Origin of the sequence: Acidovorax sp. JHL-3, from assembly GCF_000526295.1 — a bacterium.
GTDB lineage: Bacteria > Pseudomonadota > Gammaproteobacteria > Burkholderiales > Burkholderiaceae_C > Acidovorax > Acidovorax defluvii.
In genome coordinates this window covers 57,672-114,390 of the sequence record NZ_JAFU01000003.1, presented here as the reverse complement: position 1 = coordinate 114,390, position 56,719 = coordinate 57,672, and the positions used below count along the sequence as shown (strand labels likewise).

At 59.0% G+C, this 56,719-nt stretch carries 44 protein-coding genes and 8 pseudogenes (1 of these 52 running past the window's edge); 37 read left to right on the top strand and 15 right to left on the bottom strand.

Features of this window, described 5'->3' with window-relative positions; translation table 11 throughout:
* Positions 1 to 1,125: 1,125 nt before the first annotated feature.
* Together K226_RS20010 and K226_RS0115335 are read left to right on the top strand one after the other, a co-directional pair.
* A complete protein-coding gene (locus K226_RS20010; RefSeq protein WP_162150985.1) occupies positions 1,126 to 1,326 on the top strand; it encodes a hypothetical protein in 201 nt (66 codons plus the stop codon).
* Positions 1,327 to 2,893: 1,567 nt separating this feature from the next.
* Positions 2,894 to 3,298, top strand: a complete 405-nt coding sequence (locus K226_RS0115335) for a hypothetical protein (protein ID WP_024815550.1) — start codon at positions 2,894 to 2,896, stop codon at positions 3,296 to 3,298.
* On the opposite strand, the gene K226_RS19645 is transcribed toward K226_RS0115335, so the two are convergent.
* Positions 3,279 to 3,635 (bottom strand): helix-turn-helix transcriptional regulator, encoded by a 357-nt coding sequence (locus K226_RS19645; RefSeq protein WP_081739428.1) that lies wholly within the window; start codon positions 3,633 to 3,635, stop codon positions 3,279 to 3,281. The genes K226_RS0115335 and K226_RS19645 overlap by 20 nt on opposite strands.
* A 291-nt stretch (positions 3,636 to 3,926) precedes the next feature.
* Here K226_RS19645 and K226_RS19900 point away from each other — a divergent pair, with 291 nt between their 5' ends.
* The 4 genes from K226_RS19900 to K226_RS0115320 all read left to right on the top strand — a co-directional run bounded on the left by K226_RS19900 (position 3,927) and on the right by K226_RS0115320 (position 9,062).
* Positions 3,927 to 4,187: a hypothetical protein gene (locus K226_RS19900; RefSeq protein WP_155886554.1), complete on the top strand. Its 261-nt coding sequence runs from the start codon at positions 3,927 to 3,929 to the stop codon at positions 4,185 to 4,187.
* Between the two features lie 772 nt (positions 4,188 to 4,959).
* The gene (locus tag K226_RS0115330) at positions 4,960 to 6,612 is read left to right on the top strand and encodes a hypothetical protein (RefSeq protein ID WP_238324278.1); all 1,653 of its coding nucleotides are present in this window, start codon (positions 4,960 to 4,962) and stop codon (positions 6,610 to 6,612) included.
* A 60-nt stretch (positions 6,613 to 6,672) separates the two neighbouring features.
* On the top strand, positions 6,673 to 8,688 hold the full coding sequence (locus K226_RS0115325; protein ID WP_238324277.1) for a hypothetical protein: 2,016 nt from the start codon (positions 6,673 to 6,675) through the stop codon (positions 8,686 to 8,688).
* Positions 8,685 to 9,062: a hypothetical protein gene (locus tag K226_RS0115320; RefSeq protein WP_024815627.1), complete on the top strand. Its 378-nt coding sequence runs from the start codon at positions 8,685 to 8,687 to the stop codon at positions 9,060 to 9,062. The genes K226_RS0115325 and K226_RS0115320 overlap by 4 nt, the downstream gene beginning before the upstream one ends.
* Before the next feature lie 93 nt (positions 9,063 to 9,155).
* Here the strand turns inward: K226_RS0115320 and K226_RS20330 are convergent.
* The 3 genes and pseudogenes from K226_RS20330 to merR form a co-directional block, all read right to left on the bottom strand.
* Positions 9,156 to 9,820 (bottom strand): annotated as a pseudogene (locus K226_RS20330) (IS3 family transposase); the annotation flags it as partial.
* Between the two features lie 97 nt (positions 9,821 to 9,917).
* Complete coding sequence (locus K226_RS19895; protein WP_155886563.1) at positions 9,918 to 10,358, bottom strand: hypothetical protein; 441 nt, start codon at positions 10,356 to 10,358, stop codon at positions 9,918 to 9,920.
* 33 nt (positions 10,359 to 10,391) lie between these two features.
* The gene (gene merR, locus K226_RS0115305) at positions 10,392 to 10,826 is read right to left on the bottom strand and encodes an Hg(II)-responsive transcriptional regulator (protein WP_004636746.1); all 435 of its coding nucleotides are present in this window, start codon (positions 10,824 to 10,826) and stop codon (positions 10,392 to 10,394) included.
* Positions 10,827 to 10,896: 70 nt separating this feature from the next.
* On the opposite strand from merR, the gene merT reads away from it, so the two are divergent.
* From merT to K226_RS19640, 5 genes and pseudogenes are all read left to right on the top strand, one after another.
* Positions 10,897 to 11,247, top strand: coding sequence for a mercuric ion transporter MerT (gene merT, locus K226_RS0115300; protein WP_024815625.1), 351 nt, complete (start codon positions 10,897 to 10,899; stop codon positions 11,245 to 11,247).
* A gap of 13 nt (positions 11,248 to 11,260) precedes the next feature.
* Entirely contained in the window at positions 11,261 to 11,536 is a 276-nt protein-coding gene (gene merP, locus K226_RS0115295; protein ID WP_024815624.1) for a mercury resistance system periplasmic binding protein MerP, read from the top strand.
* A 35-nt stretch (positions 11,537 to 11,571) separates the two neighbouring features.
* Positions 11,572 to 11,994 carry an organomercurial transporter MerC gene (gene merC / locus K226_RS0115290; RefSeq protein WP_009687871.1) on the top strand — a complete coding sequence of 141 codons (423 nt, stop codon included), beginning with the start codon at positions 11,572 to 11,574 and terminating at the stop codon, positions 11,992 to 11,994.
* Positions 11,995 to 12,034: 40 nt separating this feature from the next.
* A complete protein-coding gene (merA, locus tag K226_RS0115285) occupies positions 12,035 to 13,732 on the top strand; it encodes a mercury(II) reductase (protein WP_024815623.1) in 1,698 nt (565 codons plus the stop codon).
* A 17-nt stretch (positions 13,733 to 13,749) separates the two neighbouring features.
* Positions 13,750 to 13,827, top strand: a pseudogene (locus K226_RS19640) (transcriptional regulator MerD); the annotation flags it as partial.
* On the opposite strand, the pseudogene K226_RS19105 reads toward K226_RS19640, so the two are convergent.
* From K226_RS19105 to K226_RS0115260, 4 genes and pseudogenes are all read right to left on the bottom strand, one after another.
* Positions 13,818 to 14,045: pseudogene (locus K226_RS19105) on the bottom strand (ArsR/SmtB family transcription factor); the annotation flags it as partial. The pseudogenes K226_RS19640 and K226_RS19105 overlap by 10 nt on opposite strands.
* Before the next feature lie 224 nt (positions 14,046 to 14,269).
* Entirely contained in the window at positions 14,270 to 14,632 is a 363-nt protein-coding gene (locus tag K226_RS19345) for a MarR family winged helix-turn-helix transcriptional regulator (protein ID WP_238324276.1), read from the bottom strand.
* Positions 14,633 to 14,823: 191 nt separating this feature from the next.
* A pseudogene (locus K226_RS19635) lies at positions 14,824 to 15,536 on the bottom strand (IS5 family transposase).
* A gap of 135 nt (positions 15,537 to 15,671) precedes the next feature.
* The gene (locus K226_RS0115260; protein ID WP_081739432.1) at positions 15,672 to 18,140 is read right to left on the bottom strand and encodes a heavy metal translocating P-type ATPase; all 2,469 of its coding nucleotides are present in this window, start codon (positions 18,138 to 18,140) and stop codon (positions 15,672 to 15,674) included.
* A gap of 99 nt (positions 18,141 to 18,239) precedes the next feature.
* Here K226_RS0115260 and cadR point away from each other — a divergent pair, with 99 nt between their 5' ends.
* Complete coding sequence (gene cadR, locus K226_RS0115250) at positions 18,240 to 18,737, top strand: Cd(II)/Pb(II)-responsive transcriptional regulator (RefSeq protein ID WP_024815618.1); 498 nt, start codon at positions 18,240 to 18,242, stop codon at positions 18,735 to 18,737.
* A 151-nt stretch (positions 18,738 to 18,888) separates the two neighbouring features.
* Here the strand turns inward: cadR and K226_RS19340 are convergent, their stop codons facing one another.
* Complete coding sequence (locus tag K226_RS19340) at positions 18,889 to 19,362, bottom strand: CzcE family metal-binding protein (RefSeq protein ID WP_162150984.1); 474 nt, start codon at positions 19,360 to 19,362, stop codon at positions 18,889 to 18,891.
* Between the two features lie 158 nt (positions 19,363 to 19,520).
* Here K226_RS19340 and K226_RS19630 point away from each other — a divergent pair.
* A pseudogene (locus tag K226_RS19630) lies at positions 19,521 to 20,068 on the top strand (DUF3363 domain-containing protein); the annotation flags it as partial.
* A gap of 68 nt (positions 20,069 to 20,136) precedes the next feature.
* Here K226_RS19630 and K226_RS0115230 read toward each other — a convergent pair.
* The 3 genes from K226_RS0115230 to K226_RS0115220 form a co-directional block, all read right to left on the bottom strand.
* Complete coding sequence (locus K226_RS0115230; RefSeq protein WP_024815616.1) at positions 20,137 to 20,484, bottom strand: DUF4148 domain-containing protein; 348 nt, start codon at positions 20,482 to 20,484, stop codon at positions 20,137 to 20,139.
* Between the two features lie 301 nt (positions 20,485 to 20,785).
* On the bottom strand, positions 20,786 to 22,123 hold the full coding sequence (locus K226_RS0115225; RefSeq protein ID WP_035242061.1) for a heavy metal sensor histidine kinase: 1,338 nt from the start codon (positions 22,121 to 22,123) through the stop codon (positions 20,786 to 20,788).
* The gene (locus K226_RS0115220; RefSeq protein WP_024815614.1) at positions 22,120 to 22,806 is read right to left on the bottom strand and encodes a heavy metal response regulator transcription factor; all 687 of its coding nucleotides are present in this window, start codon (positions 22,804 to 22,806) and stop codon (positions 22,120 to 22,122) included. Before K226_RS0115220 ends, K226_RS0115225 begins: the two co-directional genes overlap by 4 nt.
* Between K226_RS0115220 and K226_RS0115215 the strand changes: the two genes are divergently transcribed.
* From K226_RS0115215 to K226_RS19620, 17 genes and pseudogenes are all read left to right on the top strand, one after another.
* Positions 22,790 to 23,299, top strand: a complete 510-nt coding sequence (locus K226_RS0115215; RefSeq protein ID WP_238324275.1) for a hypothetical protein — start codon at positions 22,790 to 22,792, stop codon at positions 23,297 to 23,299. The genes K226_RS0115220 and K226_RS0115215 overlap by 17 nt on opposite strands.
* A 77-nt stretch (positions 23,300 to 23,376) precedes the next feature.
* Entirely contained in the window at positions 23,377 to 23,736 is a 360-nt protein-coding gene (gene czcI / locus K226_RS20005) for a cation efflux protein, CzcI family (protein WP_081739431.1), read from the top strand.
* A 157-nt stretch (positions 23,737 to 23,893) separates the two neighbouring features.
* Complete coding sequence (locus K226_RS0115205) at positions 23,894 to 25,252, top strand: TolC family protein (protein ID WP_024815611.1); 1,359 nt, start codon at positions 23,894 to 23,896, stop codon at positions 25,250 to 25,252.
* A 2-nt stretch (positions 25,253 to 25,254) separates the two neighbouring features.
* The gene (locus K226_RS0115200) at positions 25,255 to 26,865 is read left to right on the top strand and encodes an efflux RND transporter periplasmic adaptor subunit (RefSeq protein WP_024815610.1); all 1,611 of its coding nucleotides are present in this window, start codon (positions 25,255 to 25,257) and stop codon (positions 26,863 to 26,865) included.
* 15 nt (positions 26,866 to 26,880) lie between these two features.
* A complete protein-coding gene (locus K226_RS0115195) occupies positions 26,881 to 30,069 on the top strand; it encodes a CusA/CzcA family heavy metal efflux RND transporter (protein WP_024815609.1) in 3,189 nt (1,062 codons plus the stop codon).
* 63 nt (positions 30,070 to 30,132) lie between these two features.
* The gene (locus tag K226_RS0115190; protein ID WP_024815608.1) at positions 30,133 to 30,513 is read left to right on the top strand and encodes a hypothetical protein; all 381 of its coding nucleotides are present in this window, start codon (positions 30,133 to 30,135) and stop codon (positions 30,511 to 30,513) included.
* A gap of 49 nt (positions 30,514 to 30,562) precedes the next feature.
* Positions 30,563 to 30,877 (top strand): hypothetical protein, encoded by a 315-nt coding sequence (locus tag K226_RS0115185; protein WP_238324274.1) that lies wholly within the window; start codon positions 30,563 to 30,565, stop codon positions 30,875 to 30,877.
* A 47-nt stretch (positions 30,878 to 30,924) separates the two neighbouring features.
* Positions 30,925 to 32,013 (top strand): annotated as a pseudogene (istA, locus tag K226_RS0115180) (IS21 family transposase); the annotation flags it as partial.
* Positions 32,006 to 32,791: an IS21-like element helper ATPase IstB gene (istB, locus tag K226_RS0115175; protein WP_024815605.1), complete on the top strand. Its 786-nt coding sequence runs from the start codon at positions 32,006 to 32,008 to the stop codon at positions 32,789 to 32,791. The pseudogene istA and the gene istB, both read left to right, overlap by 8 nt.
* Positions 32,792 to 33,166: 375 nt before the next feature.
* Positions 33,167 to 33,436, top strand: a complete 270-nt coding sequence (locus K226_RS0115170) for a hypothetical protein (protein WP_162150983.1) — start codon at positions 33,167 to 33,169, stop codon at positions 33,434 to 33,436.
* A gap of 52 nt (positions 33,437 to 33,488) precedes the next feature.
* The gene (locus K226_RS0115165) at positions 33,489 to 33,935 is read left to right on the top strand and encodes an HAD domain-containing protein (RefSeq protein ID WP_024815603.1); all 447 of its coding nucleotides are present in this window, start codon (positions 33,489 to 33,491) and stop codon (positions 33,933 to 33,935) included.
* A gap of 514 nt (positions 33,936 to 34,449) precedes the next feature.
* Positions 34,450 to 34,815, top strand: a complete 366-nt coding sequence (locus tag K226_RS0115160) for an antitoxin Xre/MbcA/ParS toxin-binding domain-containing protein (RefSeq protein ID WP_236748871.1) — start codon at positions 34,450 to 34,452, stop codon at positions 34,813 to 34,815.
* 594 nt (positions 34,816 to 35,409) lie between these two features.
* Positions 35,410 to 36,960 carry a class I SAM-dependent DNA methyltransferase gene (locus K226_RS0115150; protein WP_024815601.1) on the top strand — a complete coding sequence of 517 codons (1,551 nt, stop codon included), beginning with the start codon at positions 35,410 to 35,412 and terminating at the stop codon, positions 36,958 to 36,960.
* A complete protein-coding gene (locus K226_RS0115145) occupies positions 36,950 to 38,263 on the top strand; it encodes a restriction endonuclease subunit S (protein ID WP_081739430.1) in 1,314 nt (437 codons plus the stop codon). Before K226_RS0115150 ends, K226_RS0115145 begins: the two co-directional genes overlap by 11 nt.
* Positions 38,260 to 39,669, top strand: coding sequence for an ATP-binding protein (locus K226_RS0115140; protein ID WP_024815599.1), 1,410 nt, complete (start codon positions 38,260 to 38,262; stop codon positions 39,667 to 39,669). The genes K226_RS0115145 and K226_RS0115140 overlap by 4 nt, the downstream gene beginning before the upstream one ends.
* A 95-nt stretch (positions 39,670 to 39,764) precedes the next feature.
* Positions 39,765 to 42,869 carry a type I restriction endonuclease subunit R gene (locus tag K226_RS0115135; RefSeq protein WP_024815598.1) on the top strand — a complete coding sequence of 1,035 codons (3,105 nt, stop codon included), beginning with the start codon at positions 39,765 to 39,767 and terminating at the stop codon, positions 42,867 to 42,869.
* A gap of 267 nt (positions 42,870 to 43,136) precedes the next feature.
* A pseudogene (locus K226_RS19620) lies at positions 43,137 to 43,232 on the top strand (transposase domain-containing protein); the annotation flags it as partial.
* Positions 43,233 to 43,388: 156 nt separating this feature from the next.
* Here K226_RS19620 and K226_RS0115130 read toward each other — a convergent pair.
* Positions 43,389 to 44,249 (bottom strand): LysR substrate-binding domain-containing protein, encoded by an 861-nt coding sequence (locus K226_RS0115130; RefSeq protein ID WP_238324271.1) that lies wholly within the window; start codon positions 44,247 to 44,249, stop codon positions 43,389 to 43,391.
* A 216-nt stretch (positions 44,250 to 44,465) separates the two neighbouring features.
* On the opposite strand from K226_RS0115130, the gene phnC reads away from it, so the two are divergent.
* The 5 genes and pseudogenes from phnC to K226_RS0115105 all read left to right on the top strand — a co-directional run bounded on the left by phnC (position 44,466) and on the right by K226_RS0115105 (position 49,997).
* Complete coding sequence (gene phnC / locus K226_RS0115125; protein WP_035242057.1) at positions 44,466 to 45,287, top strand: phosphonate ABC transporter ATP-binding protein; 822 nt, start codon at positions 44,466 to 44,468, stop codon at positions 45,285 to 45,287.
* On the top strand, positions 45,281 to 46,156 hold the full coding sequence (phnD, locus tag K226_RS0115120; RefSeq protein WP_024815577.1) for a phosphate/phosphite/phosphonate ABC transporter substrate-binding protein: 876 nt from the start codon (positions 45,281 to 45,283) through the stop codon (positions 46,154 to 46,156). The genes phnC and phnD overlap by 7 nt, the downstream gene beginning before the upstream one ends.
* Positions 46,153 to 46,954, top strand: a pseudogene (phnE, locus tag K226_RS19090) (phosphonate ABC transporter, permease protein PhnE). The gene phnD and the pseudogene phnE overlap by 4 nt, the downstream one beginning before the upstream one ends.
* Before the next feature lie 17 nt (positions 46,955 to 46,971).
* Positions 46,972 to 47,943 (top strand): phosphonate dehydrogenase, encoded by a 972-nt coding sequence (locus K226_RS0115110; protein ID WP_024815576.1) that lies wholly within the window; start codon positions 46,972 to 46,974, stop codon positions 47,941 to 47,943.
* An 836-nt stretch (positions 47,944 to 48,779) separates the two neighbouring features.
* On the top strand, positions 48,780 to 49,997 hold the full coding sequence (locus K226_RS0115105; protein WP_238324273.1) for a sensor histidine kinase KdpD: 1,218 nt from the start codon (positions 48,780 to 48,782) through the stop codon (positions 49,995 to 49,997).
* Between the two features lie 391 nt (positions 49,998 to 50,388).
* Here the strand turns inward: K226_RS0115105 and K226_RS0115100 are convergent, their stop codons facing one another.
* Positions 50,389 to 53,343, bottom strand: a complete 2,955-nt coding sequence (locus K226_RS0115100; protein WP_155886560.1) for a KAP family NTPase — start codon at positions 53,341 to 53,343, stop codon at positions 50,389 to 50,391.
* 146 nt (positions 53,344 to 53,489) lie between these two features.
* On the opposite strand from K226_RS0115100, the gene K226_RS0115095 reads away from it, so the two are divergent.
* Together K226_RS0115095 and K226_RS0115090 are read left to right on the top strand one after the other, a co-directional pair.
* Positions 53,490 to 54,839, top strand: a complete 1,350-nt coding sequence (locus K226_RS0115095; RefSeq protein ID WP_035242074.1) for a hypothetical protein — start codon at positions 53,490 to 53,492, stop codon at positions 54,837 to 54,839.
* Positions 54,840 to 54,890: 51 nt separating this feature from the next.
* Entirely contained in the window at positions 54,891 to 55,865 is a 975-nt protein-coding gene (locus K226_RS0115090; RefSeq protein WP_024815594.1) for an IS5 family transposase, read from the top strand.
* A 124-nt stretch (positions 55,866 to 55,989) separates the two neighbouring features.
* Here the strand turns inward: K226_RS0115090 and K226_RS0115085 are convergent, their stop codons facing one another.
* Positions 55,990 to 56,719, bottom strand: partial view of a tripartite tricarboxylate transporter substrate binding protein gene (locus K226_RS0115085; protein WP_024815593.1) — the 3' portion only. 254 nt of this gene lie beyond the right edge of the window; only the last 730 of its 984 coding nucleotides appear in the window; its start codon lies beyond the right edge, outside the window; the stop codon is at positions 55,990 to 55,992.

Here is a 56,719-nt window from a genome sequence, read left to right as displayed (position 1 = left end):
CGCTGAGCGCAGTGGCTTTGTTTGCGGCAAGCCTGTTGTGCCTTGCGTGGCACTACACCCGCGCACTGCGTCAACAGGCGCGCGGCCAAACGACGCGATCCGTTCCGCAGTGTGTTTGCATTCATTGCAACCGCGCTGATCGCCAAAGTGCTCGACCGGGGCCGTCCAACGTCTTGGCGCCAAGACTTTGAATTTGTGATACCAGTGACTTTTTGCAATGCTGATGTTGTCATCGAGGAGAACGCTTGAGCTTGCTTTGCCATTGATTGTGGTGGCCGCCGTATGGCAACACGCCCCGCAGCTGTATCCCCACGCGTATCTCGCACCACGACCGTTGGGAAGCACAGCCCAAATTCCGGTTTGAACGCTTGAAGCATCGGCGTGCTTCTTCTAATATTGACAGCCCAACAGTCCAACTCGCTTGCATCGATCAGTCCCATGTAGTGCCTCACACCTCAGGTCGGCCCCTCCCACGGAGGGTACTTACAAAACCCGCCGAGCCATGTCTCGGCCAGGCTTGCACCTGATGTGATACCGCGCCGCCTCGGCGGCCCTTTCCGAGGGCTGTCAGCTTGTCTCCCATGTAGTGGCCGCTTGGCTTGCGCAAAATCGCGCGGGTCCATACAGCTTGCCTATGAAGGAGTGTGTTGACATGCGTTTTCGAACGAACTTACAAGCTTTTCTGGAGGGCGCCTACCTTGGGAAGCCAAGGCGAACGCCATGCCAGGCAAAAGGGGGAAGCGATGACCGCAAACCTACCTTGAATCCACTGCCTTGATGAATCTTTTGTGTTTGGGTCTGGCTCCATCGGCTACCTCGGATACCCTTCGCACCCCACAGAGAGATCCATGCACGCGAAGCTTCACTGCGCGGGTGCGCGGGTCGAGGCCACGGTTCTTGGGCCGATGCAGCAATGCGCTATCCCCTGTGCTCATTCACGGAGAGGAGCGCGCGCATCTTGGCCAAGGCACGAATTGCCCGGGACTGGTTTCATACCGACTGGGGCGGGGCATGTCCGCGAGGGGCAACGTCTACTGTTCGCGTCGTCAACATTCGCTTCAGACGGGGTCGCATTGGTTTCCCATGCGACCACCTGCGGTGATGGCCCGCCGAGGGGGCCCGTCCATGGACATCAGAGCTGAATCGCAGGGCATTTGGCATCCGCTGGGGCACCTTACTACCTTGCTTACCGTACACCTCTATTACGGCGGTCAATCTGGCGATTTTGGTGGCTACGCGGCTTATCTGGGGTACTACGATGTGGAAGGACGTATGTATGGCTCCGTGTGGCTCCCCCAACTGTCGCCAGAACTCGATGACCTCTGAAGAATTGATGAACGGTGGTCCAGACCTACCGGTATCGCGATGCTGTGTGTTCGTGATCGGTGGACTCACTGCCAATGCCATTTCAGGAGAGCTTCGTGGGGTTTCCTCCGTGGATCGGCGGTGCCCGTGGGTGATGGCCTCAATCGATATGCGTTTACTTCCGACTTCGAGCGTTGGCTGGCGACCTGCCCACTAGTGCACAAAGCGCAGCCATGATGCGAAAGACTACAAACTGGCCGCCATGGTCACCGGGCTGACGTAGGCCAGGTTGGCCGCTGCTCGATATGTGCGTTGCAGCGCGTGCGGTGCCATGGCTCCGGTGATCAGCGTGCCCGGTGCGCCACACACTTCGCAGATATGCACCGACAACTTTTCTACGTACACAACCATTGCCGCGTCAGCCGGGTCGAGAGGAAAGAACCGCAGACTGAGGGCGGCCCCCATTTCTCTCTCGTAACAAGTGCGCGTGCCTGACGCCCCCAGAGTCAGCCCGCGCCTGCAATTGTTCCAACAGCACTTCGAGCAGTGCTACCCAGCCAGGTCCTCCCAACACGGGTGGCCAATGCGTGTAGATCAAGGGATACTTTGTTTCGAGTCTGCAACCCTCATAGGGGCTCTCCAACGCTCTCGAAGAAGTGCCTCCAACCGATCTCGCTCAGCTGAACGCTGCTCCAACGTCCAGTCAACCTTGTATCCGAATCTTCAGCAGCAGGCGGTAGTGTGTTCGCAAGTTGTCCAATCCTCTTTGCTGCAACGGATTGACGGCGCACTCGCACACTGGACAGCTCGACGTCACGCAGGATCTGTCGAAAGGTGCCAAACCAATTCGCAGCCGCGACAACTAAACGGGTAACCCTTTTAGGGCATCTTTGAAAATCATTTCGTTCCTGCTGGAGATCATTTCGGTACGGCTGGACCCCCCGGAGCCCGCAGCTTGCGGATCACCAAAATTCCTTCCGACTAAGCCGCTCAAAGACAGAAGAGAAGGCTATCAGCGCCTCAGCGTCCCACTCGACAGCATTGGCAGTTGCTGCAACAGATGCCACTGTCCTCCTCATGTTCCTGCGCCCTTCGCGCCACTTGCTCAATCAGACTCGTTCGTGGCACAGTATACATACCTCACATCGCAATCCAGCCCGTGAGCAAGCTTGGAGAGGGTTCGTAGCGTAATGCTGCCTTCAGCTTCGGCTATTTCGAGTTTTCTCACGCCCTGGCGCGCTGATTTCCAATGCGGCACCCCCAGCGCGTTGGAACTCATTCCGAAAGCGAGCCTGATCGTTCTGACCCAACCACACCGGGTGCGCCATCACGGTGGAGCCTCGCGTATTCGCGGAGCTGCGCATCCAACTCTGCCAAGCGGGTGACGTTCAAGCGACTTTTCAAGGGACAAACGGTGAATGCGAGATGAGGCAACACTTAAGTTGCGCGCGATCAGTACGAGCGCAACCCACAGCTTTCCTTCGGCTCGGTCGCAAGCAGCTTGCGCATTGCCACACGGAAAGTTCAGCTATCTTCGCACGCAAGGTCCCTTATGGGACTATTTAGTCCATAAACTTTTGAACAAACTATGTTGCGCGAGCAGAATTTGGATCATGGCTGCTTCGGCGAGACCGAGCTGACCGCACTGCTGGAAGTCGGAGGGTGGGAAGCGATTCTGCCGAGTGCTCTGAAGGATCGTCAGCTCCTTGCAGTCGCAAATCAGATGCGAGACCTCGTCCTCGACCAGCACGCTGACGCTTCAGGTGGCACTGGGAGCGCCGCGCTCGCGATGACACTGCTGCTCATCGCGGTGACCGAGCCCAAGCGATGGGGCCCCGGCGACCATCTCAACATCGAAATGGAAACCCTGCACGATGTACTGGAACTACTCAGCGCCCGCATCGACCAGGAAATCGTGGACAGAGTGCTACAGCGCCGAAACGAACGGTCAGACGTAACGCTGATTCAGGCGATCAGAGAACTGACTCGGTAGGAAAGCCAACAGCGCCTGGAACGCCACTAGAGGGTGCTATCGGAACTAGCACGGCGAAATCCTTATGGATGGTCTTCAAAATTTCGTTGATCGACTGGCCATCCAGCTCCGAGCAATAGGCTGCGGCAACAAGGGTCAGAGGATGAATTTGCAGGCTTGCAGCAAGACTCTCAATCGCCCGGATGCTTGGCACCTGATGACCCTGCTCAATACGGCCCACGTGCCGCCTGCTGGTGGAGTTGAGCAAGTCCTCCTGGGTCGCGCCACGTGCCGACCTCAGGCGCTTCAAAGCGCGACCAAAATTGGCTTGGATTGGCGCGGTGTGTCGAGTCGGCATTGACTCGATTTCCGCTCAATGAGACTAAAAAGACCACGACCAACTAGTCCCATTTTGGTTGAAATTAGCCTTTTTACCTATGCCTAGCTTATGCGGTTCTTGATCTCATGGTGCACCAAGTCTACCGAGTGCCTAGAAGGGTAGCCGATGCGTAGTTGAGATCGAAAAGCTGATCACCAGTTGATACGTTGACGGACCGGTGTTCAGGGCGCAAGAACAGCATTTGCGGCACCGGTAAACGGGGTGCACCTGAACATCCAGTCCGCTCGTACCAGAGCACCGACTCTGATCATGAACACCCTGTCGCTGTTCACTTTCCACGGAGCGATGCTGCTGCCGGGCAATCGCTCGCACGTTGTGGGTCCGCTGCCTCAAGCTGGCAATGGTGAGGTGATCTGCAGGCTGCAGTGGGTTATGGGGCGAGGAGGCGGTTGGCATCTGCGCATCTTGCAGGTTGGCAGGTATTGCGCTTCACACTTGAAGCCGTCATTCGAGCCCTATCAACATCCCAAATGCAAGATTAATACGCCCTTGCTTCTCATATTTATTTAATATAGAAGATCCATTCGTCTCAATGCACCGAATGCTTGACCTGCTTTTTTGAGTTTTGAGTGCGTGACTAACGCCTGGTTTAATTTAAATGTCAAAAAATCATCGTTGCAGGAATTGAAATGCTCTAGATTTCTTACCAATCGACCCAGTCGTTGACCAATGTGCTTGAATATCTGTACATTTCGAATTAAGTGCCAGTCACTGACTGGCAAGTCATTGAAAATCCATGAATCAACAGCTTCCACAACGAAGATGACCTTTAGCCGACTAGCTAACTTTGACGATCGATCTGTTTTTTGAGCACCCCAATGGAGAGCATTTCGGAGCGACCGAGCCACGGACCGCTTATGGGCAGACTTCGGACCGTTGAGAAAACGCCCAGACGCTTTCACGCAGAGGCGCACGCAGGTCTAACTGATCGTTGGGCGCCACACGCATTCCTTGATCGAACCGCCCGGATTAGCAGGACAGTCGATGCGCAAGCTGTTGGCGAGGGCGCGCAGAAGGAGGACTGATGACCATATCGAGTGGGCTGACGCAGGTGACCAGATGAGAGCGGCCATACGCAGCAAGAAAGAGAAAGCAGGCGAAACCTATGCGGTTGACAGACTGGACCCGAGCAAAAAGGGCCTATTGCGCTGAGCTACACAAGCTTGCATTTCCCTTGATGGGAGAGGCTCCTGAGATTTACGTCCCTGAGCGGACCATTCTGCGCATGTCGGACGGTGCGCAGATGCACGTCTACTTATGGTGTTACCTAGAACGAAAGTTGATGCCCGGCAAGGTTTATGAGTTCAATCCTTCCAGTCTATCTCCCCAGCGCGTTAACGATATGCCTAGGGCCATTGAGCGTTTGTCCAAGCGATTCCGATTTAACAACGCCCGTCCACGAACGGTAACCCAGGCACTGCACTTCTTGGCCAGCATTCTGAACTGGCTAGACGAGCCTAACCACCAGGGACGCTATGAAGCAGTCCTGAGCGACCCCGACCTGGCACTGGAGGCGCTCAAACAGCACCACAGCTACGTGCGGCAGCGAATGCAGGCAAATCGCACCGGGAATAACTTCGGCCAGGCGGCAGCGTCGAACCTCGACACCAATGCCATCAAGATGATGTCCGTGGTTCACGACCGGGAATACGGCGACGAGATTGAACCTATTCCGTTTTTCCATAGCGAAGGTGTCAAGCCTCCCAAAACTGAAAGTGTGGCCGGCTTCATGGCATGCTTGCAAGGAGTCTTCGACTCGGTGACGGAGATCACGCTCGATGCTCAGTTGGATGCCAGAAAAGAAGCGCCGCTCGGCGCCCTGCGTTGGGATACGGGCGAGATTGCGCACTCGGTCGAGATTCCTCCTCAGACTCGCATTGAGCGACTGATGGAGCTTGGGTGTGTCGCTTACGCAGGATTGTGCTTGGGTGACTCGGGGGCCAACCTCGCTGCGATACAGTCCTACGAAGAACCGGAGGATATGCAAGAGCAACTGGCGAACCCAGAAAAGATCAACTTGCGCCACAAGGTCATCAAGTTCCGAGCCGGAGGAAAGGAGGTGCCGGTCCACCTGACTGTTACCACCTTCACACGCTTGCGGTCCTACTTGCGCCTCCGGGAAGCGCTTCGTTTGCGGCTTGGCTGCCAGGACATCAGTCCGATGTTCATTCAAACGGTTTATGGATTGCGCGCTCGCACCGAAATGCCGCTAGGTATTACTCCTCTGGGATCGAACTTCACTGCTTTATTGCGCAGGAAGTTCCGCTTCGTAGGTATTAACTTGCCTGCGGTCACGATGCAGCAGTTGCGTGTCTATAAATCTGGCATAGTTATCAGAGAGCACAACCCCAAGGTGGCTGCCGACATGATGGGGAATTCGGTCAGCACGGCGATCCGCAAATACAGCAAGATCACCGAGGCAGAGTCGCAGTCGGAAGTGGCCCCTTTCCTCACCTCATTGACTTCCGTAGTCCGGAACCGGTTGGAAGCCGAGAAGCTGAAGAGTGACACTCCTCTCACCGCCATCCCTATCGGGGGCTGCGCAGACCACGGCCATCCGAGGGCTCTGACGGAGGAGCCGCTGGTGAGGCCCGATTGCAAGAAAACCGAAGGTTGCTTCTTCTGCGACAAGTACCACGTCCATGCCGACGAAGGGGACTGCATCAAGTTGATGTCGTGCCGATCGGTGCTGGAGCGCTTAACCCCTGGCCCCGGTAGCACCGGTGCGGCCGAACGGGTCTATGCCGTTGTGATCGGTCGCATCGGTGTCCTGCTCAATGAGATGAAACGACTCAATCCTGAAGCGCATGAACGAGCTCGGGTGGCAGTTGAACATGAAGGTAGGCTCAGCCGCTACTGGTCTAGCAAGCTCCAACAGCTGCACTTGCTTGGTCTGCTGTCGCCGCCTAACTCCCGACTCCACGATGCCGGCTAGCTGCGTCTCGCCTCCACTGCATTTTTGCTTTTGCCGACGTTTAATCTCGAACGACCATACATGAGAAAAACAGACCTTCAGACTCAGCGCGGCACTGCTCCGAGCCTGTTGCAGGAGGGGCTGGCCTTTCTGGAAGCAGCGCCTCCGACGCATGTTCATGGTGATATTCTAGGATCGTCGACGGCTTCGGGAGTGGAGCCATACTTCGATTCTCAAACTGTCGTCACCCGGGACAGTCAGGACCAGCCTTTGAGTCGTTACCGGGATCGGGTGTGGGACCTAAGTTCGATGAATATGGACGGCATGCACACATCGTGCAACCTCTACTTTTTCGAAGCACAGGCTCTATCAGTTTCACCTGAAGCCAGCAGACCCGAATTGGCTGCGCTCATCCGCGAGCAGCAAAAGGCGCTGTTGTGGCTACATATTGATACTGGGCGCCAAAGGGCCTCGAGAACGACCGTAACGTCGAATAACACGCTGACCAGGCTCGCCCAAGGTGCCTACCAACGCGGTGTCACGTTGTTCGATTTGTTCTGCGAACCGGAGATGCTTGGCGAAGAGTCGGCGGAGCTAAACTCCAACTATGCCCAGTCTGCTAGAGCCCTGCTCAGGACGCTTTGGCGCCACCGCGACTTCCTCAAGATTCGGGTTGAAGTCCATCAGAAGCGATTGAGTGAGACGATCCGGCGATCCGCCCCCTCAAAGGAGACCAAGAACCAGACGCCCATCATTCCCTCACGAATCTATTGCGCAATCCTGGGCAGTCTACTGGACAGTTTGGATGTGCTTGAGCGAGATCTAGACACTCTGTTGGATGCCTATCGACAGGAGCGTGCTGCCACTCTGTATGCGCCGGAAAACCTGAGCCCAGGAAAGCTGAGCATGCATCGCAACATCCAGCTCGAAGAAGTCCACAAGGTTATGAGGACGAAAGGATGGGGGCATGCGAGCCTCCGCGGGTTTATCGCTGGTGAACTCTCCTTCGTTCAGCTCAAGTTAATGAACCTCGTGATTGCCTTCACAGGTATGCGAATCGGAGAGGCGAGGATTCTGCCGCTGAAAGGAGTGCTTGAAGAGGTGGACTACGGAGGGGCCTTGCATTATGTGCTCAATGGCTACACGCACAAGCTAAATGGAGGTCGCAAGAAGCCGGCCAGTTGGGTTACAAGTCGTGAGGGGTATCGGGCGATACTGCTTGCTAAGCGGATCTCGTCGACCGTCCTAGACGTGTTGAAGAATTACATCCCCGGAACGGATGACGATGCATTTTTGTTCTGCACGCTGGACAACCCGTACAAGAAGGCGGGAGCTCCGCCAATCTACAAGAGATTGAACGATCAACTTATCCCTTCAATCTGTCCCATCGTCACGCAGGCCGACATTGATGAACTTAATGCTATGGAATTGGAGCGGAATTGGCTGCGCGAGGGGATTAAGGTCGGGAATCCCTGGCCGCTGACCTTCCATCAATACCGCCGTAGCCTGTCGGTATATGCCCATCGCTCGGGCATGGTGAGCCTGCCGGCCCTCAAAGGGCAGTTGCAACACATCACCGACGAAATGCGAGCGTATTACAGTGACGGGTTCTGCCGGGCCGTCAACCTAGTTTTCGACAAGGACCACTTCAGCCACGAATGGACTGCCGCCAAGGCAGAGTCGAGCTTTCTGGCTTACAGCATGGCATTGCTGTTCTCGGACGAGGACCTCATTGGGCAGGTTAGCGGCCGCGGGGCCGCGAGGATGGCGAAAACGGTATCCAGCCGCTCCCGGCAAGAGACACTGAAGCTCTTTCGTGACGGCAAACTGGCCTACAGGGAGACTGTTCTGGGAGGGTGTACCGCCGTGGAAGGCTGCGATCACACGCCATTGGAACCCATCCCTTGGGACTGCGTGGAGAAGGACTGTCCCAACGCAGTCGTGTTCGGCAAACGCCTTGGCATGCTCATCAAGACACAAGAGACGGTGGTCGCGACACTGGCGAAGGAAGATCAAGGCAGCGTGGAGCACCGACTGGAAGTTGACCACCTGCGGGTACTCCTCAAAGCGCGCCAAAAATTCCTGGAGGCCGAATGAGCGCCAGGGTACAAGTCGACAAGTACTTCGCCGCCCTGGAGCGTTTGAAGGTCCGCAAAAAGCCAATCAACAATGATGCCGTGGCTCTCGAGGCGGGATGCGGTAGGGGCAGCATCAAGAAGTCTAGGCCAGCCTACGCTGAACTAATCACGGCCATTGAGGCTGCAGCTAAGGACCAGGCCGAGGGCGAAGTCGCCTCAGACCCTGTGCCAGCCCTTCGCCAAGCCATTGGCGAAATTACGAGGAGGCTGGACCAGTCCCTGGACCGGGAGCTGGCCCTACTCCACGAACTTTACGACCTGCGCGCGCAAGTCAAACAGTTCGAGGAGGAGAACCGACTTTTGAAATTGGGTCGGCTCGTCCAAGTGCGATGATTCCCATTCCCAAGCATATGAGCCGTTGCACGAAACGATGCAGCGGTTGCCTAACTTAAACCACTTTGCCTCCACGAAAGCCGTGGCGATTCAGATGTCCATGGCCCAGACCTGATTGGCGCGGTCGATGGTGAGCTCGCGCAGCAGGTACGGGTAGACCTTGTGGCCGGGGTGCTTCTTGCTGGTGTTGGGCTTGCGGTAGATCGCCTGGACGCACATGCGATGCACCAGCGTGCGCACATGCCGACGCCCCGCCATGAAGCCTTCGCGGCGCAGCATGTCACGCAGCATGCGGCTGCCGGCAAAGGGATAGTCCAGGTGCAGCTCGTCGATGCGACGCATCAGCTTGAGATCATCCTCGCTGGCCTCCTGTGCCTGGTAGTACACCGTGCCCCGGCTGATGCCCAGTAGCCGGGCCTGATGGCTCACGGGCAGGTCGTGATCGCGGTCGATCATCGCTTTACGCTCAGCAGTCCCGCCTTGCTGAGCGCTCCTTGCAAAAAATCGTTCTCCAAGGTCAGCAGACCGATCTTGGCGTGCAGATCCTTGAGGTCAATGACAGGCTCATCTGGCTTGCTGTCGGCACCGAACACGTCGGCGGCGCGGTCCAGTAACTGTTTGCGCCACTTGATGATCTGCGTGGGGTGCAGGTCGTGTTTTTGCGCCAGCTCGGCCAGAGTCTTGTCGCCACGTACGGCCTCCAGCGCCACTTGCGGCTTGAATGCCGGCGAGTGATTGCGGCGGGGTCTTCTGCTCATTACTTGCTCCAGTCTCGGGGGCCATTCTCAGGCCCGTTCAGGGGGAGACTGCGCTTATCGGACTGTACAGATTTTCAGGACCATCTCTGTAGTGAACCTATTTCACAAATATTTTGTTGATCAGCAATCTGTCTAAATACTGAGCACTTGTATACGCAGCATACGCTTGCCACTCATCTCCTTTTGCAGGGTCTGCAAAATCACAGACGGATTTGAGAACAATTGCACGTGTATCAGTTTGACCAAGATAGAAAACCGCACTCAATACACCATAGGCCTCCATCTCAACCCCTATAGTTTTTCTATTCTGCGACTGAATTAGTTCCACAGTTGCGGTATCTTCCAGCACCACCGCCCCGCTAGCAACTGGACCAACACGCAATGAGAGGCTATGAGGAGGACGCTTTCCCTTAAACCCGACATATATCTCATCCAAATACTCACGCGAAACAGAAAGCGTACGAAAAATTGATGCGAGTCCCGGCTCCAGGGGAATCTGTGCGGGCTCACTAAGTAGCACCACGCGACCTTTCTTCACGGGGTCGTCTCAGAAAACGGAAAATAAAGCACGCTAAGGCGTCGCCGCCCCTGCCAGGCTTGCCCCGCCCTGTAGTGACGCGATCAACGGGCAGGAAACATTCCCCTTTCGTGCATGGCAGGCGCACACGAGTTCAGACAGCACGGTTTCCATGCGCGCCAAGTCGGCCATCTTCTCGCGCACGTCCTTGAGCTTGTGCTCGGCCACGCTGCTGGCTTCCTCGCAGTGGGTGCCATCGTCGAGCCGCAGCAGCTCGGCGATTTCATCCAGGCTGAAGCCCAACCGCTGAGCGGATTTCACGAACCGCACCCGCGTTACATCCGCCTCCCCATAGCGGCGGATGCTGCCGTAAGGCTTGTCCGGCTCGGGCAGCAAGCCCTTGCGCTGATAGAACCGGATCGTCTCCACATTGACGCCGGCCGCCTTGGCAAAAACGCCAATGGTTAGGTTCTCCAAAGTATTTTCCATATCGCTTGACTCCGTACATGAGTACGGAAGTAAGGTTACGCTATCCAATCCAAATTCAAAAGGCCAACGTATGTCTGAATCGCAAAACGGGCGCGGTGCGCTCTTCGCCGGCGGGCTGGCCGCCATCCTCGCTTCAACCTGCTGCCTAGGGCCGCTGGTACTGGTCGCCCTGGGCTTTAGCGGGGCCTGGATCGGCAACCTGACGGTGCTGGAGCCGTATCGGCCGATTTTCATTGGCGCGGCGCTGGTGGCGCTGTTCTTCGCCTGGAAGCGTATTTACCGGCCCGTGCAGGCATGCAAGCCAGGTGAGGTCTGCGCGATTCCGCAGGTGCGCGCCACCTACAAGCTGATTTTCTGGATCGTGGCCGTGCTGGTCCTGGTCGCGCTTGGATTTCCCTATGTCGTTCCCTTTTTCTATTAACCAGGAGTTCATCATGAAGAAACTGTTTGCCTCCCTTGCCCTCGCCGCCGTTGTTGCTCCCGTGTGGGCCGCTACCCAAACCGTCACGCTAGCGGTGCCCGGCATGACCTGCGCCGCCTGCCCGATCACAGTCAAGAAAGCGCTCTCCAAGGTCGAAGGCGTGAGCAAGGTCGATGTGGGCTTCGAGAAGCGCGAGGCCGTCGTCACTTTTGACGACACCAAGGCCAGCGTACAGAAGCTGACCAAGGCCACCGCAGACGCCGGCTATCCGTCCAGCGTCAAGCAGTGAGCCAGCAAGCCAACGACAACAGCGAGAGCCGCTTCATGGGACTGATGACACGCATTGCCGATAAAACCGGCGCGCTCGGCAGCGTCGTTTCCGCGATGGGCTGCGCCGCCTGCTTTCCAGCCCTCGCCAGCTTCGGCGCGGCCATCGGGCTGGGCTTCTTGAGCCAGTACGAGGGACTGTTCATCAGCCGCCTGCTGCCGCTGTTTGCCGCGCTGGCCTTCCTGGCGAACGCGCTGGGTTGGTTCAGTCATCGGCAATGGCTGCGCAGTCTGCTCGGCATGATCGGGCCGGCCATCGTGTTCGCGGCCACAGTCTGGCTGCTCGGCAACTGGTGGACGGCGAACCTGATGTACGTCGGCCTGGCCTTGATGATTGGGGTGTCGATCTGGGACTTCGTGTCGCCGGCGCATCGCCGCTGCGGCCCGGATGGTTGCGAACTCCCTGCGAAACACGGCTGACCGTGCTAGACGGCGGCCCACACGAATAAGGAACGATGGTATGACCACTCTCAACATCACCGGCATGACCTGCGACTCGTGCGCGGTTCACGTCAAGGACGCCCTGGAGAAAGTCCCCGGTGTGCGCTCGGCGGAAGTGTCCTACGCCAAGGGCAGCGCCCGGCTCGCTATCGAGGCCGGCACGTCACCCGACGCGCTGACGGCCGCTGTGGCCAGACTAGGTTATCGGGCCACGCTCGCCGATGCGCCCGTGGCTCCGGTGGGTGGCGGACTGCTTGGCAAGATGCGCGAATGGCTGGGCAGTGAGGACAAGGCTGGCGGGGACGGGGGCAAGCTCCACATCGCCGTGATCGGCAGCGGCGGCGCTGCGATGGCGGCGGCGTTGAAAGCCGTCGAGCAAGGCGCGCGCGTCACGCTGATCGAGCGCGGCACCATCGGCGGCACCTGCGTCAATGTCGGTTGCGTGCCGTCCAAGATCATGATCCGCGCTGCCCATATCGCCCATTTGCGCCGGGAAAGCCCGTTCGATAGTGGTATCACGGCCGCCGAGCCGACCATCCAGCGCACGGCGCTGCTGGCCCAGCAGCAGGCCCGCGTCGATGAACTGCGCCACGCCAAATACGAAGGCATCCTGGACGGCAACCCGGCCATCACCGTGCTGCATGGCGCAGCCCGCTTCAAAGACAATCGCAACCTGGTCGTGCAACTCAACGGCGGCGGCGAGCGCATCGTGACGTTCGACCGCTGTCTGGTCGCCACCGGCGCGAGTCCGGCCGTGCCGCCGATTCCAGGCCTGAAAGACACCCCTTACTGGACTTCCACCGAGGCGCTGGTCAGCGAGACTATCCCTAAGCGCCTGGCCGTGATCGGCTCATCGGTCGTCGCGCTGGAACTGGCGCAGGCGTTCGCCCGACTCGGAGCGAAGGTGACGATCCTGGCGCGCAGCACGCTGTTCTTCCGAGAAGACACGGCCATCGGCGAAGCCGTCACGGCCGCATTCCGCATGGAAGGCATCGAGGTGCGGGAACACACCCAGGCCAGTCAGGTCGCCTATATCAATGGTGAAGGGGACGGCGAATTCGTGCTCACCACGACGCACGGCGAACTGCGCGCCGACAAGCTGCTGATCGCCACCGGCCGCTCACCCAACACGCGCAGCCTGGCGTTGGATGCTGCGGGCGTCACGCTCAACCCGCAAGGCGCGATCGTCATCGACCCCGGCATGCGCACCAGCGTGGAACACATCTACGCCGCCGGCGACTGCACCGACCAGCCGCAGTTCGTCTATGTGGCGGCGGCGGCCGGCACCCGTGCCGCCATCAACATGACCGGCGGTGACACGGCCCTGAACCTGACCGCGATGCCGGCCGTGGTGTTTACCGATCCGCAGGTAGCGACCGTGGGCTACAGCGAGGCGGAAGCACACCATGACGGCATCGAAACCGACAGTCGCACGCTGACGCTGGACAACGTGCCGAGGGCGCTTGCCAACTTTGACACACGCGGCTTCATCAAGCTGGTCGTTGAAGAAGGTAGCGGACGCCTGATCGGCGTGCAGGCGGTCGCGCCGGAAGCGGGCGAACTGATCCAGACCGCCGCGCTGGCGATTCGCAACCGGATGACGGTGCAGGAGCTGGCCGACCAGTTGTTCCCCTACCTGACGATGGTCGAGGGGCTGAAACTCGCGGCGCAGACCTTCAACAAGGACGTGAAGCAGCTTTCCTGCTGCGCCGGGTGAGGAAAAGGAGGTGTTCGATGAACGCCTACACGGTGTCCCGGCTGGCCCTTGATGCCGGGGTGAGCGTGCATATCGTGCGCGACTACGAGGCGCGATACACCAGGTTGCGCCCGTGGCGCTCCTGGCTCACCAGGCCAGCATGGGCCAACTCTTTGAGGTGAAACGACAGGGTGTTGGAGGCTACTCCCAGCTGCTCGGAGATTGCGCCAGGGGTGAGACCATCCTTGCCTGCCACGACGAGTGCGCGGAAGACACGGAGGCGTACCTCTTGAGCAAGCGCTGCAAGCGAGCGGACAACTTCAGGCTCATTCATTTCTCATGAATACACCAATTATTGAAATATAAGCCGGCTAAATCCACTCCTATTTGCATGGCGAGTGGCGGCTCGGGAAATGCGATTCGCCCCAATGGCCGTGATGAGTGGCACGCTCCAAAATCACACACCCTGGCTCGACCATCGAGGTACGCAGTCCAAAAGGCGCCAGCATCGGTCAGGGGTGGCGGCTTGCATCCGAAATCCTTGATTGAAGGAATCAGTCAGTAGACTGATTGGTCTTCTCTCAGGGCCGTCAACAACAACAGAAGGGATTTCTCGACTGCGGCACGATCCCGCTCACTCAGGCAGGCAAGCAATTGCACTGCGTGGTCATCCAGGGCAGCATTCCAATGATTGACTGACTGAAACCCTTCGTCGGTGAGCGTGACCAACCATTTCCGGGAATCGGCGGGATTGGGCTCCTTGACGACCAGACCACGGGTCGCCAGTGCGTCAACAGAACGCGACACCCAACTTTTTTCGCGTCCAACCCGCCTGCCCAGTTCAGTCATCGCAAGCGTCCCGGAGCGCTCCAGTTCGGCGAGCAGATTGCATTGGCTGTTCATCTTGCTGTTGCGTTCCACTGACCTACTTTGCGATTGTGTGAACAAACGGGCGACCTCCCGCAACAGACTTCCCGAAATGGCCGTTGTCATTTTGGTGCGTATTGCAGTGGATAGTATGAAGTCTTGGATTTTTCGTGTGGCCAACTCTTCCACTCAAGAGCCAAGGCGGTCGGCTCATAGCGCCGAAACTAGCTAGGACGTGTTGAGAATCAGCGAGAGTTGATAACCCCAGCTGCGAGATAGATCATCGCTGCGAAGCTGCTATCCGTCTTGTCGCTGCGCATTGCGATACGTTTGAACTCCTTGAGCTTGCAAAAGAAGTTCTCGATCAAGTGGCGCCATTTGTAGACCTCCAGGTCAATCTCCAGTGGCGCTCTCCTGCGGGGCATCTGTGAGATCACCACCTGCGCCCCGCGCTTACCCAACTCCTGGATCAGCCAATTCACATCGAAGGCCTTGTCGGCAAGCAAGGCATCAAAGCGCACACCGGCAATCAGCTCTCTGACCCCTTTGGTGTCGTGGCGCTGCCCTGGCATTAAGACGAACTTCACCAGATTGCCCAATGCATCTGTCAGCGCCAGTATCTTCGTGGTCATGCCGCCCCTCGAGTGGCCTATGGCCTGGCCCGAAGTCCCCCTTTTGCCCCCTGGCCGTGCCGATGCACTTTCACAATCGTGGCATCCACCATCGCATATTCCATGTCCGGCTGCTCGCTCACTGCATCGAACAGACGTTGGAACACATCGGCCTTAACCCAGTCTCTAAAGCGTTTGAACACCGTGTTCCACTTGCCGAACTCTGGCGGCAGGTCTCGCCAGGGGCTGCCTGTGCGGGCAATCCACAGCACTGCCTCAACGAAGCGGCGGTTGTCTGTGCCGCTGCGTCCAGGATCACTTGGCTTGCCAAGGCATTGAGGCTCCATCTTGGCCCATTGCTCGTCTGTCAGTACCCATCGAATGCTCATGCGCCTATTGCATCACAGCCCTCCGAGCCGTTGCGCTTGATTCTCAACAGCCCCTAGTGGAAGTGAGCATGTTCAGCCAGCTATGCGGTCTGGCTACCTTCGTGCCCTTCGAAGAAGGCGCAGGCCATTGCCCACGACCAGCAAGCTGGCCCCCATGTCTGCGAAGACCGCCATCCACATGGTCGCGGTGCCGACCACCGCCATCACCAGGAAGACGCTTTTGATACCCAGTGCCAAAGAAATGTTCTGCCACAGAACGGCGTGAGTATGTTTGGACAGTCGCACCGTCTCGGCTACACGCTGCAGATCGTCGTTCATGATGACCACATCGGCTGCTTCCATGGCCGTGTCGGTTCCCGCCGCACCCATGGCAAAACCGATGTCAGCCTGCGCTAGCGCCGGCGCATCGTTGATGCCGTCGCCGGTCATTCCAGTGGCGCCATAGCGCTTTTGCATTTCCTTGATGGCGTCGAGCTTGGCTTCGGGGAGCAAATCGCCACGGGCTTCATCAATTCCGGCCTGGGCAGCGATGGCCATTGCCGTGGCCGCGTTGTCACCCGTCAGCATCACCGGCGTCACTCCCAGCGCCTTGAGGTCGACGATGGCCTGTTTCGACGTCTCGCGAATGGTGTCCGCTACCGCAAACAGCGCCAGGACGCGCGATTCGTCCGCCAGGAGGGTGACCGTGCGGCCTTGTTTTTCTTGGATGGCCAGCTCCGCCTCCAACTCCGGACCGCACAGTCCTTGCTCATGGATCAGACGGTGATTGCCCAGCGTCAACCGCACACCATTGACCATGCCTTCGACGCCGCGCCCGGGCAGCGCTTTGAAGTTTTCAGCCTCGGGCCCCTTGATCTCCAGTCCCTGGACGATTGCCTTAGAGACAGGGTGGTCGGACCGAACCGCAAGGCTGGCAGCCATTTGCTGGACTTCCGTTTCATCAGCACCACCCCACACCTGCCACTTCACCAGCTTGGGTTTGCCTTCGGTGATGGTGCCGGTCTTGTCGAGCGCCACCGCCTTAAGGAGCCGGGCATCTTCCAGGTAGGTTCCGCCCTTGATCAGGATCCCGCGGCGCGCTCCTGCAGCCAATCCGCTGACCACCGTGACCGGCGTGGAAATGACCAGAGCGCACGGGCAGGCGATCACCAGCAGAACCAGGGCCTTGTAGAGCGCCTCCAGCCAGGTAAGGCCCATCAGAAAAGGAGTAAGGACAGCTACCGCCACGGCAATGGCGAAAACTGCGGGGGTGTAGATAGAGGCGAACCGGTCCACAAATCGCTGCGTCGGAGCGCGCGTTCCTTGCGCTTGTTCGACAGCTTGGATGATCCTGGCCAAGGTGGTATTGCTCGACAAGGCCGTAACCTCGAACTCCAGTTCACCGGTCTCGTTGATCGTGCCGGCGAACACCTGGTCTCCAGGTGCCTTGTCCACGGGGATGCTCTCGCCAGTCACAGGGGCCTGGTTGATGGCGCCGTTGCCCTTGGTCACCATACCATCCAGCGGCACGCGTTCGCCAGGCTTGATGCGCACGGTCGCTCCAATGGCCACCGAGGCCACCGGTGTAGCGGTCCATGCTCCGTTGGTGCCCAGTACCAAAGCCTCTTCGGGCGCCAGTTCCAGCAAGCCCTTGATAGCGTTTCGGGCCCGGTCCACTGCCTTGGCTTCGATGAGCTCCGCAATCGCGTACAGAGCCATCACCATCGCGGCTTCTGGCCACTGACCAATGAGGAATGCGCCGGTGACGGCCACCGACATCAGCGCATTGATGTTCAGCCTGCCGCGCAGCAGCGCCGCAATGCCTTTTTTGTAGGTGTCGATGCCGGCCAGCCAGATAGCCAGAGCGGCAATCGCCATGCCGGCCACTTTCCAAGCCATCTGGTCTGGCGCGAAGAACGCGAGAACCTCAGCCCCCGTGGCGAACACGAGTGCGGCAACCAAACGTGAGATGCCGCCTGCAAAACCATGTCCATGGTCGTCGCCTTCGGCGGATCCAACCACGTGTCCCCCCTTGGCTTCGCCCGCGTCTGCCACTGGCTGCGGATCGAAGCCCGCTTTGCGGATCGCCTCCAGGGCCAAGGGATACGCACTTTCTTGCGCATCGATCTTCAGCGTGCGCGCACCAAGCTGAAATCCCAAAGAGCGGATACCTTCCAGTGGCTCCAGCGCCCGACGGATTTCCGCCTCCTCTGCGCTGCAGTCCATGGTCGCGATTTTGAAAAGCTTGCCCTGGCTGATTTGGGGGGCTGATGCCGTGGCCACGGGCTGCGGATCGAATCCCGCTTTGCGGATCGCCTCCAGGGCCAAGGGATACGCACTTTCTTGCGCATCGATCTTCAGCGTGCGCGCACCAAGCTGAAATCCCAAAGAGCGGATACCTTCCAGTGGCTCCAGCGCCCGGCGGATTTCCGCCTCCTCGGCGCTGCAGTCCATGGTCGCGATTTTGAAAAGCCTGGCCTGGCCAGAAACGCTGGCGGTCACATTGCCAGGCGTGGCAGGACTTGAACGACCTGCGGAACAGCAGGAGTCAACGCTTGTGGAGGTGCTGGTTTCTGGTTTCATGGCCTAATTGGAAACCCTATAGTGACTTTAAAGTCAAGTGGTAGCACAGAAATGCATCGTGCGGCGTTCTACAGCAAGCTCATTTTTGAAAGCGGAGCAATGAAAATTGGCGAACTGGCCAAGGCCACCGGCACGCAGACAGAAACCATCCGCTACTACGAGCGGGTGCAACTGCTGCCGACAGCAAAGCGCACGGAAAGCAACTACAGGGTGTACGACGGTAGCCACGTCGAGCGTCTGGCCTTCATCCGGCACTGTCGCAGCCTGGACATGACACTCGATGAGATCCGCGTGCTGCTGCATTTCAAAGACGCGCCCGGTGAGAACTGCGGCGCGGTGGACGCGCTGCTGCAGGCACATATCGGGCACGTGGTTGACCGTATTCGAGAACTTCAGGCGCTGGAAGCAGAGTTGCGCAGTTTGCAGCGGCAGTGTTCATCTGGTCATTTGGCCGGGGACTGCGGCATCTTGGGCGGTCTGGTAATTGCCGCGCGTCAACACAACCACATCCCACCAGCCCCACCCATCGAGTCGCATCTGCCTGGAGTGCATCGCGAAATCGGTACCGGTACCAAACAGCGCGGCGTCAAGCACTGACTTACCAACCCTACCTTGACGCGCGCCGGCCGCCCGAGGGTGATGCACAGTCCGATTTTTTCGTGCCGCTGCTGTACGACGTGGCGACCAAAGATATCCAATGATGCCCCTCCCTGCTTGACAGCAACCCTCAGGCGCGGCGCGTGACCCCTTAGTTCCGGTTCAGCGGGTTTTGCGCGACATACACGTTGAGCGACTTGCCCGTGAATCCGGCTGGCGCGATCTTTGCCAGGTCCACGGGCCGGCGATCGAGCCCGTTGAACGTCCACGAGAACTCCTTGCCTTCGCTGCGGAACGTGACCGTATCACCGTAGGCAACGTTCAGGTGCCGGGCGGTTGAGACATCCACGACTCGGGCTTTGGCGGCCTGCTGAGCGGGTTGACCGTAGAACGATTGACCGTTGGCAAACGTGTCAGCTGCCATGGCAGACGCAGAGGCCATGCCGAAAATAATGGCCACCTGGATGAGACGAGTCGAACGCATGTAGAGCTCCTTCTTGATGATGACCGCGCCGCCGATGCCGGCGCAGTGACGCCTTGGGGCGACATGAGGGACTCTAGCGATCCGTAACCAACAGATCGCGATCATCTGGATGACAAATTTGTCATCTGCAGCAGCGCGCAAGGTGCGTGTTTGTGCAGACCCAATGGGCTGAACTTCGCGGGCAGCTGGCTGCCTCATCGTCGGGCTATACGCATGTCTCGGTCACTGTAAAACCTGTGAACTTGACTCTGCACCCGCTACAGGGTTTTCAATAGCATCGGATCACAAGAAGGAAGAGGCGCAGGGAACGCGCGCACCGACTCAAGGCTTTGTCGATCGACGTGGCCGTGGGAATGACGCACCTGCCCATTGAGCGGCAGGCGCGCGTGATTGGGGCCGCCTGGCTGGACCAGCAGTTGATCGGCGGCGGTAAAGAGCTGGGCTAACTAGGGTTTGGCAGCGAGGCCAAGGAGGTACTACAGAAATGCGCCGACTTCCTGGCCGACCAGGGCCTGGCCGAGCGGCGCGGCCAGCGCATCATCCTGACGTGCAATCGTCTGGCGACGCTGCGAAACCGCGAGCTGTCGCATGCCGCGAAGACATTGCCGCTGAAACCGGGCTGGAGCATCGGTCCCTCACCGATGGGGAGCGCGTAGCTGGCATCTACCGGCGAAGCGTGATGCTCGCCAGCGGGCGCTACGCCATGCTCAATGACGGCTTGGGATTTAGCCTGGTGCCGTGGAAACCGGTGATCGAGCAGCCGTTGGGAAAGCAGGTTGCCGCGACGGTGCGCGGCAGTGGGGTGGCATGGGAAATTGGGCGGCGGCCTGGGCTTTCTCGAGGTTAGTCAGGCCGACGCCAGCGATCTTATAGGCTGGATTCGCCATGATCCGCTGGAACCGCAACTGAGGGCGATCAACCCGGGTAGTAGAGACGCTGACGTGCGTCGCGTTCGGCAGGTGACTCGTTCAGCATTTCGTTGATCACTTCCTGACGAGTTTTCCCTGGGCCCACATTAGGCACAGGCATTGGGTAGTTGCTCTCGCCATAAGACAGGAGTCCTTGCTGCATGGCAGCCTTGGTTTCCGCGATAACCTGCTCTCGCGTCTTATCGCTCTTCCAGTGTTCCGGGTGAACGATGATGCCCTTTTCATTGTTGGCAGGATGCTCGTATGCTGCCGAAGCCATCCCCGGTAGACCCAGGGTGACCACTGCGGCCACTGCTGCAATCATGGAAGAAGGGGAGAGACGACGTTGAGTCATGGCTAAGGTCCTTGTAGAAGTCAATAAAACTTGCATCTCCCATGCCTTTGCTAGGCGATGATGAGATGTGTTCATCGTAGAAACCCTGACCCAACAGAACGCGGACAGCACGATGACTTTTCTGTCATCTTTTGCTGTTTTTGACCTTATCGCGGTGACAAGGTCCTACCATGAAGACATGGGAAAATATCCTGCATGGGAGTAAGTGCGATGGAGTCGCTTCGGTCAATTGCAGAAAATCCAACCCGAAAACACGAACGCATCATGGATGCGTAAGTAGGATCACCGGCAACAGAGCCCCTTACAGAGCGCGGATTTTCATCCCGACAATCGTCACCCCGTTTTCTGACCATGCAACCGGCTCACCCTGGTGCATGCGAGCGATCGCGCCAACGATGGCCAAGCCGAGGCCATGGTTGCTTTGCCCATGGCTGCGAGCAGGATCGCCGCGGAAGAATCGATCAAACAGGTGCGGAAGTATTTCTGGATCGATGGTATCTCCGCAGTTAGTGACGCTGAGCAACACGCGGCCTCCATCAGAGGGCTTGAAGGTGACTTGGACGATCGAACCATTTTTTGCGTATCGGGTGGCGTTGCCCAGCAGGTTGGACAGTGCTCGGCGCAACAGCGGCACGTCAAAGGCGCCATGGGCATCGCCCACCACCTTGGCGGTGAGGTCGGCCTCGGCCAGCGCCGCCTCGTGGTAGTCCAACACGTCTGCAGCCATCGATGCAAGGCTCGCAACGGGAACGCGGCGTGCGCCCACGCCCCGATCCGCCTGGGACAGGAACAGCATGTCGTTGACAATGCCGGTCAGGCGATGTAGTTCCTCCAGGTTGGAGGCTAGGACCTCTCGCATGTCCGCCTGTTCAGGGCGCCTTAGCGCCAGCTCATTGTTGGCAATGAGCGTGGCCAGTGGCGTGCACAACTCGTGCGCTACGTCGGCATTGAAGCCCTCCATCTGTGAGTAGGCCTTTTCGATGCGTTCCAGGAGCGCATTGAACTGGTCGATTAGGGGCACGAGTTCAAGGGGTTGTTCTGCGCCGTCGAGCCGGTGGTGCAGGTTGTCCGCCGACAACGCACGCGTCTGGCTGACCAGTCTTCGAACGGGCGCCAGGCCCAGGTTGACCAGGGAGAAGCCACCCAGCGAAACCACGATGGCCCCTCCGATGGCTGCCACCAGCAAGGTAAGTGCAAGCCGGTGCAGCAGCTGGTTGTCCGTTTGGATGTCCAACGATAACCGGACGCGCAAAACCTTGGAGGGGGGCTGGCCCGCAGTCTGTGCAACCTCGAACTGCCGTTGACGCCACACCGTCTTCGCATTCTGGTTGCGGGCATGGGCATAGAGGACAAACCCATCGGCCTGCGCTAATTCGAGCGACAGATCTCCGTGTCCCACCAGGAAATCGTCGAGCTTGTGAGCGAGATCTTCCGAATTCTTGTGCTCTTTACTATCCGCCAGTAGATGCCGAATGACGTTTTCCTTTTGCGCCAACGTGTCCTCTTGGCGATCACGAAAGTTGAACTCGGTCACCAGATACACGGCCAGGCAGACCAAGCCCAAGCCTGCAAAGCTTTGCAACGCCAACCACCACGACAGCCTCTGGCGCAGTGAGCGATGTTGGATCAGTGCATTCATTCGTTGCGCTCTTCCATGATGTAACCCATACCCCGAACGGTGTGCAGCAGTGCCTTCTCGAAGGGCGCGTCGATCTTGTTGCGCAAGCGCCGGATGGCGACCTCCACCACGTTGGTGTTGCTGTCGAAATTCATGTCCCACACCTGCTCGGCAATCTCGGTGCGCGACAGTACCTCGCCGTTTCTTCGCAGGAACAGCGTCAGAAGCTGGAACTCCTTGGCGGTCAGCTCCAACTTCTGACCGCTGCGGAACGCCTTGCGCCGCACCAAGTCCACGTCGAGATCGGCAAGGCGCAGTTGCGTGGGCTCTGCCGCATCCCGTGTGCCATGCGTGCGCCTCAGGAGCACCTGGATGCGTGCGTTCAGTTCGGAAAACGCGAAGGGCTTAACCAGATAGTCGTCAGCACCTGTCTGCAGTCCCAGCACCCGGTCCTCGACGCTCACCCTCGCTGTCAACATCAAAACGGGTGTCTGCCTGGATTTGCGAAAAGCGGTGAGGAGGCTGAAACCGTCGATCCCTGGGAGCATCGCGTCCAGCACCAGCAGGTCGTACCCGCCTTCGAGGGCCATGTGTAGCCCATCCACGCCGTTGTGGGCCATGTCTACCACGTAGCCGACCTCTCCTAGTCCCTTGCGCAGGTACTCGGCAAGCTTGACTTCGTCTTCAATGAGCAAAATTTTCATGACGCCATTTTCGAAGCATGCGGGGTATTCAAATATTACGAATTTGTCATCTGGCTGTTGGTGTCTTGTCGCGGTTCGCTTTCTAAAGTTCATCTCGTGTCGCAAGGCATCGCCTAGGCAAATCGCCAAGGGCTTACCTGAACCCAGAGAAAAAACCATGATTGTTCGCAAACCCCTCGCGCTTTCCCTGATCGCCCTTGCCATCGGGGCTCCAGGTTTGGCGTCTGCATCCTCGCTGTATCACCCCGCAGATGGCGAAGTGGGATTTACCACCCATCCCGACCATTTCCAGAGCGCGATCTCCCGTGCCGACGCTCTTCAGGCGGTGACCGTCGCCCGTAAGGACGGCACACTGGCGATCATCGCGCGCGGTGGTGCTCTGCCTGTCAAGGCAATGAGCCCCTCCAAGACCCGTGAGCAGGTGCAACAGGAATACCTGAGCATGTCTGCCGCTGAAAAACAGCGTATGAAGGAAATGTACTCCGGCAGCTGATTTTCAACGCATCGCCTCTATCCAGAGTCTATCCTTGCTCACACGAAGACTTCATTGTCGCGTGCTAGACTCAAAAAATGCGCCGCTTGATAGCTGTTTTTATACTGGCATTGCTACCGCTCCAGTTCAGCTGGTCTGCGGTTGCTAGCTATTGCATGCATGAACGCGCTACGGCTCAGACACAACATGTGGGGCATCATGAGCATGAGCATGAGGCCAAAAGCGTGGTTGACCCAGCAGACAAGAACGGGCAAAACGCCGACCAGGTTGATTCCGATTGCTGGGTTTGCCATGGCGTCGGCATCGGCGTCTTCAACTTGTCCTATGCCAAGCAAGGCGGCTCTCATGACAGTAGTTTGGATGCCCAGCCCAGCGAGCGGTTGGCTTGTGTAACGCCCAATCCCCCTGACCGCCCTCAGTGGTCCGTCCTCGCCTAATCGGCGGGGTATCTCTCCTTCCTTCAGTCATTCGTGTCCGCCCCTCTGGCGGATGTAGTTGCGCGTGTCGCGGCTGTGATGAGTGACGAGTTGCCAGGCAACTGCACGGTTGCCACCCCACTGATTCCTTTGTGTTTTGAAATCACTGGAGAATCGAATGTTCAAGGGTATTTACCTTCAAGGAAAGCCGCAGGCATGGCGCGGCCGCAAGAAAATCGGGCTCGCAGCTAGCGCGGCGGCCATATTGCTGGTCGCCGCCTCCGGCAGTGCCCTTTCGCAGGGCGTGTCACAACGGCCCGTCGTTGGCGAGGAAGCACTTCAGACTGCCGCAACAGCACCCGCTACGCCGCTGTCGCTGACCAAGGCAATCGAACTGGCTTTGGAGGGAAGTCCCGAGGTGGCAGCGGCGACGCGCCAGTGGGAGGCAACCGAGGGGCAAGTTCTGCAAGGGCGCGCACGCCCCAATCCAGAGCTCGCCTATTCGCTGGAAGACGCGCGCTCCAGAACGCGCACGCAAAGTTGGCAGCTCAATCTTCCGGTGGAACTGGGGGGGAAGCGTGCTGCGCGCACCAAGGCAGCTGAAAAGTCCCGCGAGCAGGCGCAGGCCCAACTCAACGAGCTGAAGGCAGCCTTGCGAGCCAACGTGGCTACAGCCTATTTCGACGTGCTGACTGCGCAAGAGCGCCTGGTGCTCGCCAAGGACAGCGTGGCGCTGGCCAAGTCTTCAACCGACACTGTCGCTAAGCGGGTGGCTGCCGGCAAAGTGTCGCCTGTCGAAGAGTCCAAGGCCCGGGTTGCGGAAGCGGGTATTCGCGTCGAGCTCGCCCAGGCTGCGAGCGAACAACGCAATGCCCTGTCTCGTCTGTTCGCGCTATTGGGAAAGATCGAAGCGCCTTTCACGGTCCTGGAGGGCAAGGCCGAAAACCTCCCCCCTGTACCGAAACTCGCCGATCTTCAGTCCCTTATTTCTTCTTCGCCAGCGGTTGTCCTGGCAAGGATCGAGGTGGACCGACGCAAGGCCTTGACCGACCTGGAACAAAGCAAGCGGGTGCCGGACATCACCGTCAGCGCTGGTATACAGCGCAGCAACGAAACGCAGCGAAACATTCTTCTTTTCGGTGTCTCCGTACCTCTGCCCGTGTTTGACCGAAACCAAGGCAATCTCCTCGAAGCACTGAAGCTGGAGGACAAGGCCCGAGACGAGTTGCAGGGGGCCACCGTGCGCCTGCACAGCGAAGTGGCGCAGGCCCAGGAGAGGCTGTCCACGATCGCGGCAGAGGTCCAGTCACTGCGTCAGGACGTCCTTCCGGGCGCGAAGTCCGCTTACGACGCCGCAACCATTGGCTTCGAAAACGGCAAGTTCAATTTCCTGGAGGTGCTCGATGCGCAGCGCACCTACTTCACCGCCAAATCCCAATATCTCAAAGCACTTGGCGAGGCACATCGCGCAGCAGCCGATGTCGACCGTCTGCTCGGCGGCTCTACCGGTCCACGCCTGATCGCAACGCAGAACTGAAAATGACCATGAACACCAGCAAATCCATCATCAGCAAAAAGCACTTGATCGCCATTGCCGTCGTCCTTGCATTGGGGGTCGGAGCGGGAGCCTTCATCCTTCAGGGCGGCGGTAAACCCAAAGCCGCGGCCGCCGAGGGTGATGGCCACGGTCACGGCGGCCACACCGAGGCCAAGGAGCACGGCGATGGTGAGCACCATGGCAAAGGCGGGGAAAAGGGCCACGACGATGACAAGGGCCATGCGGACGGCGAGCACCACGAAAAGAGCGAAGCCAAGGGTGCCCATGGCGGTACCGTCTTCAAGGAAGGCGATTTCAGTCTGGAAGCACTGCTGTCGGAAGATGGTGGCGAGCCTCGGCTGCGAATCTGGCTGTTCGATAAAGACAAGGCCCTACCCCTGAGCGCGGCAACGGTCACGGCAACAGTGACCCGCCCGACGGACGAAAAGCAAAAGCTGACATTTGCTGCGGAAAAAGACAACCTGGTCAGCCGCGAGATCGTTGCCGAACCCCATGCGTTCGACATCGAGATCATTGCGCAGACTGCCACAGAGCCCTTCATGTTCGTGATGAGCAAGGAAGAAGGAAAGATCGAACTGACCGACGCACAGATCAAGGCGGCATCGATCAGTGTGGACACCGTGTCGGCAGCCAACATCAAGACGGCACTGCTTTTGCCCGGCGAGATCCGGCTGAACGAAGACCGCACTTCGCACGTTGTCCCCCGTCTTGCGGGAGTGGTGGAAAGTGTCAGCGCCAACCTTGGCCAAGTCGTCAAGAAAGGGCAGGTGCTGGCCGCCATCGCAAGCCCGACCGCCTCAGAGCAGCGCAGCGAGTTGCAGACCGCTCAAAAGCGATTGGCGCTGGCCAAGACCACATACGAGCGGGAGAAGAAGCTGTGGGAGCAGAAGGTCTCGGCTGAACAGGACTACCTCCAGGCCAAGCAGGCCCTGAGCGAAGCGGAGGTGGCTGTAGCCAACGCCAATCAGAAACTGAGTGCGCTGGGCCTGTCCACCTCGTCGGTGTCTGGTTTGAATCGCATCGAACTGCGTGCGCCTTTCAACGGCATCGTCATCGAGAAGCACCTTAGTCTCGGCGAAGCCGTGAAAGAAGATGCAGCCGTGTTCACCATCTCGGATCTCACCCAGGTGTGGGCGGAGATCAACGTTCCGGCAAAAGACCTGCCGTCGGTGAGGGTGGGCGAGAAGGTCACCATCAAGGCCACGGCGTTTGAGGCATCCGCCACTGGCACCGTCGCTTTTGTGGGCGCGCTGATCGGGGAGCAGACCCGCACAGCGAAGGCCCGCGTGGTTCTGGAAAATCCCAAGGGCGCCTGGCGTCCCGGCCTGTTCGTGAACGTTGAAGTTGTGTCCGAAGAAACGGCGGCGCCTGTGACGATCTCGGCTGACGCCGTGCAGAACGTCGGAGAAAAGCCTGTTGTGTTCCTCAAGGTCAACGGCGGCTTCATTACCCAGCCAGTGAAACTTGGTCGAAGCGATGGCAAGCGGATCGAGGTCCTTCAGGGACTCAAGTCTGGTATGCCCTACGCCTCGACCGGCAGCTTCGTCGTGAAGTCTGAACTCGGCAAGGGATCTGCCGAACACACGCACTGATCGCGGAGCGCATACATGTTTGAAAAACTCATTCGATTCTCGATCGAACAGCGATGGTTGGTGCTTCTAGCGGCCCTGGGCATGGCGGCGCTTGGCGTCTTCAGCTACCAAAAGCTGCCTATCGATGCGGTCCCTGACATCACGAACGTCCAGGTTCAGATCAACACCCAGGCCGCAGGCTACTCGCCTTTGGAGACTGAGCAGCGGGTTACATACCCCATTGAGACGGTCATGGCTGGCCTGCCAAACCTGGAGCAGACCAGGTCGCTTTCGCGGTACGGTCTGTCGCAGGTGACCGTCATTTTTAAAGACGGAACCGACATCTATTTTGCTCGCCAGCTCGTCAACGAGCGTATCCAGGAGGCGCGTGACAAGCTGCCTGCAGGCATCACGCCAGCGCTGGGGCCCATCTCGACCGGGCTGGGCGAAATCTATCTCTGGACTGTCGAAACCAAGGACGGGGCGAAGAAGCCTGACGGCTCGCCCTATACCGCGACAGACCTGCGCGAGATTCAGGACTGGATCATCAAGCCACAGCTGCGAAATGTTCCTGGCGTGACCGAGATCAACTCCATTGGTGGCTTTGCCAAGGAGTACCAGATTGCACCCATCCCAGAACGACTGGCATCCTTGGGCGTGACATTGCAGGATGTAGTCACTGCGCTGGACCGCAATAACGGCAACGTGGGCGCGGGCTATATCGAAAAGCGCGGCGAGCAGTACCTCATTCGCGCGCCCGGTCAAGTCAAATCGCTGGAAGACATTGGAAACGTGATCCTCAGCAGTGCCAACGGTGTTCCTGTGCGCGTGCGCGACGTGGCAGAGGTGGGCATTGGCCGAGAGCTGCGCACCGGTGCCGCAACCGACAACGGGCGCGAAGTGGTCCTCGGCACGGTGTTCATGCTGATCGGTGAGAACAGCCGGACCGTCTCGCAGGCAGTGGACAAGAAGATGTTGGAAGTCAACAAGAGCCTCCCAGAGGGAGTGCACGCGGTGACGGTCTACGACCGTACCGTGCTTGTTGACAAAGCCATCAGCACGGTGAAGAAGAACCTGCTGGAGGGCGCGGTTCTCGTGATCGTGATCCTGTTCCTCTTTCTGGGCAACATCCGCGCTGCCATCATCACGGCAATGGTCATCCCCTTGTCGATGCTCTTCACCTTCACGGGTATGGTCCAGTACAAGGTGAGCGCCAACCTGATGAGCCTGGGAGCGCTGGACTTCGGCATCATCATCGATGGCGCTGTGGTGATCGTTGAGAACTGCGTACGGCGCCTTGCCCATGCACAAGCGCACCACGGTCGGCCACTGACGCGGGCCGAGCGCTTCCATGAGGTGTTCTTGGCATCCCAGGAGTCAAGGCGCCCATTGCTGTTCGGCCAGCTCATCATCATGGTGGTGTACCTGCCCATCTTCGCGCTCACGGGGGTGGAAGGAAAGATGTTCCACCCCATGGCCTTCACTGTGGTCGCTGCTTTGGTGGGCGCAATGATCCTGTCGGTAACCTTCATCCCCGCAGCGGTAGCCTTGTTCATCGGCAATCGGGTCAGCGAGAAGGAGAACTTCCTGCTGGGCCATGCCAAGCGCTTGTACGGTCCGCTGCTCGACCGTGTCATGGCCGCAAAGGCGGTCGTACTGACCGCAGCCGCAGTTGCGGTGGTCTTGTGCGGCTTGATCGCCACGCGCATGGGCAGCGAGTTTGTGCCCAATCTCAATGAAGGCGACTTTGCGATCCAGGCGCTGCGCATCCCAGGCACCAGTCTTTCCCAGTCAGTCCAAATGCAGCAGCAGATTGAAAGGACCTTGAAAGAGAAATTCCCCGAGATCGAGCGCATTTTCGCCAGAACCGGAACAGCGGAGATCGCCTCAGACCCCATGCCGCCGAACATTTCGGACGGGTACATCATGCTCAAGCCAACGGCCGAATGGCCCGAACCTCGAAAAACCCGCGACGAACTACTCGCGGCGATTCAGGAAGTCATCGGGAAAATCCCCGGCAACAACTATGAGTTCTCCCAGCCCATTCAGCTGCGCTTTAACGAGCTGATCTCCGGGGTGCGCAGTGACGTGGCCGTGAAGATCTTCGGTGACGACATGGATGTCCTGAACAAGTCCGCTGAAGAAGTATCTGCGATGCTGCAGAAGATCCAAGGTTCCTCTGAGGTGAAGGTGGAGCAGACGACGGGCCTTCCTATGCTCACAGTGAACATCGACCGCCAAAAGGCCGCCCGCTATGGTCTGAACGTCGCCGACATCCAAGACACCGTGGCCACCGCGATTGGTGGTCGTGAGGCGGGCACCATGTTCGAGGGAGACCGCCGGTTTGACATCTTGGTTCGCTTGCCTGAGGCACTGCGTAACGACTTGGAAGGGATGAAGCGGCTGCCGATACCGCTGCCGCGTTCTGCCAGTGGTACGGATGCCAAGACGAACTTCATCCCGCTGGGCGAAGTGGCAACGTTCGAGCTCGCTCCTGGCCCGAATCAGGTGAGCCGAGAAAACGGCAAGCGCCGCATCGTCGTGAGCACCAACGTGCGCGGGCGCGATGTGGGCTCTTTCGTCGCAGAGGCTGAGCAAGGCCTGGCCCAGATCAAGATTCCTACCGGCTATTGGACGAGCTGGGGGGGAACCTTCGAGAACTTGCAGTCGGCCACTCAGCGCCTGCAGATCGTCGTGCCGGTGTCCCTGCTGCTGGTTTTTGTGCTGCTATTCGCTATGTTCGGCAACGTCAAGGATGGTCTGCTGGTCTTCACCGGCATCCCATTCGCTTTGACGGGGGGCATCCTGGCGCTTTGGCTTCGCGACATTCCGATGTCTATCTCTGCGGCGGTCGGCTTCATCGCGCTTTCTGGGGTGGCCGTGCTCAATGGTCTGGTGATGATTTCGTACATCCGCAGCTTGAGGGAAGGCGGTGTGGGTCTTGACGAAGCAATCCGTGACGGAGCGCTCACCCGGCTACGGCCGGTTCTGATGACTGCCCTTGTGGCCTCGCTGGGCTTCATTCCCATGGCCATTGCGACAGGTACCGGCGCTGAAGTCCAGCGTCCCCTGGCCACTGTAGTGATCGGCGGAATTCTCTCGTCCACGCTGCTCACGCTTCTCGTACTGCCGATTCTTTACCGTCTGGCCCACCGACCCGATGAGGAAGATGAGGATGTGTCTGCTGAGCCATCGCATCCCCCGGACGTGTCTGCGCCCGTGTAGTTGAAACGGTCCCGCTCGCTGATTGCGGGACCGTCCCCTTTCTCCAACCCCTAAGGAACTGTCATGAAACTCTCCCAACTCATTCTCGCCCTGTCAGTGTCGATCTCGGGCGCAGCCTTCGCTGCGGACAATCACGGCCACGACCTAAAGCCGATGCACGGTGGTGCTGTCGCAGAAGCCAAGGAGGTCGAGTACGAATTCGTTGCCAGCGCCGACAAGCTGCAGCTCTATATGCGCGACCATGGAAAGCCAGTTGCCGTGGCGGGAATGACCGCCAAGGTCACGCTGCTGGCAGGCAGCGAGAAACAGGATGTCCAGCTCCAAGCCGGTGACGGCAAGCTGGAAGCCACGGGCAGTTTCAAAGTCCCCGCCGGTACCAAAGCCGTCGTCGCCGTTTCGAAGGCCGGCAAGTCGGTTGCCTCCGTTCGCTTCACGCTGAAGTAGTACCGGGGGTTAGTGGGTCACTTCTGGGTGGAAATCAACAGTGGTGGCCATGCGTGACACGCAGGTCACGTTGCAAGACCTGCGCGAGCGCAAAGAGTGGAAGTTGCCTTACGCCGCGATCGAACCGCCCTTGCCCGATCCTGCAACACGCCCTCAAGCTGTGGCGCCAGAGCCGCCGGCCGCCCCCCGACCGACGCGCAACGACTTTCGCTGCGGCGAGAAGGTCGCCTTTGAGGACAAGTACCTGCAGACCGTGGTGGGCACCATCGTGCGCATCAACAGCCGCACTGCAACCATCGACCCCGGTGATGGCACGCAGTGGCGCGTAGGCTTCGGCTTGCTGCGACACATCCTGGACGTCTGACTATCCCATAAGGACCTCGTCAAGAGGGTGCTGAGCTGACGCTTACCTACCGCATGCAGGTCTCGCACATGAAGCTGTGTGCCAGTGGGGCCTTCTGGCTGGTGGCCTACCCCAGCCAAGGCCACGAGATGCTGTTCGATGCGCACACCCGCAGCTTTGCAGCGCTGGGTGGCGTGGCACGCCGTGGCATCTACGACAACATGAAGACGGCGGTCGACAAAGTCAAGAAGGGCAAAGGCCGCGTGGTCAATGCGCGCTTTGCAGCCATGTGCGCGCACTATCTGTTCGACCCTGATTTTTGCAACCGTGCCAGCGGCTGGGAGAAGGGGCGCGTGAAGAAGGATGTGCAAGACAGCCGCCGTCGCATCTGGGTGGAGGCGGGGCAACGGCGCTTTGGCAGCTTTACCGAGCTCAATGCGTGGCTGGGCGAGCGCTGCCGGGCTCTGTGGCGAGAGCTGCGCCACCCGCAGCACAAAGCGTTCAGCATCGCCGAGATGCTGGAGCTGGAGCAAAGCCACCTGATGCCGATGCCGGTGGCCTTTGATGGCTATGTTGAGAACCCGGCCAAGGTGAGCAGCACCTGCCTGGTGACGGTGGCGCGCAACCGCTACTCGGTGCCCTGCGAATGGGCGGGGCAAATGGTCAGCACACACCTGTACCCGGCGCAGATCGTGGTGGTGGCCGGCGATGCTATGGTGGCCACGCACGAGCGCCTGAGCGATCGCAACCAGACCCGCTACGACTGGCAGCATTACGTGCCGCTGATCGAGCGCAAGCCGGGCGCGCTGCGCAACGGCGCGCCCTTTGCAGACCTGCCCGAGCCATTGCAGCGCATGCGCAAAGGCTTGCTGCACCAGGAGGGGGGCGACAGGGTGATGGCGCAGGTACTGGCCGAGGTGCCCAAGCAAGGGCTGGACGCCGTGCTGGTGGCGGTGGAGTTGGCCCTGGAGAGTGCGCCGCCATCGGGGCGGGTGAGCACCGAGCACGTCATCAACGTGCTCGGCCGCCTGCAAGCGCAGCCCCTGCCCGAGACGGTTGCGACCAACCTGCAAGTGAGCCAGACACCCCTGGCCGACACGGCGCGCTATGACAGCCTGCGCGCTGGCAGCGACATGCAGGAGGCCGATCATGCGTGAGCTGGACAAGGAGTTCAAAGAGCTGCGCCTGTACGGCATGGCCGGGGCCTGGGAGGACCTGGTCAAGCAAGGCGGCCACGCCACGCTGGAGAGCTCGCGCTGGCTGCTGGAGCACCTGCTGCAAGCGGAAGTCACGGACAGGGCCATGCGCTCAGTGAGCTACCAGATGCACACGGCGAAGTTCCCCGTGCACCGCGACCTGGCGGGCTTCGACTTCGAATGCTCGCCCGTGGACAAAAAGCTCATCGAGCAGTTGGCCAGCATGGCGTTCACCGAGCAGGCGCACAACGTGGTGCTAGTGGGTGGCCCCGGCACGGGCAAGACGCATCTGGCCACGGCCATCGGCGTGGCGGGCATCACGCGCCATGGCTCACGCGTGCGGTTTTACTCCACGGTGGATCTGGTCAACGCACTGGAGCAGGAGAAGGCCCAAGGCAAGGCAGGCCGCATCGCAGCGAGCTTGCAGCGCATGGACCTGGTCATCCTTGATGAGCTGGGCTACCTGCCCTTCAGCCAGGCAGGCGGCGCCTTGCTGTTCCACCTGCTGAGCAAGCTCTACGAGCAGACCAGCGTGATGATCACCACCAACCTGGACTTCAAGGAATGGTCCAGCGTGTTCGGCGACGCCAAGATGACCACGGCACTGCTGGATCGACTCACGCACCACTGCCACATCGTCGAGACGGGCAACGAGTCCCACAGGTTCATGCACAGCACAGCCGTGGCCAAGAAACGCATCAAGGCACGCGAACAGGCCAAGAAGGCTGAGCCGTTCTGAGCGGTTCAAGGGCAAGCCGCTACGGGCTTCGCCCTGCGCGGCTTGCCCTCAACGGACGACCACCGAGCTCGATCACCAAGGAGACCAAAACCGACCCAAGGCACTACACTTATCCACAGCCGACCTTCACAGGTTGGCCATTAGCCCTGGCTCAAAATTCAATCGGCACGGTGGCTCAATTTTGAATCGGCGCCAACAGCGTTGGAGGACGGCGCTTCAATGTGGGGCGATTCAAGGGGCCGACTAGCCTCCAATCGATGAACACTTCGAGCCATCATGTGTCTATATTGAGGACTCCAAACATTGACACATTATTTCGGCTAAGTTGTTATTTTTCTTAGCTTCTAATGTGTTCATATTTCATAAAATATGCCAATGCTGTTCAACATGACGGGACCGTCAACTCCTCAGCAGTCGCTGCAGTTTGATTTGCAGGGCACCCCTGCAGGTGTCACGCGATCCAAGTCGCGCGTGCCTCTTGCCAAGCTGGCGAACGAGAAGTTGCCGGCATATTCGCCGGACGACGGGCCGCTCACGACGGCAGAGATCTACGCCATTCAAGCTGATGCCGATGCGTGCATGCCAATAGGACGTGTTCTACGGCGCATGAGCCTGCTCGCATCCATCGAACCGTTAGTGCGATGAACGTCTCACTCGCGTGGACGCCCGCGAGACGGACCCACACAGGCAAGAAACAATGAGGACTATCTTCATCGACTTTGATGGCGTATTGCACCCTGCAGGTGGGCCTGTTGGCGCCTGTCTTCCCTTTGAATGGCTCTCTGATCTGAAGGCCCTTCTCAGCGCGCATCTCCCAGTTCGCATCGTGGTTCACTCCAGCTGGCGCCTCACGTACCCACATGAAGAGATTCGGGAATTTTTGAGCGGGCTGAGTGCCCTTGAAATCGATATCGTCGGGCCGGGAGAAAAGCTTCAGGCCATCACCGCGTACCTGAGTGCCCACCCTGAGATTGATAGCGGCCTTGTGATTGACGATGAGCCCAACGAATTTCTGGCTGAATTCCCGCTTCTGGTTGTTGCCTGTGATCCCACGACTGGCATCTCCTGCCAGCACGTGCAGAACGAGGTCACGGCGTGGCTGAACCACGTAGGACCCATCCCTCTGGATGCAGAGTGGCTGTAACGACGCACACGGTGATGGTGGGGCGGCCCCTGAGACAGTCTCCCCGCGAAATCCGCTCGTGACGAAACCGAAGTGACGCAAGTTACTGCCCACGATGCCAAGCCGAAGTTTTCCTGTTATGAGCGGTGCACGGCGAATGTCCTCCTGAGCATCATCACCTCGTGGCCGTACAGGCTTAAATCCGGCGGTGCAGGGAACGCTAGCGCGGAGATTCTGATGCCTTTGGCGACGTGCCTGGGGGTACAGTGGCGGGCTTGTGCAAAATACTGATTTTTTGTACAGTATCGTGAAATCCCGCACAGATATGGCCATGTACAAACCAGCCCGTTACGTATTCCGTCCTGCCAGACCAGCTCCCGCATTGTTGCGCCGCATCTGGTCATGGTTTTGAGATCGCCCTGCTGTGCCTCGGGCCTTGCCCAGCCTCCAGGCTCGCTTGTCCCCCAAATGGCGATTCACCATGAGCGAGCTGCTGGCATTGCACAAAAAACGTCGCCACAAGTAACATGGGACCATGTCGAAAAACCAAGCCCGGAAACACTGGAGGAATTTCTCGCTCCCTGATTCGAGTGAGGACAGTGCTTGGCTGGATGCGCCACCTGTAGGCCGCGAATTTGGAAGTCCGGACTATGAGAGATTGATGGCGCTTGATCACGCAGCTTTCGTGGCCTTCCACTCGTGGAATAAGGTGCAGGATTGGCTGACCGCGCCGAACTCGCAGCTTGATGGAGCTTGCCCTGAGGAGGTGGCGCGAAGCCCCGCTGGGTTTGACAAAGTCATGTCAATCCTGTTGTCGTCGGGGAGCCGGGCCAGCACAGATTTCATGAACGGGATTGAGGCTTTGCCAGTCCAAGAGCGGGACAGTCAAAAAGGTTTTTAGTTGTTTCCTGTCAACGGCATACCGGGCGTCGGGTGGGACGGACTGGAGCACAGACACCAAGACAGGCACCCATTTAAATAGGGAATGTTCTGCAGCTTCGTACGGGCTCATAGCCTGCGGCGTGATATGGTCATCATTCCCCGCAGGGATGACAAGCCCATGGGTTCAAATTTCCAAAGCACTGTCGCCCACAGGCCACTGCAGTTCTCGAACAACTCTGCGCATGATCCAGACGCACTGCGCATCCGAGCACCATCGCTTGGCCAAGAGACCTTTGAATGCAGCCTTCACGGTTGCTTGCTGGTCCCCTTCGAAGGTCGCCAGCTTTCGCTGACAGTACGGGACCATCTGTGAGACCAGATCGTCACACATGTGGACGGCCTTGAAAGCCTCAGCACGGGTTGCAGGTTGGTGAAGGCTCGTTTCCATTGTCATTCAGGGGGTAGGCCCGATCAATGCGCAGGCTATAGTTTGCAATACAAATCAATTACCACCCACTGCGGGACTGGTCGATGGTGACCTTTAACGCTGCGTTCATTGAGCGAGCTGGGTTTTTGCGAATACTTCCCAGCCTCTCTTCGGTTTGCCCCCTTCATGCTCGACGACATCAAAAAAACCCTCTGGGCCACCGCCGACAAGCTGCGCGCCAACATGGACGCCGCCGAATACAAGCACCTGGTGCTCGGCCTCATCTTCGTCAAATACATCTCTGACACCTTCGCCGCCCGCCGTGCCGAGTTGACGACCCGCCTCACCAACCCCGACGACGAATACTTCTACGGCGACGCCGACCCCGCCGACATCGAAGCCGAGCTGGAAGACCGCGACTATTACAAAGAGGTCAACGTCTTCTGGGTGCCCGAAGGCGCGCGGTGGGGGGCGCTGCGCAATGCCGCCAAGCAGCCCGACATTGGCAAGCGTATTGACGACGCCCTCACGCTGATCGAGGCCGAGAACCCCAAACTCAAAGGCATCCTCGACAAACGCTACGCCCGTGCGCAACTGCCCGACGGCAAGCTGGGTGAGTTGGTTGATCTGGTCTCCACCATCGGCTTTGGCGAAGACGCAGCCATTGCCCGCGACGTGCTGGGCCAGGTGTACGAATACTTTCTGGGCATGTTCGCCAGTGCCGAGGGCAAGCGGGGCGGGCAGTTCTACACGCCTGCCAGCATCGTCAAAACCCTGGTCGCCATCCTGGCCCCGCACGAAGGCAAGGTGTACGACCCCTGCTGTGGCTCGGGCGGCATGTTTGTGCAGTCTGAGAAGTTCATTGAAGCCCACGGCGGCAAGCTGGGCGATGTGAGCATTTACGGCCAAGAGGCCAACCCCACCACCTGGCGCCTGGCCGCCATGAACCTGGCCATTCGCGGCATTGACTACAACCTGGGCCGCGAGCCTGCCGACACCTTCACCCGCAACCAGCACCCCGACCTGCGGGCGGACTACATCCTGGCCAACCCGCCCTTCAACATCTCTGACTGGTGGCACGGCAGCCTGGAAGGCGACCCGCGCTGGGAATATGGCGACCCACCCCACGGAAACGCCAACTACGCCTGGTTGCAGCACATGCTGCACCACTTGAAGCCCACCGGGCGCGCAGGCATTGTGCTGGCCAATGGCTCCATGAGTTCCAGCCAGAACAACGAAGGCGTGATCCGCGCCGCCATGGTCGATGCCGACGTGGTCGAAGTCATGGTGGCCCTGCCTGGCCAGTTGTTCTTCAACACCCAAATCCCCGCCTGCCTGTGGTTTTTGGCCAAGCAGAAAACGCGCAAGGGCGAAGTGCTGTTCATCGACGCCCGCAAACAGGGCCGCATGATCAGCCGCGTACAGGCCGAGCTGACGGACGAAACCATTGTCCGCATCGAAGCCGTGGTGGCCGCCTGGCGGGGCGAGCCGGGCGCAGGCAGCTACGAAGACGTGAAAGGCTTTTGCCGCAGCGTGTCCCTGGCCGAGATTGCCCAGCATGGCCATGTGCTCACCCCCGGCCGCTACGTGGGTGCGGAAGAGGTGGAAGACGACGACGAAGCCTTTGCCGACAAGATGCAGAAGCTCACCGAAAAGCTGGGCGAGCAAATGGCCAAGGGCGCGGAGCTGGATGCGGTGATTCGGGCGAAGCTGGGGGGGCTGGGGTATGAGTTCTGAGTGGGCTTCTCTAACGATCGGTGACTTGGTGCGAGAAGGAGAAGCGGCCGTTCAAACAGGCCCATTCGGCTCACAACTGCATAGTCATGACTACGTGGCCTCGGGGACCCCAGTTATCCCGACTGAAGCCATCGGAAGAGGACGGATTCTTGATATCGAGGTGCCTCGCGTAGACGCAGCGAAAGCGTCCGAGCTGGCCCGACATCGGCTTCGTGTTGGCGACATCTTGTTTGCACGACGCGGAGCGCAAGCTACAGGTCTGTCTGCAATTGTCGATGAAAGATTTGAGGGAGCACTCTGCGGAACAGGTGCTTTGCTACTCCGCCTTCATAGTCCCCGAATTGACCCGCAATATCTCGCGATGTTCTTGTCTAGTGAGACGGCTTACTCATGGCTGAGGACGCGCGCGGTGGGGGCTGTGATGCCCAACCTGAACACAGCCATCATTCAAGCGCTTCCCGTCTCATTGCCTGGAATTCATGAGCAGCAGCGCATTGCAGGGTTGATCGGTGCGCTCGACGACCGCATCACCCTCCTGCGCGAAACCAACGCCACCCTCGAAGCCATCGCCCGGGCCCTGTTCAAGTCCTGGTTCGTCGATTTCGACCCCGTGCGCGCCAAGATGGAAGGCCGCCCGCCCGAAGGCATGGATGAGGCCACCGCAGCGCTGTTTCCCGATGGGTTTGAAACGTCGGAGTTGGGGGAGGTGCCGAGGGGGTGGCGGGTTGGTAGCGTCTACGACATTTCAAAGGTTGTCTATGGTGCCCCCTTCGCCTCCAAGCTCTTTAAGGCCGCGCCACCTGGAAGGCCGCTGGTACGCATCCGGGACCTCAAGGATGAGCGCCCAGGTGTATTCACTGAAGAGGTCCATCCCAAGGGTTACCTACTAAAGCCCGGTGACATAGCAGTCGGGATGGATGGCGAGTTTCGTGCGTATGTCTGGGGCGGCGAAACAGCTTGGCTCAACCAGCGAGTGTGCGTTTTCCACCCGATCAACGGCGCATCTTCAGCTTTCGTTCGTCTCAGCATTGCGCCGCTGTTGGCAGCAGTGGAGGCATCGGAAACAGCAACAACCGTTATTCATCTTGGCAAGAACGATATTGACCGTTTCAGAGTCATCTTGCCTTCATCTACTGTGCTTCATGCATTTAGAGCCGTTGCGAAGCCGGTGTACGAGAGACTGGTGCTAAACAAGCAAAAAGCCCAAACCCTCTCCACTCTCCGCGACACCCTGCTCCCCCGTCTGATCTCCGGCCAGCTGCGCCTGCCCGAAGCCCAGGCCGCCTTGGAGACCACGCCATGACGACCCTGGAAACCTTGAGCCGCTGGCTGGCGGATGCGCCTGAAAACGAGCACCTGGAATTCAAGGAGGCCAAGCAGCAGTACGACACCACCAAGCTGCTGCGCTACTGCGTGGCGCTGGCCAATGAGGGCGGCGGCCATCTGGTGCTGGGTGTTTCGGACAGGCGGCCCAGGCAGGTGGTGGGCACGCAGGCTTTTCAGAACCGGGGCGAAGTCACGGCCCGTATTCTGGAGGCCCTGCGCATGCGTGTGGATGTGCAGGAACTGCAGCACCCCGATGGCCGCGTGCTGGTGTTTACTGTGCCACCACGCCCGGCAGGCACGCCCTTGCACCACGAGGGTGCTTACCTGATGCGTGCGGGTGAAGAGCTGGTGCCCATGTCGCCCGATCAGCTCAAGCGCATTTTTTCGGAGGGCGGGCCAGACTGGTTTGATCGCCCCGCCCGTGCGGGTGCCAGTGCCGAGGAGGTGGTGGCGCTGCTTGATACCCAGTCTTTCTTCGACCTGATGCAGCTGCCTTACCCCACCAACCGCGATGGCGTGCTGGAGCGCCTTGCGAAGGAGCGGTTGATAGAGCGCAAGCCCGATGGCTGGAACATCAACAACTTGGCAGCCATTTTGCTGGCCAAGCGGCTGGATGCGTTTTCGCCCGAACTAGCGCGCAAGGCCGCCAGGGTGGTCATTTACGAAGGCGCCAACAAGCTGACCACCCGCTACGACGAACCCCAGCCGCAAGGGTATGCGGTGGGCTTTGAGAAGCTGGTGGACTTTGTGCACTCCTCCGCGCCGCGCAACCATTTTGTCGAGCAAGCGCTGCGCGACGAGGTGAAGATGTTTCCGCGCCAGGCGATTCGTGAACTGGTGGCCAATGCGCTGGTTCATCAGGATTTTGAGGCCACTGGTCAGTCTGTGATGGTTGAGATGTACGCCGACCGTTTAGAGGTGTCCAACCCAGGTTTACCACCTATACAAGTGGAACGCTTCATTGATGAGTTCCGCTCGCGCAATGAGCGTTTGGCTGAACTGATGCGCCGCATGCGGGTGTGCGAAGAAAAGGGCAGCGGTATCGACAAGGTGATCCATCTGGCAGAGGTGTACCAATTGCCAGCACCAGACTTTCGCACCAGCGAGACCCGAACCACGGCTGTCTTGTTTGCACACCGAGACTTTGCCGACATGAGCAAGACAGACCGCATTCGGGCCTGCTATCAGCACTGCTGCCTGAAGTACGTAAGCAACGAACGGATGTCTAACCAGAGTCTGCGCGAGCGGTTCAGACTCCCCGAGTCAAAAACAGCGACAGCGTCACAAGTGATCAGTGCAACGAGGACTGCCGAGTTGATAAAGCCGGACGAGTCGGACACAACCTCAACCCGCTATGCCCGCTACTTACCGTTTTGGGCCTGAAGAGTGCTTAAACGCAAACCTGCATAAGTGGCAAAAAGACTTTTTTATCTTTATAAATCAATGGGTTGCGTGTTTAATCGCAAACCAGTTCTGACATGACCGAAGACCAACTCGAACGCGACACGCTGGCCTGGCTCCAAGACGTGGGCTACACCCACCGCCGTGGCCCTGACATCGCCTTCGATGGTTCTTCACCCGAGCGTGCCGACTACCGCCAGGTCATCCTGCCCTTTCGGCTGCGCGAGGCCATCAACCGCCTGAACCCCAGCATTCCGGTCGCCGCCCGTGAAGACGCCCTAAAGCAAGTCACGGATCTGGGCATTCCCTCCCTGCTGCCTTCCAACCGCGCCTTCCACAAGCTGCTGGTAGGTGGCGTGCCCGTGCAGTATCAGAAGGACGGCGAGACATGCGGCGACTTCGTGCGATTGATCGACTGGGCGCACTCCGAGAAGAACGAATGGTGGGCCGTCAACCAGTTCACCATCAAAGGCGCCCATAAAACCCGGCGCCCTGACATCATCCTGTTCGTCAACGGTCTGCCGCTGGTGCTGCTGGAACTCAAAAACCCCGCCGACGAGAACGCCAACATCTGGAAAGCGTTCGACCAGATTGAGACGTACAAGGAACAAATCCCGGACGTGTTCCAGTACAACGAGGTGCTGGTGATCTCGGATGGCACCGACGCCCTGATGGGTTCGCTCTCTGCCAACGCCGAGCGCTTCATGGCCTGGCGCACGATTGACGGTGTGAACCTCGATCCGCTGGGGCCGTTTCAGGAACTGCAAACCCTGGTGCGTGGCGCTCTGGCTCCCCAGTACCTGCTGGACTACATCCGTTACTTCGTCTTGTTCGAGGATGACGGCCAGCTCGTCAAGAAAATCGCGGGCTACCACCAGTTCCACGCCGTGCGTGCCGCCATCGAACAAGTGGTGATGGCTTCGCGCCCCGGCGCCTCGCACAAGGGCGGTGTGGTGTGGCACACCCAGGGCAGCGGCAAGAGCATCACCATGACCTGCTTTGCCGCTCGCGTGATGCAGGAACCCGCGATGGAAAACCCCACCATCGTGGTGATCACCGACCGCAACGATCTGGATGGCCAACTCTTTGGCGTGTTCAGCCTGGCCCAAGACCTGTTGCGTGAGCAGCCCACCCAGGCGCTGACCCGCCCGGACCTGCGCACCAAGCTGGGCAACCGCCCCTCGGGCGGCATCATCTTCGCCACCATCCAGAAGTTCATGCCGGGAGAGGATGAAGACACCTTCCCGGTGCTGTCCGAGCGCAGCAACATCGTGGTGATCGCAGACGAAGCCCACCGCACCCAATACGGCTTCAAGGCCACCCTCAAAGGCAAGCCCGGCGAAGAGAAATACCAGGCAGGCTATGCCCAGCACCTGCGCGATGCCTTGCCCAACGCCACCTTTGTGGGCTTTACCGGCACCCCGGTCAGCAGCACCGACCACGACACCCGAGCCGTGTTTGGTGAGTACATCCACGTCTACGACATGCAGCAGGCCAAGGAAGATGGCGCCACCGTGGCCATCTACTACGAGTCCCGCCTGGCCAAGCTGCGCCTCAAAGACGAAGACCTGCCCGCCATTGACGATGAAGTGGACGAGCTGGCCGAGGACGAGGAAGAAAGCCAGCAGGCCAAACTCAAAAGCCGCTGGGCCGCCCTGGAAAAGATCGTCGGTGCCGAACCCCGTGTCGCCAGTGTGGCCGCCGACCTGGTGGCGCACTTTGAAGAGCGCAGCACAGCCCAATCGGGCAAAGCCATGGTGGTGGCCATGAGCCGCGAAATCTGCGTCCACCTCTATAACGAGATCATCAAGCTGCGTCCCGACTGGCACGACCCCGACCCTGAGAAAGGCGCCATCAAGATCGTGATGACCGGCTCAGCCAGCGACAAAGCCCTGCTGCGCCCCCACATCTACGATGGCAAGGTCAAAAAGCGCCTGGAAAAGCGCTTCAAAGTCCCCGCCGACCCGCTGCGCCTGGTCATCGTGCGCGACATGTGGCTCACCGGCTTTGATGCCCCGTGCGTGCATACCCTGTATGTAGACAAGCCTATGAAGGGCCACAACCTCATGCAGGCCATTGCCCGTGTCAACCGGGTCTTCAAGGGGAAGCAAGGCGGCCTGGTGGTGGACTACATCGGCATTGGCAACGAACTCAAAGCCGCCATGAAGGAGTACACCGCCAGCAAAGGCCGGGGCACTCCCACCGTGGATGCCCGCGAGGCTTACAGCGTCCTCATGGAAAAGCTCGACGTTTTGCAAGCCATGCTGCACGGCTGCGATTACAGCGACTTCCTGACCGGTGGCCACCAGACCCTGGCGCGCGCCGCCAACCATGTGCTGGGCCTGCGTGAAGAAGGCGGCAAGGACGGAAAACGCCGCTTTGCCGACACCACCCTGGCACTGACCCAAGCCTTCTCGCTGTGCTGCACCTTGGACGAAGCCAAGGCAATTCGGGAGGAAGTCGCCTTCATGCAGGCTGTGAAGGTGATCCTGACCAAACGGGACATCACCGCCCAGAAGCGCACCGACGAGCAGCGTGACGAAGCCATCCGGCAAATCATCAGCAACGCGGTGGTGTCCGACCAGGTGGTGGACATCTTTGACGCCGTGGGCCTGGACAAACCCAACATTGGCCTGCTGGACGATGAATTCCTGGCCCAGGTGAAGAACCTGCCCGAAAAGAATCTGGCGGTGGAACTGCTCGAACGCTTGCTCGAAGGCGAAATCAAGAGCCGCTTTGGCAGCAACGTGGTGCAGGAAAAGAAGTTCTCCGACCTGCTGGGCAACGTCATCAAGCGCTACCAGAACCGTTCGATTGAAACCGCCCAGGTCATGGAAGAACTGGTGGACATGGCCAAGAAGTTCCGCGAGGCCGCAAGCCGGGGCGAGCAGCTGGGACTGACGGAAGACGAGGTGCGCTTCTACGACGCCTTGGCCACCAACGAGTCTGCCGTGAAGGAACTCACTGACGAGACCTTGAAGAAGATCGCCCACGAACTGACCGAGAACCTGCGCCAGAACCTGACGGTGGACTGGTCGGAGCGTGAGAGTGTGCGGGCCAAGCTGCGGCTGATGGTCAAGCGCATTCTGCGCAAGTACAAGTACCCGCCGGATCTGCAGGAGGCTGCGGCGGAGCTAATCTTGCAACAGGCGCAGGTATTTGGAGAGGACTGGGGCGGATAGGGTCTGTACTGGGTGCCCTACGTGGAATTGCAGTTGCCGCCCATAAAGAGCCGATGGCGTTGCTTGGGTCGACCCTGATCTGACAAGCTCAGCTCCACTTTGAATGACCGTTGTGCAGCGGTTGCTGTCGGTCGCGGCCGTGACCTGAGTTCACGGTGCCTGGCACAAAGCTGTCATTGGCTCACCCAGCAGCGCGGCAGCATCGATGACCGGTATCGAGGGAGCTGCAGTCATGGTCTAGCACACGTCTCCCCATGAACGGGACGACCCTACGCCTACCTGCGCGATGTCATGGCACGCCTGCCCATGCAGCCCGCCACCCAGATCGGCGAGCTGCTGCCATACCGCTGGCAGTCAGCCTGACAGCGCATATTCAGATACACGACCGCGCCCCGCAGTCAAGATGGGATCGCCGCGCGATTACGGGCGTCCTACAACCCTTAACTTAAGTCGGCCTACAGGCGAACAGTTGCCCCTCGGTCCCATGCCCCACGGCTGCATGGAATCCAAGTTCCATACCTAGGCAATTTTCTGACTTACGCTATGCGCCAAACCCAGGAAGGTCGAGATCAGAGGAGCTTGATGCCGCTCCTTTCTACAGATGAAGTGCACCTGTGTCGCCATGCTGGTGTCTGAAATAGTTAACTTAACAAGGCGAGGATCTGGCCTGTAGGCTGTTTCCGCCACGACGCCTAGGCCCAGCCCCTCCGCCACCGCCTCTCGAACGGACTCGCGGCTGCCCATCTCCAGAGCCACCTGCACCTCGACGCCTCGCTCCTTTAGTTCTTGTTCAAACACGCGTCTGGTCGTCGATCCTTCCTCTCGGATGACGAACCTCTGACCCTGCAGATCACGCAGTTTGAGAGTGGCCCGTTGCGCGAGTGAGTGTTGGGTGTTGCCGAATATCACCAATCGCTGGGTACGGTAAGCCGCGCCAAATAGATCTGGGTGAGCGACGTGATTGAGCACCATGCCCACGTCTCCCTGGTAGTCAAGAATCTTTTCAGTGATGGTTCGCGAGTCGCCTACGCCAACAGCCACGTTGACCTGGGGGAACTGTTTCATGAACAGCTTCAACACGGGCAGCACGTTGTGCGGCCCGATGGCATGGATGACCAGTCGCCCTACGTATTGATTTTTCGCAGCAGCGAGCAGTGCGTGCGCATCTTCCTCGCCACTGAAGGTACGCCGGGTGTAGTCCAACAGAGTGCGTCCAAAGGACGTGAGTTCAAGCCGCCGCCCGCGCCGATGAAAAAGCTCCACGCCGAAGTCGACCTCCAGGCGCTGTATGTGTGAAGAAACAGTCGGTTGTTGAATAGCGAGCACTCTCGCGGCAGCGGTCATGCTGCCGGCTCGGGCCGTTGCGTCAAAGGCCTTCAAGGCTGCGAGGAGGCTGAGTCCAGACATTGATGTGATCTATGGGTGCCCTCATTTTTAGGGATGAAAGTTTCATATTCATGACACCTTGGTCACCCAGACTTGAGCTGTGCTTCCACTGAAGCTGTTTCTTCCAGAACCTCCTCTTTCCCGAGAGATACCTCTGACCACTTGAGTCCTGGTGTGCGTCTAGCGCACCACAACAAATGAAACCGAGCTATGAAAACTGCAATTCGCGAGAGCCATCTGAGCTTGCGGGGTATCACGGTGACCTATGCCGATGGTCACACAGCGCTTGCGCCCACCTCGCTGGAGGTACAGCATGGCGGGTTCCTTGTGCTGCTGGGCGCGTCGGGCGCGGGAAAGTCAACGCTGCTGCGCAGCATCAATGGCTTGGTTAGCCCCACAGACGGAGAGGTGTCGGTGGCCGATCTGCCGGGCGGCACCGTCTCAAAACGCAACCTTCTTGAGCATCGGCGCCACTGCGGCATGGTGTTCCAGCAGCACCACCTGATCGGGCGGCAAAGCGTGCTGGCCAATGTGTTGATGGGCAAGCTCGCCACCCGCGGATCTCTGGCGTCGTTGTGGCCTTGGAGCAAGGCTGACAAGCTGGAGGCGCTGGCGGCCATTGACCGCGTAGGCCTGCTTGAGAAAGCCCTAGCACGGGCAGACACCTTGTCTGGTGGGCAACAACAACGCATTGGCATTGCGCGTGCCTTGGTGCAAAAGCCCCGCCTGCTGCTGGCCGATGAGCCGGTGGCCAGCCTCGACCCGGCGACCGCGCAGAGTGTGTTGACCCTGCTTCACGACATCTGCAAGAAAGACCGACTCACGGCCATCGTGAGTCTGCATCAAGTCAACCTCGCGCGCATGTTCGCCGACCGCATTGTGGGCCTTCGCCAGGGCCAGGTGGTGTTCGACGGGACAGCAGCGCAGTTGACGGAAGAAGCCCAGTCTGCCCTGTACGCGAAGTCGTCACCTGCCAACATGGGCAGTCAATTTGATTCCCCCTCTCAATCCAAGGAGTTTTTACCGTGCTGAATCGTCGCCGTTTCCAATTTATCGCTGCCGTCACTTTGGCCGCCCTGTTGCCACTTGGCGCCCATGCCGAGGGCAAAAATCCTTCCAAGCTTCGCGTTGCACTGTTGCCGGACGAAAACGCCGCCACCATCATTCAGAACGCACAGCCTCTGAAGCGGTATCTGGAGCAGACCCTGAAGAAGGAAATCGAGGTCACGGTGACCACGGACTACTCGTCGATGATTGAAGCCATGCGCTTCGGCCGCATCGAGGTCGCCTACTTTGGACCGTTCTCTTACGTGCTTGCCAAGTCCAAGGCGCCCAACATTGAGCCATTTGCCGTTGGCGTGGAGCGCGGCTCGCCGACCTACCAGTCGGTTCTCATCGCCACGGCAGGCGGCCCGGTCAAGACCCTGGCTGACGTTCGTGGAAAGCCTTTTGGCTTTGGCGATCAGGCTTCGACGTCCAGTCACCTTGCACCGCGCGCGCACTTGCTTAAAAACCACCAACTGAACGGCGAGACTGACTACCGCCCCGTTCACCTGGGCACGCACGATGCCGTGGCCCGAGCTGTTCAGGCAGGGCAGGTTCCCGCCGGCGCTCTGTCAAAAACCATTCTGGACAACCTCATCGCAAAGGGCATGGTGGATGCCAACAAGATTGTGCAACTTGAACTGTCGGCACCCATTCCGAACTATCCCATTGCGATGCAAGGTAATCTCACGCCGGAGCTCAAGGAAGCCATCCGAGCCGCCTTTCTTCAGATGAAGGACGCCGAGATTCTCAAATCATTCCGTATCGAGGCCTTTGCCGCTACCGATGACAAGGCCTACGACATTCTTCGCGACACAGCACAGATTCTCAAGCTTGATCTGGGACGCATGAAATGACATCGGTAGCCTTGGAATCCATAGTTGCCATCGACGGACAGCAGCGACTCAAACGGCTGGGCGCCGCCTGTGTCGTTCTGTTCGTCTGTGTGGTGGCTTTGTATGTCACCGGCTTCTTTGACGCGCAGCGTTTCATCGAAGGCGGCCCAGCGATTCAGCAGTTGGCCTCAGAGATGGTGCCGCCGAATTTCGAGCGCTGGGAGCACTGGGTCATTCCATTGCGTGACACCTTAGCCATGTCGATCGCAGGCACGGCGCTGACCGTTCTGGCGTCGTTGCCGCTGGCCCTGGTGGCGGCGCCCAACACCGCGCCGAATGCGGTGGTTGGGCGAATCGTCAGAACCATCTTGGCTGCATTTCGGTCTGTGCCTGAAATCATCCTGGGCATTCTGTTCGTCGCGGCCGTGGGCTTTGGGGCATTGCCTGGTGTGCTGGCGTTGGCCCTGCATTCCACGGGCATGGTGGCCAAGTTTCTACGCCGAAGCCATAGAGCACGTGGACCCGAAACCTCTGGAGGCCGCTAAGGCCGCGGGCGCAAGCCGGTTTCAGGTCATCACCCATGCTGTGTTACCGCAGGTTTTGCCCCAGTTGGCGGACATCACCATCTACCGATGGGAATATCACTTTCGCGCATCGGCAGTGATGGGCATCGTGGGTGCGGGCGGCATTGGCTTTGAACTCATGGCGGCTCTGCGCCTGATCAAGTACGACGAAGTCTCCGCCATTTTGCTGTCCATCCTCATATGCGTGCTCGTGGTCGACGGCATTGGGTCGGCGCTTCGCAAACATCTGAAATAGAAAGAGAGAGGAAGGTAATGATGCCGAAAATTGTGGTGACGCAGCCCATCCATGAAGCAGTTCTGGCGCGTCTTCGATCCGCCGGTGATGTAGTGATGAATCAAGGGCCTGAGCCCTGGAGCGAGGAAGAGCTTTACCTCCACCTGAAGGACGCCGACGCCATGATGGCGTTCATGCCTGACCGGGTAGATCAGCGAACCCTGTTGCACGCTCCCAGGCTCAAGACCATCGCTTGCGCCCTGAAGGGGTATGACAACTTTGACCTCAAGGCATGTGCGCAAGCCGGTGTCAGCGTGAGCTTCGTTCCTGACCTGCTCACAGAACCCACGGCAGAACTCGCCATTGGGCTGGCCATCGCCGCCGCGCGCCATGTGCTGGCAGGTGACGTCAGTGTTCGCAAGAGCTACGCAGGATGGCGTCCCCAGCTGTACGGAATGGGGTTGCACGGCTCGATAGTGGCGGTCGTCGGACTTGGCGCCGTTGGGCGGGCCATTGTGGACCGTCTCTGTGGCTTCGGGTGCGCTCAACTGCTGGGCGTGGACCCGCATGGTGATGACGAACGCCTGACCATGGTGAGCCTGGGTGAGGCCCTGTCGCAATCCGACTATGTCATTCTGGCCGTTCCGCTGCTGGACGTAACGCGTCACCTCGTCAATGACACCATGCTTGAAGGTGTTCGGCGGGGGCAGATCCTGGTCAACATTGGGCGAGGCTCGGTTGTGGACGAGGCTGCCGTGGCACGGGCGCTCAAGGACGAGCGCCTGGGTGCCTACGCCGCCGATGTGTACGAGATGGAAGACTGGCTGCTGGCAGACCGTCCACGCCAGATTCATCCGGAACTCTTGCAACACCCCTCCACGGTTTTCACACCCCACATTGGTTCGGCGGTGAAGAAGGTTCGCCGAGCCATCGAGTTGCAGGCTGCTGAAAATTTGCTCGTTGCGTTAAATGGTAATGAGCCGCTTGCACACTACGAGGCATCGCACTGAGCGGCTCATGTGGCAGCTTCGCACTGCTCGGTGCAGCCATGAGGTCACCACACCAGAGAATGCTTTTGGACGTTCTATGGTTCTGGCCGATCTAATTCTTTGAGAAGACCTTGGCTACGTGTTTCGGACCCGCGGGCCAACTGCGGATGCTCTTCGCAATGGTTCCGATAAGCCGTGCCGCCAAGTATCCGGGGTGGGATTCCCCCGGTTTCTCGGACGGTTTTCTGGGATCGTTGCCTACATCAACACCGACCGCAGCGGGTCGGGAGAACCAATTCATCCTTGGTGTGATCAGTTGCTCCTGCTACCTTGCCCGGCTCGCATCAATAGAGTGACCGGTCTGAGCAACAAAGCGGTCGCTTGAGACCCTGCTCGATCAATGACCAGTTGCGCAACACGCGAACTTCCAGGCGTTAGGTTCGAGTGTCGGAGATCAGCCTGAAGCTGCCGACTGGATCTCGGGTGGGCAGCCGTGCAGCGACTTCTGCCGTTGGCGTCGCGCCCGTAGTTCACGGTCATGTACAAAGAGCTGTCATTCAGGCACCTGCGATGTCGCTGTCCCAATGAAGACTCATGAGGGCATTGATGGCGTTGCCTACGGCCAAGGCCGGGTCGAACGTCCGCTGAATGACAGCTCCACCAGGCATTTCCGATCCATTGAAGTCTGTCGTCAAGACCGGCAGAACGACCGATCAGCGCGTGACAGCAATGGCATGGAACCGAATGACATCCCAGCGGCCAATGCACTCCAAGGCGAAGTGTTCACCCTACTCAAAGAAGTTCTTTGCACGGGCCAGTGAAGCGGCCCGCTCTGGCACCTGAGCGAGGACAGCAGCTTGCACTCATACTATGCCGACTCGGGATATGGTTTTGCCCGCAGATCAAAACCGTACCTGCGCTGGGAGCATGAATTGAAGTTAGACCGCTTCCTAAATGAACATATCGAGGAAATCCTCGCCGAGTGGGAGGACTTCTCGCTGACGCTGGTGCCTGTAGCCACGTCTTCGCATCTCGTTTTGCGGGACCACGTGAGAGGGATGCTGCAAGCCATTGCGCTTGACATTGAGACCATCCAGAACTCCGAGCAACAGTACCAAAAGTCACGCGGCAACGCGCCGCATTTGATCGGTGGTGTTCAGACCGCCGCCTCCAGCCATGGTGGCCATCGGCAAGCGAACGATTTCTCATTGCTCCAGTTGTGTGCGGAATTTCGTGCTCTGCGCGCCACAGTATTACGGCTTTGGTTGCCGAGGGTAGGTGAGATGACTGAGGTGATTTCTAACCAAATGATGCGCTTCAACGAATCCATCGATCAAGCCCTGGCCGAAGCGGTTGTGACCTATTCATCCAAGGCCGACCAGACGCGTGAACTGTTCCTGGCCATTCTGGGCCATGATTTACGCATGCCATTGTTTTCGATGCGATTGGCTGGAGAGCGCCTAAAGAGGTCGGACCTGTCGGCAGCCCAGATTGCAGAAACCGGGGACCGGATCAGGAGCAGCACGCGGCTCATGAACAGCATGGTGGCCGATCTGCTCGGCTACACGCGCACGCAACTCGGCAGTGGTATGCCCATCGCTCCTGCGGCAGTGGATGTAAACACTGTGTGCGAATCGGCACTGGAAGATGCCATGGCGGCCCACCCGCAAAGTAGCTTTGAACTACTAGCTAGGGGCGATACGACTGGGGTCTTTGATGGGGTAAGGCTGCACCAACTGTTTGCCAATCTTCTCTTCAATGCAGCACAGTACGGCGACCGCGAAAGACCTGTGGTGCTTGGTATTCACGGTGAAACCCATGGCATCACTGTGAAAGTCACGAACCATGGTCAACCGATTCCTGCCGCATCGCTGAGTGCGATCTTCAAACCGTTGGTTCAGCTGCCTGAGGAGGGCGCACAGGACGAGCGCCCGCGCACCAGTCTCGGTTTGGGCTTGTTTGTAGCGCGGGAAATTGCAGAAGCTCACGGTGGCTCGATTGAGGTGCAGTCCGATGCTGAACGTGGGACTATCTTCACGGTGCGTCTCCCCGTCGGCCTGACGGCGAGCATTTGACACTTTTGGCCACGTTACAGCGGGTAGTTAGCGCTTCAGGTGCGTGTGTCGAGTTCCTCAGGTTGAAGTCCGAAGCCGTTTTTGATTTCGTTGTTGCCCGTCGATAGTTCGGTGTTGATCTCAGTGTCGGCGCTGACACAAGAGCACTAATGAATCTCATCAGTCTGAAGCGACCTTCGACGGTCCAAGTACGGCTTTGCAGCGCAAGCGGCATTTGGAATTCGGCGGCCCAACTTCCCCTAAACGGAGCAAAGCAGTCTTCGAAGCCAGTGAACGCATTCCGTGTCGAGTTTGGCGGTTTGGGCCACACAAGCAGCGTCGGGCTGATCGCCAATTTAGCCTTGGAGCGTCATATCTGACACGAAAGTACCGATCTCCCCAAGAGACGCGCTCAGTCATTTTGAATAGTGGTAGAGGAGGTCACCTCCTCGGCCAGTTCATTGAGCACGGAAAACACCCCGTCGAGATCGTCGCGGTAGAAGGCCGTGTAGCCGGGCGTATAGACGCATCGCCCGCTGTCTTGGAAACCAAGCCCCCGAATGTGATCGCGATGTTCAAGCCAATACCGGCCCATCGCCTTCGGATCCAGTCCACCTGGTAGTCCAGACTTCGTCGCGACATAGCCCTCTTCATCTCGACCAGTGTGGAAGGGGCTGCTCAAGTTGGCGAGGCAATGATCGAGGAACAGCAGCACGTTGTCGCCGCTTACCAAGGGGCTAAAGCAAAAGCCAAAGACGTACTCGTTCATCAACCTGGAGATGCCGGCGCCATCCTCTGAACCGACTTCATCATAGTGACCACATCCAACGCCGGAGCTATTCGGGGGGAGCGCATTGCTGAGCTGATAGATCACAAACGACGCGGCGAAGGCGCGCGCCGAGGCGACACGGCGCGCAATTGTTGTATCTCCTTGCTCGGATCCCGGATCCAGCGAAGCCTGTTCATGGAGATGCGCAAAAGCCTGCCCTAAAAACGCATCTACGGGCACTTCACGTGCTTCGGCGATGAAGTTCCGTCCAGCGTCAATGTAGGTACGCTTGAAGAGCGCGAACACCTGTTGAGAGAGCCGCCTCATGCCCAGCAGGGCTAGTTTGCTAACCAGACCTGAAGTCATAGCGGACGGGTCTTGGTGAATGATCAGCGCTGTGTGCAGGTTGTACAGCTGCCCGCCGCGATCCGCCGAACACTGCAGCCTGAATAGCATCAGATCATTCCAACCGAGCACACCGCGGTCTAGGCTCGCGAGCCGCTCCAGCAGACCTTTCCCAACGTACGCTTGCTCTCCGAAGATGCGCCACGCGACTTCTATGACGTTCTCCGGGGTGTTTGCCCGTCGCCGGCCGACAGTTCGCCCCCAACCTGCGCGATCCAACAGCCGCAATAACGAGTAGATCGACCTCGGCCGCAGTCCACGGTCATCGTTGTCGAACGACGAGTAGCGTGGTAGGTACTCAACGAGCGTTTCGATGGCGTCTTCTGCGGTCGGGCTGGTGAAGTCGTGGGCCTGATTGACAAGTACCCGCCAGAACTGGTCGTGTACGGTCTCTGTTCGTTCCAGTGCAAACTCAGCTTCCGCGAGAACCGAGGCAATCGATCGTCCCTTGCGAACCTGATCCACCGCTGTTTGGTAGAGAACAAAGGTCTCCTGCGGCTCCGGCGTGGCAAAGCGAACAATGAGCTTCAAAAAGCTCTCCAGGTTTCTCGTATCGCCCTTGTTAAAGCACGCCCGGGACCGAAGAACGGACTCTTCAATGTTGCGCCCGTCGCCCAGCTCCAAAACCTCCACGTCAAACAACTGCTCCAGCAAGAAACTGGCAGAACCTGGGTGCACGTCCTTGACCTTTGCAAAACCATCGGCGTTCTTGAAGTCTGGTTCGTCGTACTTGCGCCGAATCGAGAAAGTACCACTGCGCCCCTCTGTCTCCTCGGCGTATATGCGCCTGAACAACCCTGGATAGTTCAGGTGCAGCAGCATCAAATTGATGAGGTCACGCTTATTGAAGTCGGTCCGGCCCAGATTGGTCTTCTCAATCTGCATGAGCAAGATCGCGTTGATGAAGCGCTTAACCTTGCGCAGATCACCGAGCAAAGGCAGGTACTTGGCGGCAAGATCACCACTCAAGATTTCCGCTAGCTCATTTAGTACGGCACCAAGCTTCAACATCGTGTCCGAAGGCACGGACCCGAGCTGGCTCTCGCTCTTTTCCCAGTCGCGTTGTAAGAAGTTGCGGATGCTGGAGCTGTCCACGAATAAGCTCAGTTTGACTGTCACAAACTTCTCAAGGAACTCACGCGCCCTGGATCCTTCCTCTTTGCCACCGGCCAGTACCTCGGTGTCATAGCAAAGGACGTAGGTCGCTTGCGACAGCTTGAAGGTGCGTCGCGTTGCGAATAGGACGTTGTTGACGGTCTTCGCGTCCAGACGATCCAGGTCGTCGATGACTACGATCACACGTCGACCGATACGTCGAAGGACCTCGTCAATGTCGTCGAGCAACTCATCGACGGTTTCCTGAGAAGGCTCCAGCGCGAGCTTGAAGCCCAGGAACGAAACGTCAGCCTTACCCTTGATGAGCCGAGAGTATCGGGAGGCCGCAGGACGGAACTCGGGTGCAAAGACCTTGCTCTGAATCGCGGCGGACAGGTCGCGAATCAAGCGATCAGCGAGATCTGGCTCGGATGCGTATCGAAGGGGCTCAAACCGACAAACAATTACCTTGTCCGCAGCTCGCTCCCAGTAGCGTTCTGCAAGATTGATGAAGCTTGTCTTGCCTACGCCCCAGGGGCCATCGACACCGAACACCAATCCTGAATGCACACCGCTTGCGAGGACTGTCTCTGCGAACGACTTTGCTTGGGTCTCGTTCGATAGCAGATCGTCGGTCTCCTGTCTGATCTCTTCGTCCGCAAGGAAACGGAATTGCGAAGGAGTCTGCCGCCTTCTAGGCCAATGCCACTGGACTAGCGGTGACAAAAGCATAGTGCAGAAAAGCAGAAGAAAAACTGGCGCCCAATACGGGTCCGCCGCTTTCAATGCTGCGTGGAACTTTAAAAGCCAAGGCATGGCTAACTCGTTTGACCAAGCTCCCAAGCACATTGCGATGAGTAGATCGAAACGAAGGCTTTGCCCCATTTGGAAGGCAGAAACATGCGCACCACGATTGATGGCGTAGACCACACAGACCGCCAGTCCAATAAGAACAGGTATTGCTTTGGCCCAAAGGGGAAAGTCGGCTATCGCAGGAACAAACGCAGTTCCCAGATAGTAGGTAGTCCTGCAGACCTCTGCGGCAACCAAGCCAACAACGAACATCTTGGCAAAGACCAGGAGTTCGGGCATTTTCATCGTGTGCTTGGTAGCCGCCATTCAACATTACTCTCTGTGACGCGTGAGCGCATTGTGCGTGCAGCGACTTGCGGGTCGTGCTGGCGCTCCTCGGCATCTTGCGCCGTCCGGAAGACATGCGATGATTGGTGGCCAAGGAGGACGCGATGCGACTGCCACAGGGTATAGAGGACGATACTGATGTCCGCACAGCGCTCCGTTGGCTAGCAGAGATCAGCGGCAATGCCGTCGGCTTCGGGCGGCGACTACGCGCAGCCCAGCAGGCCTATATCGATTACACAGGCGCTGCCGGCGACTTCGGGCGCAACCCTGCGTTGTCAGCTCTCGGGGCCGACGTCGTGGCCTCCTTTCTGGCCCAGTCTCAATCCTTGCTTGATTGCAGGCGATCCTTCGACCAAGCTCTTGCCTCGCGCTGTGTTCCTTGGATCAAACAGATTGGGGTGAATGTTGAGGCTCTGGCGAATGTGCCTGGCGCGGAGCAGCGAGCTCGCCGCATGCTGCAGGACGCTGCCAGCGAGCCGGACGGACCCATGCTTGAGCTGGTGATGGCCGGGAACTACGCAGCCGATGGAGAGGACGTAGCCTTCATACCCGAGCAGCCCGGCCAAGCCAAGACGCCGGACATCCATCTGACAGTTGACGGGCGCTCTGAGCGCGTCGCCGTTGAATTCAAGCGGCTCAGAGCAGGCCAGTACGAGGCGGACGAACGCGAGCTACAGCGACGGATATTCCGCCGTGCTGCTGAGATCATCGATAGGCGGAAGTTGTCTCTATCCATCGATGTGAACTACAGCGTCGAACTCAAAGACGTGCCCGAGACGTACCTCTCCGACTGGGTTTTGCGATTCCTGTCGAGCCCGCTTTTCACACCTGGCCACTACCCCTGGCGTGACGAGTTCGGCTCGGGTGAGATTCGCCAAGCCAATGTCCAGGCGGTACTGGAGGACATTGCGGACTCGTCTCTCTATTTCGGGACGAAGCTGGCACGATTGCTGTCAGGGAACCCAGTTCGCGATAACGGCTACAACCTTGCCGTCGGCTTGGTCCCCGACAATCGTGACCCCCGCTTCTTCCAGGACTTCCGCTACGGTTCAGTCGTCACTTGGCAATGCACAGCGCCAGTGGCGATCGAGCGCAAGGCGCGCCACGTCAAAACCAAACTTGCCGAAGCAGGTCGCCAGGTAGCCACCCAGAAGGTCGGCGTCATCCATCTCGCGATGGACATCGAGCTTGGCTGCGAGTCGTCTGACCTCAGGCGACAGCGCAACAAGGAGGTCATCACAGAGTTTCGCGCCGAGTCGATGGTTGCGGCGCTATATGTGCACTACCTCGTGCCACGCATATCCGAATCACATTCTTGGCTCGTCGACGAGACTTGCGACAAGTTTGGTCATGATGGTGATCCACCCACAATGATGATTTTTCCTGGCTCGGAGGTGCTGGGTAACGACCTGCCGGCATGGCAGCAAACGCTACCCATCCCTAGGCGCCTTTAGGGCAACGCTGATTAAGGTCCACCATTGAGAGGGGTCAAACGTTATCCGCAGATGAAGCAGCAGACCTTGGCAATGGCCGCAGATCAAGACAACGGATTCGAGCATTCGCGCAAACCCACCCGACGCGAAGAGTTCTTGCGGACCATGGAGACAATAGTGCCATGGGCCGCTCTGTGCCAGGTGATAGAGCCGCACTACCCCAAAGCAGGCAACGGCCGCCCGCCCATTGGCCTTGAGCGCATGCTGCGCATCCACTTCCTGCAGCACTGGTTCAACCTGGCCGATCTGGCGTGCGAAGAGGCCCTGTACGACAGTGCCAGCCTGCGCCGCTTTGTGGGCATTGACCTGGGCCGCGAGCGCGTGCCCGATGCCACCACGCTGCTGAAGTTTCGCAAGCTGCTCAATGAGCACAAACTGGGTGAAGCCCTGTTTGCCCAGGTAGGCCAGCAACTGCAAGAGCGCGGCTTCAAGGTCAACACCGGCACCATCGTGGATGCCACCATCATCGCCGCGCCCAGTTCTACCAAGAACGCCGACAAGGCGCGCGACCCCGACATGCACCAGACCCGCAAAGGCCAGCAATGGTATTTCGGCATGAAGCTGCACATTGGCGTGGACAGCCAAAGCGGGCTGGCGCACAGCGCCGTGGTGACGGCGGCCAACGTGCATGACAAACACCCGCTGCCCGATCTGCTGCATGGCAACGAGCAGCGCGTGTACGGCGACTCGGCCTACGCCAGCCAGAAGGCTCTGATCCGGGGCAAGGCGCCCCAAGCCAAAGACTTCACCAACCAGCGCACACGCAGGTGCGGGGTGGTCGACCAGACGCAGCGGTCCAAGAACCGCAACAAGTCCCGCATCCGCGCTCGCGTAGAGCATCTATTCGGGGTGGTCAAGCGGCTGTGGGGCTTTGGCAAGGTGCGCTATCGCGGGCTGCAAAAGAACGCCACGCGCGCGTTCACGGCCTTGGCGCTGGCCAACATCTACCTTGCCCGAGGGCGCCTGCAGGGACAGGTGCGCCCGTAAGGGTCTGAAGGGGGCTCAAAGGCTCCCGAAACAGGCCCTGTGGGGCAAAGTCCGGCATCTTTGCGGGCCATTTGGCATTCAAATGGCTGTGCAATGGAGTTGACGCTACTTGATCAGCATTGCCTTAGGCACCTCCACGCTTGAAACCAAGGGATTTCAATATTTCGCTCTCGCGAACAATCTGCTCTGCCGCAAACGCTTTGTATGCCTCTCCATTGAGGTACTGAGGCTCCATGTCGTATTTCGCGAGAATGTCTTTGAAGACCTTCGCATCCATGGCCGCCCTGAAGCCATCGTGCAGCGTCTTGATCACCTGTGGCGGCGTTCCCTTGGGCGCCGCAAGTCCCCACGGAGAGGTCTGAACCAGGTTGATGCCAAGCTCCTTCAGCGTCGGGATATTCGGATACTTGGGGATCCGCTTCTCGCTCCAGACAACCAGCAAGCGCATTTCTCCCGCATCCACATAGGGGCCCCAGGTCGATGCGTCGGCCATGGACATGACATGTCCGCCCAGCAGCGCCGGAATGGCTTCCGCCGTGCCCTTGAAGGGAACGTGATTCAGCGTCACGCCTGCCTGCCGGGAAATCTGCTCCATCGTCAGGTGCTGCGTGGTCGCGGCCCCGGAGGTGGCATAGCTCAGTTCACCCGGGTGCGCCTTGGCATAGGCGATGTAGTCGCTGAAAGTCTTGATCGGCGACTTTGCCGGCACGACGATGCCCCAGGTGAACCCCGTCAATCGGAGGACGTAGTCCAGATCGGTGGCCGGATTCCACTTGATATCCATAATGTACGGAAGCCGGTACACCGACTGCACCACCAGACCCAGGGTATAGCCATCCGCAGGACTGGTCTGC

Coding starts and splice junctions, on each gene's coding strand:
- K226_RS20010 (WP_162150985.1), top strand. CDS start 1,126: ATGGACATCAGAGCTGAATCGCAGGGCATTTGGCATCCGCTGGGGCAC.
- K226_RS0115335 (WP_024815550.1), top strand. CDS start 2,894: ATGTTGCGCGAGCAGAATTTGGATCATGGCTGCTTCGGCGAGACCGAG.
- K226_RS19645 (WP_081739428.1), bottom strand. CDS start 3,635: ATGCCGACTCGACACACCGCGCCAATCCAAGCCAATTTTGGTCGCGCT.
- K226_RS19900 (WP_155886554.1), top strand. CDS start 3,927: ATGAACACCCTGTCGCTGTTCACTTTCCACGGAGCGATGCTGCTGCCG.
- K226_RS0115330 (WP_238324278.1), top strand. CDS start 4,960: ATGCCCGGCAAGGTTTATGAGTTCAATCCTTCCAGTCTATCTCCCCAG.
- K226_RS0115325 (WP_238324277.1), top strand. CDS start 6,673: ATGAGAAAAACAGACCTTCAGACTCAGCGCGGCACTGCTCCGAGCCTG.
- K226_RS0115320 (WP_024815627.1), top strand. CDS start 8,685: ATGAGCGCCAGGGTACAAGTCGACAAGTACTTCGCCGCCCTGGAGCGT.
- merR (WP_004636746.1), bottom strand. CDS start 10,826: ATGGAAAATACTTTGGAGAACCTAACCATTGGCGTTTTTGCCAAGGCG.
- merT (WP_024815625.1), top strand. CDS start 10,897: ATGTCTGAATCGCAAAACGGGCGCGGTGCGCTCTTCGCCGGCGGGCTG.
- merP (WP_024815624.1), top strand. CDS start 11,261: ATGAAGAAACTGTTTGCCTCCCTTGCCCTCGCCGCCGTTGTTGCTCCC.
- merC (WP_009687871.1), top strand. CDS start 11,572: ATGGGACTGATGACACGCATTGCCGATAAAACCGGCGCGCTCGGCAGC.
- merA (WP_024815623.1), top strand. CDS start 12,035: ATGACCACTCTCAACATCACCGGCATGACCTGCGACTCGTGCGCGGTT.
- K226_RS0115260 (WP_081739432.1), bottom strand. CDS start 18,140: ATGAAACCAGAAACCAGCACCTCCACAAGCGTTGACTCCTGCTGTTCC.
- cadR (WP_024815618.1), top strand. CDS start 18,240: ATGAAAATTGGCGAACTGGCCAAGGCCACCGGCACGCAGACAGAAACC.
- K226_RS0115230 (WP_024815616.1), bottom strand. CDS start 20,484: ATGACTCAACGTCGTCTCTCCCCTTCTTCCATGATTGCAGCAGTGGCC.
- K226_RS0115225 (WP_035242061.1), bottom strand. CDS start 22,123: ATGAATGCACTGATCCAACATCGCTCACTGCGCCAGAGGCTGTCGTGG.
- K226_RS0115215 (WP_238324275.1), top strand. CDS start 22,790: ATGAGCAAAATTTTCATGACGCCATTTTCGAAGCATGCGGGGTATTCA.
- K226_RS0115220 (WP_024815614.1), bottom strand. CDS start 22,806: ATGAAAATTTTGCTCATTGAAGACGAAGTCAAGCTTGCCGAGTACCTG.
- czcI (WP_081739431.1), top strand. CDS start 23,377: ATGCGCCGCTTGATAGCTGTTTTTATACTGGCATTGCTACCGCTCCAG.
- K226_RS0115205 (WP_024815611.1), top strand. CDS start 23,894: ATGTTCAAGGGTATTTACCTTCAAGGAAAGCCGCAGGCATGGCGCGGC.
- K226_RS0115200 (WP_024815610.1), top strand. CDS start 25,255: ATGACCATGAACACCAGCAAATCCATCATCAGCAAAAAGCACTTGATC.
- K226_RS0115195 (WP_024815609.1), top strand. CDS start 26,881: ATGTTTGAAAAACTCATTCGATTCTCGATCGAACAGCGATGGTTGGTG.
- K226_RS0115190 (WP_024815608.1), top strand. CDS start 30,133: ATGAAACTCTCCCAACTCATTCTCGCCCTGTCAGTGTCGATCTCGGGC.
- K226_RS0115185 (WP_238324274.1), top strand. CDS start 30,563: ATGCGTGACACGCAGGTCACGTTGCAAGACCTGCGCGAGCGCAAAGAG.
- istB (WP_024815605.1), top strand. CDS start 32,006: ATGCGTGAGCTGGACAAGGAGTTCAAAGAGCTGCGCCTGTACGGCATG.
- K226_RS0115170 (WP_162150983.1), top strand. CDS start 33,167: ATGCTGTTCAACATGACGGGACCGTCAACTCCTCAGCAGTCGCTGCAG.
- K226_RS0115165 (WP_024815603.1), top strand. CDS start 33,489: ATGAGGACTATCTTCATCGACTTTGATGGCGTATTGCACCCTGCAGGT.
- K226_RS0115160 (WP_236748871.1), top strand. CDS start 34,450: ATGTCGAAAAACCAAGCCCGGAAACACTGGAGGAATTTCTCGCTCCCT.
- K226_RS0115150 (WP_024815601.1), top strand. CDS start 35,410: ATGCTCGACGACATCAAAAAAACCCTCTGGGCCACCGCCGACAAGCTG.
- K226_RS0115145 (WP_081739430.1), top strand. CDS start 36,950: ATGAGTTCTGAGTGGGCTTCTCTAACGATCGGTGACTTGGTGCGAGAA.
- K226_RS0115140 (WP_024815599.1), top strand. CDS start 38,260: ATGACGACCCTGGAAACCTTGAGCCGCTGGCTGGCGGATGCGCCTGAA.
- K226_RS0115135 (WP_024815598.1), top strand. CDS start 39,765: ATGACCGAAGACCAACTCGAACGCGACACGCTGGCCTGGCTCCAAGAC.
- phnC (WP_035242057.1), top strand. CDS start 44,466: ATGAAAACTGCAATTCGCGAGAGCCATCTGAGCTTGCGGGGTATCACG.
- K226_RS0115110 (WP_024815576.1), top strand. CDS start 46,972: ATGATGCCGAAAATTGTGGTGACGCAGCCCATCCATGAAGCAGTTCTG.
- K226_RS0115100 (WP_155886560.1), bottom strand. CDS start 53,343: ATGAAAATGCCCGAACTCCTGGTCTTTGCCAAGATGTTCGTTGTTGGC.
- K226_RS0115095 (WP_035242074.1), top strand. CDS start 53,490: ATGCGACTGCCACAGGGTATAGAGGACGATACTGATGTCCGCACAGCG.
- K226_RS0115090 (WP_024815594.1), top strand. CDS start 54,891: ATGAAGCAGCAGACCTTGGCAATGGCCGCAGATCAAGACAACGGATTC.